General features: G+C 31.0%; 41 protein-coding genes and 1 other annotated feature (1 of these 42 cut by a window edge). Of the genes, 7 read left to right on the forward strand and 34 right to left on the reverse strand.

Going from position 1 to position 57,671, the window contains the following annotated elements:
• Window positions 1-160: 160 nt before the first annotated feature.
• The 12 genes from ACJDT4_RS01425 to ACJDT4_RS01480 form a co-directional block, all read right to left on the reverse strand.
• Window positions 161-1,006: a YitT family protein gene (locus ACJDT4_RS01425; protein WP_406785743.1), complete on the reverse strand. Its 846-nt coding sequence runs from the start codon at window positions 1,004-1,006 to the stop codon at window positions 161-163.
• Window positions 1,007-1,162: 156 nt separating this feature from the next.
• Window positions 1,163-1,525, reverse strand: coding sequence for a type II toxin-antitoxin system PemK/MazF family toxin (locus ACJDT4_RS01430; RefSeq protein WP_406785744.1), 363 nt, complete (start codon window positions 1,523-1,525; stop codon window positions 1,163-1,165).
• Window positions 1,482-1,805, reverse strand: coding sequence for a CopG family ribbon-helix-helix protein (locus tag ACJDT4_RS01435; protein ID WP_406785745.1), 324 nt, complete (start codon window positions 1,803-1,805; stop codon window positions 1,482-1,484). The genes ACJDT4_RS01430 and ACJDT4_RS01435 overlap by 44 nt, the downstream gene beginning before the upstream one ends.
• A 118-nt stretch (window positions 1,806-1,923) precedes the next feature.
• A complete protein-coding gene (gene alr / locus ACJDT4_RS01440) occupies window positions 1,924-3,084 on the reverse strand; it encodes an alanine racemase (protein WP_406785746.1) in 1,161 nt (386 codons plus the stop codon).
• A 128-nt stretch (window positions 3,085-3,212) separates the two neighbouring features.
• Window positions 3,213-3,851, reverse strand: coding sequence for a germination lipoprotein GerS-related protein (locus tag ACJDT4_RS01445; RefSeq protein ID WP_406785747.1), 639 nt, complete (start codon window positions 3,849-3,851; stop codon window positions 3,213-3,215).
• Between the two features lie 51 nt (window positions 3,852-3,902).
• Window positions 3,903-5,399 (reverse strand): NAD(P)H-hydrate dehydratase, encoded by a 1,497-nt coding sequence (locus ACJDT4_RS01450; protein ID WP_406785748.1) that lies wholly within the window; start codon window positions 5,397-5,399, stop codon window positions 3,903-3,905.
• 1 nt (window position 5,400) lies between these two features.
• Window positions 5,401-5,775: a holo-ACP synthase gene (gene acpS, locus ACJDT4_RS01455; RefSeq protein ID WP_406785749.1), complete on the reverse strand. Its 375-nt coding sequence runs from the start codon at window positions 5,773-5,775 to the stop codon at window positions 5,401-5,403.
• A gap of 213 nt (window positions 5,776-5,988) precedes the next feature.
• A complete protein-coding gene (locus ACJDT4_RS01460) occupies window positions 5,989-6,342 on the reverse strand; it encodes a DUF6514 family protein (RefSeq protein ID WP_406785750.1) in 354 nt (117 codons plus the stop codon).
• 227 nt (window positions 6,343-6,569) lie between these two features.
• The gene (locus ACJDT4_RS01465) at window positions 6,570-7,142 is read right to left on the reverse strand and encodes a hypothetical protein (protein WP_406785751.1); all 573 of its coding nucleotides are present in this window, start codon (window positions 7,140-7,142) and stop codon (window positions 6,570-6,572) included.
• 247 nt (window positions 7,143-7,389) lie between these two features.
• Window positions 7,390-8,682 (reverse strand): hypothetical protein, encoded by a 1,293-nt coding sequence (locus ACJDT4_RS01470; protein ID WP_406785752.1) that lies wholly within the window; start codon window positions 8,680-8,682, stop codon window positions 7,390-7,392.
• Window positions 8,679-9,803, reverse strand: a complete 1,125-nt coding sequence (locus tag ACJDT4_RS01475) for a DUF58 domain-containing protein (RefSeq protein WP_406785753.1) — start codon at window positions 9,801-9,803, stop codon at window positions 8,679-8,681. The genes ACJDT4_RS01470 and ACJDT4_RS01475 overlap by 4 nt, the downstream gene beginning before the upstream one ends.
• A gap of 48 nt (window positions 9,804-9,851) precedes the next feature.
• Window positions 9,852-10,802 (reverse strand): AAA family ATPase, encoded by a 951-nt coding sequence (locus ACJDT4_RS01480; RefSeq protein WP_406785754.1) that lies wholly within the window; start codon window positions 10,800-10,802, stop codon window positions 9,852-9,854.
• A 321-nt stretch (window positions 10,803-11,123) separates the two neighbouring features.
• Here ACJDT4_RS01480 and ACJDT4_RS01485 point away from each other — a divergent pair, with 321 nt between their 5' ends.
• The 3 genes from ACJDT4_RS01485 to ACJDT4_RS01495 all read left to right on the forward strand — a co-directional run bounded on the left by ACJDT4_RS01485 (window position 11,124) and on the right by ACJDT4_RS01495 (window position 16,223).
• Window positions 11,124-11,372: a TM1266 family iron-only hydrogenase system putative regulator gene (locus ACJDT4_RS01485; protein ID WP_406785755.1), complete on the forward strand. Its 249-nt coding sequence runs from the start codon at window positions 11,124-11,126 to the stop codon at window positions 11,370-11,372.
• 14 nt (window positions 11,373-11,386) lie between these two features.
• Window positions 11,387-12,802 carry a [FeFe] hydrogenase H-cluster radical SAM maturase HydG gene (gene hydG / locus ACJDT4_RS01490; protein ID WP_406785756.1) on the forward strand — a complete coding sequence of 472 codons (1,416 nt, stop codon included), beginning with the start codon at window positions 11,387-11,389 and terminating at the stop codon, window positions 12,800-12,802.
• Window positions 12,803-13,673: 871 nt separating this feature from the next.
• A complete protein-coding gene (locus tag ACJDT4_RS01495) occupies window positions 13,674-16,223 on the forward strand; it encodes an FAD-dependent oxidoreductase (RefSeq protein ID WP_406785757.1) in 2,550 nt (849 codons plus the stop codon).
• Between the two features lie 40 nt (window positions 16,224-16,263).
• Here the strand turns inward: ACJDT4_RS01495 and ACJDT4_RS01500 are convergent, their stop codons facing one another.
• From ACJDT4_RS01500 to glmM, 3 genes are all read right to left on the reverse strand, one after another.
• Complete coding sequence (locus ACJDT4_RS01500) at window positions 16,264-16,884, reverse strand: hypothetical protein (RefSeq protein ID WP_406785758.1); 621 nt, start codon at window positions 16,882-16,884, stop codon at window positions 16,264-16,266.
• A 158-nt stretch (window positions 16,885-17,042) separates the two neighbouring features.
• On the reverse strand, window positions 17,043-17,861 hold the full coding sequence (locus tag ACJDT4_RS01505) for a YihY/virulence factor BrkB family protein (protein WP_406785759.1): 819 nt from the start codon (window positions 17,859-17,861) through the stop codon (window positions 17,043-17,045).
• Window positions 17,862-18,172: 311 nt separating this feature from the next.
• Window positions 18,173-19,522 carry a phosphoglucosamine mutase gene (gene glmM, locus ACJDT4_RS01510; RefSeq protein WP_406785760.1) on the reverse strand — a complete coding sequence of 450 codons (1,350 nt, stop codon included), beginning with the start codon at window positions 19,520-19,522 and terminating at the stop codon, window positions 18,173-18,175.
• A gap of 236 nt (window positions 19,523-19,758) precedes the next feature.
• Between glmM and ACJDT4_RS01515 the strand changes: the two genes are divergently transcribed.
• A complete protein-coding gene (locus ACJDT4_RS01515) occupies window positions 19,759-20,400 on the forward strand; it encodes an MBL fold metallo-hydrolase (RefSeq protein ID WP_406785761.1) in 642 nt (213 codons plus the stop codon).
• Window positions 20,401-20,468: 68 nt separating this feature from the next.
• Here ACJDT4_RS01515 and nrdG read toward each other — a convergent pair whose 3' ends face one another.
• The 13 genes from nrdG to ACJDT4_RS01580 form a co-directional block, all read right to left on the reverse strand.
• Complete coding sequence (gene nrdG, locus ACJDT4_RS01520) at window positions 20,469-20,951, reverse strand: anaerobic ribonucleoside-triphosphate reductase activating protein (RefSeq protein ID WP_406785762.1); 483 nt, start codon at window positions 20,949-20,951, stop codon at window positions 20,469-20,471.
• A 180-nt stretch (window positions 20,952-21,131) separates the two neighbouring features.
• Window positions 21,132-23,240, reverse strand: coding sequence for an anaerobic ribonucleoside-triphosphate reductase (gene nrdD / locus ACJDT4_RS01525; protein WP_406785763.1), 2,109 nt, complete (start codon window positions 23,238-23,240; stop codon window positions 21,132-21,134).
• Window positions 23,241-23,511: 271 nt separating this feature from the next.
• The gene (locus ACJDT4_RS01530; RefSeq protein WP_406785764.1) at window positions 23,512-24,867 is read right to left on the reverse strand and encodes a PFL family protein; all 1,356 of its coding nucleotides are present in this window, start codon (window positions 24,865-24,867) and stop codon (window positions 23,512-23,514) included.
• Window positions 24,868-24,880: 13 nt separating this feature from the next.
• Window positions 24,881-25,150: an ACT domain-containing protein gene (locus ACJDT4_RS01535; protein WP_406785765.1), complete on the reverse strand. Its 270-nt coding sequence runs from the start codon at window positions 25,148-25,150 to the stop codon at window positions 24,881-24,883.
• Window positions 25,151-25,280: 130 nt separating this feature from the next.
• The gene (locus ACJDT4_RS01540) at window positions 25,281-26,588 is read right to left on the reverse strand and encodes an alkaline phosphatase family protein (protein WP_406785766.1); all 1,308 of its coding nucleotides are present in this window, start codon (window positions 26,586-26,588) and stop codon (window positions 25,281-25,283) included.
• A 265-nt stretch (window positions 26,589-26,853) separates the two neighbouring features.
• Window positions 26,854-28,080: a peptidase T gene (pepT, locus tag ACJDT4_RS01545; RefSeq protein ID WP_406785767.1), complete on the reverse strand. Its 1,227-nt coding sequence runs from the start codon at window positions 28,078-28,080 to the stop codon at window positions 26,854-26,856.
• An 80-nt stretch (window positions 28,081-28,160) separates the two neighbouring features.
• On the reverse strand, window positions 28,161-29,216 hold the full coding sequence (locus ACJDT4_RS01550; RefSeq protein WP_406785768.1) for an HD-GYP domain-containing protein: 1,056 nt from the start codon (window positions 29,214-29,216) through the stop codon (window positions 28,161-28,163).
• 30 nt (window positions 29,217-29,246) lie between these two features.
• Window positions 29,247-32,189 (reverse strand): double zinc ribbon domain-containing protein, encoded by a 2,943-nt coding sequence (locus ACJDT4_RS01555; protein WP_406785769.1) that lies wholly within the window; start codon window positions 32,187-32,189, stop codon window positions 29,247-29,249.
• 10 nt (window positions 32,190-32,199) lie between these two features.
• Entirely contained in the window at window positions 32,200-34,293 is a 2,094-nt protein-coding gene (locus tag ACJDT4_RS01560; protein ID WP_406785770.1) for an Hsp70 family protein, read from the reverse strand.
• A 19-nt stretch (window positions 34,294-34,312) separates the two neighbouring features.
• The gene (locus tag ACJDT4_RS01565) at window positions 34,313-35,968 is read right to left on the reverse strand and encodes an Hsp70 family protein (protein ID WP_406785771.1); all 1,656 of its coding nucleotides are present in this window, start codon (window positions 35,966-35,968) and stop codon (window positions 34,313-34,315) included.
• A 26-nt stretch (window positions 35,969-35,994) separates the two neighbouring features.
• Window positions 35,995-36,555 carry a nucleotide exchange factor GrpE gene (locus tag ACJDT4_RS01570; RefSeq protein WP_406785772.1) on the reverse strand — a complete coding sequence of 187 codons (561 nt, stop codon included), beginning with the start codon at window positions 36,553-36,555 and terminating at the stop codon, window positions 35,995-35,997.
• A gap of 326 nt (window positions 36,556-36,881) precedes the next feature.
• Complete coding sequence (locus tag ACJDT4_RS01575; RefSeq protein ID WP_406785773.1) at window positions 36,882-37,850, reverse strand: IS1595 family transposase; 969 nt, start codon at window positions 37,848-37,850, stop codon at window positions 36,882-36,884.
• Between the two features lie 132 nt (window positions 37,851-37,982).
• Window positions 37,983-42,035, reverse strand: a complete 4,053-nt coding sequence (locus ACJDT4_RS01580; protein ID WP_406785774.1) for an AAA domain-containing protein — start codon at window positions 42,033-42,035, stop codon at window positions 37,983-37,985.
• A gap of 289 nt (window positions 42,036-42,324) precedes the next feature.
• Here ACJDT4_RS01580 and ACJDT4_RS01585 point away from each other — a divergent pair, with 289 nt between their 5' ends.
• The gene (locus tag ACJDT4_RS01585) at window positions 42,325-43,023 is read left to right on the forward strand and encodes an HD-GYP domain-containing protein (RefSeq protein WP_406785775.1); all 699 of its coding nucleotides are present in this window, start codon (window positions 42,325-42,327) and stop codon (window positions 43,021-43,023) included.
• A gap of 84 nt (window positions 43,024-43,107) precedes the next feature.
• On the opposite strand, the gene ACJDT4_RS01590 is transcribed toward ACJDT4_RS01585, so the two are convergent.
• The 3 genes from ACJDT4_RS01590 to ACJDT4_RS01600 all read right to left on the reverse strand — a co-directional run bounded on the left by ACJDT4_RS01590 (window position 43,108) and on the right by ACJDT4_RS01600 (window position 49,860).
• Window positions 43,108-44,115, reverse strand: a complete 1,008-nt coding sequence (locus ACJDT4_RS01590) for a LacI family DNA-binding transcriptional regulator (RefSeq protein ID WP_406785776.1) — start codon at window positions 44,113-44,115, stop codon at window positions 43,108-43,110.
• 224 nt (window positions 44,116-44,339) lie between these two features.
• Complete coding sequence (gene ileS / locus ACJDT4_RS01595) at window positions 44,340-47,444, reverse strand: isoleucine--tRNA ligase (RefSeq protein WP_406785777.1); 3,105 nt, start codon at window positions 47,442-47,444, stop codon at window positions 44,340-44,342.
• 50 nt (window positions 47,445-47,494) lie between these two features.
• Window positions 47,495-47,712, reverse strand: a binding site (T-box leader).
• A 207-nt stretch (window positions 47,713-47,919) separates the two neighbouring features.
• A complete protein-coding gene (locus ACJDT4_RS01600; protein WP_406785778.1) occupies window positions 47,920-49,860 on the reverse strand; it encodes a transglutaminase domain-containing protein in 1,941 nt (646 codons plus the stop codon).
• Between the two features lie 271 nt (window positions 49,861-50,131).
• On the opposite strand from ACJDT4_RS01600, the gene ACJDT4_RS01605 reads away from it, so the two are divergent.
• Both ACJDT4_RS01605 and ACJDT4_RS01610 read left to right on the forward strand, forming a co-directional pair.
• The gene (locus tag ACJDT4_RS01605; protein WP_406785779.1) at window positions 50,132-51,163 is read left to right on the forward strand and encodes a DUF5050 domain-containing protein; all 1,032 of its coding nucleotides are present in this window, start codon (window positions 50,132-50,134) and stop codon (window positions 51,161-51,163) included.
• A gap of 22 nt (window positions 51,164-51,185) precedes the next feature.
• Entirely contained in the window at window positions 51,186-52,019 is an 834-nt protein-coding gene (locus tag ACJDT4_RS01610; protein WP_406785780.1) for a polysaccharide deacetylase family protein, read from the forward strand.
• 131 nt (window positions 52,020-52,150) lie between these two features.
• Here the strand turns inward: ACJDT4_RS01610 and ACJDT4_RS01615 are convergent, their stop codons facing one another.
• The 3 genes in view from ACJDT4_RS01615 to ACJDT4_RS01625 are tightly spaced (at most 38 nt apart) and all read right to left on the reverse strand, a layout consistent with a single transcriptional unit that may run on beyond the window.
• Complete coding sequence (locus tag ACJDT4_RS01615; RefSeq protein ID WP_406785781.1) at window positions 52,151-56,020, reverse strand: DUF5050 domain-containing protein; 3,870 nt, start codon at window positions 56,018-56,020, stop codon at window positions 52,151-52,153.
• Between the two features lie 38 nt (window positions 56,021-56,058).
• Window positions 56,059-57,600: a leucine-rich repeat domain-containing protein gene (locus ACJDT4_RS01620; protein ID WP_406785782.1), complete on the reverse strand. Its 1,542-nt coding sequence runs from the start codon at window positions 57,598-57,600 to the stop codon at window positions 56,059-56,061.
• A gap of 20 nt (window positions 57,601-57,620) precedes the next feature.
• Window positions 57,621-57,671, reverse strand: the final stretch of a protein-coding gene (locus ACJDT4_RS01625) for an Ig-like domain-containing domain (RefSeq protein WP_406785783.1). It continues 630 nt past the right edge of the window; 51 of the gene's 681 nt are visible here — the last part of the coding sequence; the start codon falls outside the window, past its right edge; its stop codon occupies window positions 57,621-57,623.

The following is a 57,671-nucleotide window of genomic DNA, read 5'->3' on the forward strand; positions in this document are numbered from 1 at the left end:
GACTGTATCTTGCTTCGCTTTACATCGTCTTTTATTTTATTTTTTGAAGTCATATGCGCTCCCGCGCAAACTCTAGATTATACATAGTGACTGTATCTTGCTTCGCTTTACATCGTCTTTTATTTTATTTTTTGAAGTCATATGCGCTCCCGCGCAAACTCTAGATGTGTATATCTTTAAATCCGTTTCCTAGGACTTCACGGGCATCACTGACGGTTATGAAGGCTGAAGCATCATTTTCCCTTATAAACTGTTTTAGTTTTATAAATTCACTTCGATTAAGTACGCAGTATAGTATATATGTATCATTAAGTGTATATCCGCCTTTTCCTTGAAGCACGGTGCAGCCTCTATCCAGTTCCTCCATTACGAATCTTGATATCTCTTTACTTTTAGAGCTTATTACCATTACTTGCTTGCATACGTTAAGACCTTCTATTACAAAATCAATCATAAATCCATTTATTATTACAGAAAGAAGTGAATACATTCCTATGTCTGCTCCCAATGTCATACCTGCAAACAGAGTAACTATAAAATCTACTAGAAGAAGTGATTTTCCTATGTCTATATGCAAAAACTTATTTATTATTTTGGCTACAATGTCAGTTCCTCCAGTGGACGCATTTTGATTGAATATAATTCCCATCCCAATAGCTGAAAGAAATGTACCAAAAACAGCTGCAAGAAGTAAATTTTTTGTTATTGCTCCATATGGAATAAATTTATCCATCAATATTAAAGAACCACTTAGGCAAAAACTCGCATACAAAGTTTTAAATCCAAATTTACTCCCAATAACTATCATAGCAATAGTAAATAATATTGCATCCATAGCTATCATTAATACACCAACTGGCATAAAGCTAAAAAAGCTATGTATTATTATAGCTATACCCGAAGTTCCTCCTGCGGCTATTCTGTTAGGCTCAAGAAAAAACTTTATGGACATAGCTACTAATATATCTCCTAATGTTATAAATGCAAACTCTTTAAATTTCTTCATTAAATCACCTCATAATATATGTATAGATAGACAACATGAAAAATTAAAATGATCAATTTCATAATTTTACAAGTAATACTCTGACTAAGTAAAAGCACTACCCTTATAAAGAATAGTGCTCAAACTATACAAATTTATACTAGAAACAAGCTTAATTTATTCACTTTTCGATAAGCCCACACTAACTTGAAGGGCAGTATCTACTTTTTCCATATCAATATCTGTCATATGACCTATTTTTTCCTTAAGTCGTCTTTTATCCAAAGTTCTTATCTGTTCAAGTAAAACTACTGAATCTTTGTTAAGTCCATACTCCTCTGACGATATCTCAACATGTGTTGGGAGCTTTGCCTTATTTATCTGAGAAGTAATAGCTGCAACTATTACAGTTGGACTATACTTGTTACCTACATCGTTTTGAATTATAATAACTGGACGTATACCACCTTGTTCTGATCCAACCACAGGACTTAGATCAGCATAAAATATATCTCCTCTTTTCACTATCATTATCGTCATCAGGAAAATCACTCTCCGATAGTATCACTTCATATTGATCTAATTCTTCTAAATAAGAGGATATACCAAGCTCAGAGATTTCAGCATTTATTTTGCCCATCTCAATATAACCTCTTTTAATGTCTTCAGCCTGATCAAGCTTTTTTTTCCTCTCTATATATAATATTATTGCTTCTCTAATAAATTCACTTCTTTTTTTTCTATCTTCTTTAAGAGCTTTATCAAACTCACTACAAAGCTTTTCTGAGATGTTTATCACTAATCTCTTCGAATTTGACATACAAAAATTAATACCTCCTAAAAAACATCACAAATATATGTATTTAACTTATTATAATTCAATAAATGTCAATATGTCAAAGGATTTGTTAAACTTTTGTGCTTCCAATATGTGCCATCTATATATAGTTCCTTATTTTCACAACTTTTTCATTACTTATATACACTCTTGGAACTCTTTTGCTTATCATGCAGATAACCTCATAATTTATAGTTCCAAGCGCTTCTGCTATGTCATCTGCTGTAATAGATTTTCCATGAGCTTCCCCCATAAGCACAACCTCATCTCCAACCTTTACATCCGGAATATCAGTTACATCAACCATACATTGATCCATGCATATTCTACCTACAATATTAGCAAATTTTCCATTAATAATAACCCTTGCCTTATTGGAGAGCATTCTTGTAAATCCATCAGCATAACCTACAGGAAGTGTTGCAATTAGACTTTTCCTTTTACATTCAAATTTTCTTCCATAGCTTATAAACTCTCCGTTTTTCATTTCTTTTATATGCACTATATTAGTTTTCAACTCCATTGCTGGTTTTAGGCTAAGTCTACTCTTGTCAACATATTCTGAAGGATAATATCCATAAAGTATTATGCCTGGTCTTACAGCTTCAAAGTGTGTCTCTGGAAGTTCCATTGTAGCAGCACTATTTGCAATATGCCTTATATTTATACTTACTCCTTTTTTAACAAGCTTATCATAAAACCAATTAAATCTTTCAAATTGAAGATAGGTATAATCTTTATTTTCTTCATCTGCTGTAGAAAAATGTGAAAATAATCCCTCAATTTTTATTTTAGGAAATTTACTTATTTTATACACATCGTCAACACTTTTTTCATCTGGCATAAATCCAATTCTTCCCATACCAGTATCAAGTGCTATGTGAATCTTTACATCAACATTTCTTTCTTGAGCCATTTGAGACAATTCCTTAGCATAGTCAACTGAAAATACAGTTTGTTCTATATTATACTTAAATAAGTTTTCTCCTATGCTAAGGGGGGTATATCCTAATATCATTATAGGACAATCTATCCCAGACTTTCTAAGCTCAACAGCTTCACTTAAAACAGCAACTGCCAATCTATTTGCACCATTTTTAAGAATAACTGGTGCAACATCAACTGCTCCATGCCCATAAGCATCAGCTTTTACTATACCTATTATATCTCTACTTTTTGAACATTGTCTTATCTTCTGCATATTATATGCGATATTATCTAAATTTATTTCTGCCCATACTGGTCTTATATGTCTAAACATTTAATTTCACCGTCCTAAAAGCTGCTATTTTTGTACACAATTTTAATGATACATTAAAACTATATTCATCACAAGAACCACCCATAATTGTATATTTCATTATATTGGTACTTATTATCCTCAAAATATCACAGCTTAGGAACCTCAAATAATTTATCATCTAAATTATCATTAGGTATAAAATTACTATATTCAATTTCCATTTTTTCTTTATTGTCCTCATCGCATATAATCACCTTATATGGTACATTATTTTTTCCATTTACATACATAACAGCATATTTTGTATTCCTGTTTTGGTTTGGTATCTCAATTTTTATAAGAGCATATTCAACTCCATTAATTTTTCTTATTGAATAGTTTATATTTTGATTAGTATAAAGCATTCCAATATATTCACCTATAAAACTAAATTTATATATATCATCTTGTTTATCAGCTTTAGCATAGGCTTTATTATTCTCTTTATCAAAAACATATACCGCATTTTCCTTATAAATCAAATTTCTCTCTTTGTTTATTTCTAACCTATATCCTTTGCCATATAAATAGTACTGACGGCAGTTGTATTCCAAATTTTGTTTATCATTTTTCACTATGAACTTCATATCACAGCTGTAGCTTTTAAGTTCCTTTAAATGATCTACAACATTTTTGTCTCTAGAATTTATTGCCCTTAAAAGGTAATATGTACCCGCTATTGCAGCAATAATAATTATAATGCATCCACATAAAAATATTTTAAACAGTTTTGCTTTCTCTTTCACCAATACTCCTTGTTTAAAATTTCTATTACTAAATTCATATTCCTTTAGAAATTAATTTATGAATGTTTTTATTGAATATGGAATTTCCTTTATTATATCTGAAGCTGTAACACTGAACATTTTTTTTGAAAGTGTTTCACCACAGTATCCATGAATATAAGCTGCCATACAAGCAGCCTTAAATGGATGATAATTCTGTCCTATAAAAGATGCTATCATTCCTGTTAAACAGTCACCCATTCCCCCAGATGCCATTGCACTATTACCAGTAGAATTTACTGCTGTAAACTTACCATCTGTTATAACTGTATTGTAACCTTTGAGCAAAACTATTACGTCAAATTGGCGTGCAAAATCCTTAGCTATCTCTATTCTATTACCCTTTATTTCTTCAATAGACATATTCGTAAGTCTAGCCATTTCTCCAAGATGAGGTGTTATGACAACAGGTGCTACTTTGTTTGATAAAAGAGAAATATTGTCTTTAAGCACATTTATTCCATCAGCATCAATAACAATTGGCGATTTTGATGTACAAATTACTTTTTTTAATATATCAAGTGTAACTTCGTTGTTCCCCATCCCCGGTCCTACAGCAACTACACTACTGCTTTCTATAAGTGTATTGATCTTTTCTTCTTCATCATAAGCCACAGTCATTGCTTCTACTAATTTTTCGCTTAATACATTTTGAATTTCCCTATTTGTGCATAATGTAACAAGTCCAGAACCTGTTTTCACGGATGCTTCTGTAGAAATATATGCAGCACCAGAATATCCTACTGAGCCAGCAAAAATTATAACCTTCCCATAATCTCCTTTATGAGAGTACTTATTTCTTCTTACTATACCCTTCTTAATTATATTTTCATCTAAAATAAAATTATCATCACAAAACTTGTCTAGCACAAATTCTGGAATACCTATATTTTCTACAAGTATATCTCCAGTATATGCATCAGTTTCATACTTTAAAAATCCAGTTTTATATACTTCAAAAGAAACTGTTTTATTTGCTCTTATGGCATTTCCCATTATTAATCCATTATCACTATTTAATCCTGAAGGCACGTCAATAGATAAAATATATTTCTTGCTGTTATTTATTTCAGAAATAATTTCACTAAATATACCTTCTATATTTCTATTAATTCCTGTACCAAAAATTGCATCTATTATAATTTCTGATTTATTAAGCATATCCTTAAAATAAGATATATCTTCTCTTCTACTTATATTAATGATATTTAATTTCATATTGTTTATTATCTCATAATTAACTTTACAATCACTGCTCATTTTTTCAGCATCGCCAATCAAAGCAACAGTAACATTTTTATCTTTTTTATAAAGTTGTCTAGCAGCAGCAAAGCCGTCTCCCCCGTTATTGCCAGTGCCACATACAATCAATATATTTTTTACGTTATCATCTACATTTTTAGCCACCTTAAATGCAGCATTTTCCATAAGCACTATACTTGGTATCTTAAGCTCTTGAATGCAAAATTCATCTATTTTTTTCATAGTCTCAGCATTTGCAAACCTCAAACTAAAGCACCTCCAAAACCGCATATGCAATGGCACTATGCCTATCATGTGAGATGCTTATATGCATTTTATATTCTCCATTTTTTTCTGCTATTTGCTTAGCTTTTCCTCTTAAAGTTACAATAGGCTTACCTAATGAATTTCTATCAATTTCTACATCCTTTAAGTTAAACCCTCTAAAACCTGTACCTAAAGCCTTAGAGACGGCTTCCTTCGCAGCAAATCGCCCTGCTACATATTCTGCTCTTAGATTTCTTGTTTTTAAATATTCAATTTCATTTTTACTAAATAGCTTGTCAATAAAATTTGCATTTAATTCTACTGCTTCCTCTATCCTAGATATTTCTATTGTATCTACTCCAATCCCTAAAATCATAACCTTCACCCCTTTAATTGTTTTACCACTAATGCTGTCAATTATATTAACATATGTACCAAAATTATAAGGACAATGGAACTGACACCAAACTACGTATATGCTTAAATTATATATACTAGAAGCTAAAGAGTAAAGTTTTGTAAACAATTACACGAAAATGATTTTTAATTTTATAAATTTGACAATATAAAAAAGGGAGTAGCTCCCTCCCTAACAACTTAAAATATCATTATAAAAACTATCGTAATCTGATGCATATTCATCAATGCACTCACCAATAATTTCAACAAAGTTAATTGGTGATACTATATTTTCATACAAAATCTTAAGGAGATTATGTACTTTGTACCTATCAGAACTTATATTTTTAACCCCATCATGATCTACATTCACAAGATTACCATTAATAAAGTCTCTCCTATCAACCTCTATTCCATAAGATTGAATATTCATAATTCCACTAGCATAGCTTAAAGATACCTCACCTTTAGTAAGCATATACTCATACCTACACACTCTATCCTCTACTTGAATTTCCTTAATCATAGATTCAACTATCTCCATGTATCCAACCTCCCTATATTTATGATAAAATATTAACACAAGCATTACAAAAATTCTGTCAATTCATGATAGTTGAATCTTTTTTTCATTCATATTTTTTTGACACTAAATTTTTTTTATATTATTTTACTACATTATATTTTATATTTCTTAATGTTTAAAAAACGTTTTCACCCAATATTGCTAAACATAGGAATAAAAGTTGTCGATTTCTTAACACATATGTCTTAAATTTCTTTGCAACCTTCTATTAATAAACCATTTCTTATTCTAAAATATTTGCATATATCCTCTAATACTAAAATTACCAATACCATAAGTGAAATTTTTTTCTCCTTTAATTCTCCTAAATTATAATATTCTTGATACCTGCACAATATGCTTTTGTTGCACCTTATATCCTTGAACATTTCATTAAATATACCATAAAGCACATCAATAGAATTAATTATAAATTTCCTTTTTTCAGCATCGCTTTCGCTGTGCATATAATTTAAAATAGTCTGCAAATCATTACTTTTATAATATTTACTCATGTAAACAAAATATAAATCAGCAGCAAAATTTCCAAGTATTAAAGAATCAATTAATGATATTTCTCTATCAACATTAAAAATTATACTAAATTCTATATCCTGATTACCTTTTCGTATTTCCTCCATAACCTGAATTAATCTTGTATTAAAATCTTTTGTAAAACTTGAATCTATTATATAACAATCTATTTCAGTTGAAATTGCCGTTTCCATAAATTCCATAAACTCTTTGTTTGAATTTTCTACGTAATTTATATTTTCCATTTTACTTATTTGCGCTGAATAGATAATAATAACTAACGCTTTCTCCTTTCGCCCAGTAATTTAAATAAAATCTTTCCATATTATTAAATATTTTTACCATTAATCATACTTTATATACCTACAAATAAATCTTGTATATAATACATTCTATACCATTTTATGTAAAATAAAAACTTCTATTTTTTACATTAAACCTTTAAATTTAAGTTTTATACAATTTTATAACTGAATACTTCTAATTTCTGAATTAACTATCTTTATTTCTTTTATCCAATGTTTTCCTTATTCTTGAATAAACTTTATAAGAGCTATAATATTTATCTTCGTCCACATCTCTTCCTGAAAACTTTGCTTCATTATATATATTAGCTAAAACTTTAATTTCATTATCTATATTAAAGTGTTCCTCAGCGGCCTCTACGAGTTCATTAGCTGTCATTGATTTTTTAAGTATTCCATTTTTAAAAGCAATATATTCAAATTTAGTAAATAGGTAAATCACTTTATCATTAATAGATTTGCCTTTTCTAAGGAAATCAAAAAACTTTTTAGTTCTTTTTTTAGGTTTATAACTTTTAATTTTCTCTCTTTCTTCGAAGACTCCATCAGAAATTTCTCTTACCTTACTATCTGAATATCTTTGCATAAATTTATATATGATGTAAACTATTATCAAAACCACTAAAAATTCTAAAACTAGAGGCATCCAACTCGGAATATTACGGTTATTTACTCCAAATTTAGAATAGTCTAAATTTGAGTTATTCGAACTTTTTATTGGTGAATTATCATTATTCCTTGTAACAGCTTTTAACAATTCAGCTATTATCTTTTTTAAACTTGGTCCTATCCAGTAACAAATTAAGTACACAGATTTGATCATTATATATTCTAATGGAATAATTGCATATGACAGAAGCAATTTTATAAATGAAAAAATTAAGCTTATTAGCTCAAAAACTCTGTTTGAAACCCAATCAAAGCAAAATATTATTAACACTATACTAATTAAAATATCATTTTTAACAGATACCTTTTTATCTAAATTACTTATATATGCTCTAGACTGTCTAAGAAGAATTATTGCTGAAGCCAAATAAATTATATAAAATTTTAATATTTCTTGCTTTCCATATATATCAAACTTACAAATAATTAATGCCGCAGCAATTATTATATATATAGATTTTCTAGCGTAGTCCTTTAATTTATAGTAATCTAGAGAATTCTTATCATACTTTCCAAATAAAAATACTATAAATATGTAATATATCATATCCATAATCAAGTAATTAAAATTATTTATAAAAGCATACATTAATAAAAGAGCAATACTTGAGGATATAAAGGCACTTATAATTTTATTAACCTTTTTATAGCATATATATTGCATAATAAAAATACCTACAAGAGTTATAATGTACAATTTATAATCAGCTTTATTTTCAAAACCAATACCACTCAATGCACTCCAAATTATGTATAAAAATATAAGAAAATTAATTGTATATATATTTCTTATTTGCCTACTTAAGCTCATTGTATCACCCCTTCATAGACAATCTTTTCTATTCCTCTTATATTCTTTAACGCCTTATTCATGGATACATCAATGATTTTAATTGAATATCCAGCTTTTCCGAGTTTAAAAAGCAAGTTCTCACTATCCTCATCAATATATGGTGTTACTAGAATGTATGTGCTGTTTGTAGAAAAGCTTTGTACATTTTGCTTGAGGTAATTATACAAGGAAGTTTGTATATCATACCCTACTCTTGCACAAAACTGAAGTATTTTTTCCAATGAATTTAAGGATGGTTTAATATCAGATTTGCAATAACCATTAAATGATACTAACATAGCATTTGTACCTATTCCAACCGGGATTCCTTCTCCCAATACACTTTTTGCAACAGCTGCCGTAACCTCTATACATTTTTCTATTAACTCCTCATTTATGTTTTGCCAGTGAACTTTTCCGCATTGAACATTTAAAATTATATTAAACTGTATATCTGAAGTATGATCATATTCCTTAACCATGAACTTTCCAAGCTTAGAACTTGCCTTCCAGTGGATATCCTTCATTCTACTTTCAGGGCTATAATTTCGTACACCCTTTATAAAAATTGGATCTTCATAGATCCATCTCTTTACAATAGTGTCACCCTGAATCCCCTTACAATCAAACTTAATTTTATTTATATCTATTTCCTTTGGATAAACCAAAATTTCCTTATAATCTCTAAATTCCTTATTATTATATGAAAAACCAAACATATCTCCTATAATACACTCCATATGGCTTATAATATAGGTTCCTCTTTTATTAGCCACTGCTTTATATGTCCTTCTTACCCTTTCATGGCTCCCTATTGAATAGTTATTTTCATAAACAAAATCATTGCCGTTCCTGGAAGATTTATGGGAATTAGTATATTTTATATTCTTGGTTACAAACTCTTTTAATGTCAAAAAGGAAATTGGAAACCATTTGTTATTTTCAATAACTGTTACTACTTTAAATTCTTCTCCAACTCTAACTAGATTTTTTTCAATTATTCTTTTTATATTTAAATTTTCAAAACCTTTTGTTCTTGTTACTTTTCCTAAATAAATAAGAGCTATTCCAACCACTATGAATACTATATATCCAGCCATAACAATCACTTCCTCAACTTAACTCTACTCTCCACTCCAGTTAATATCTTATCCTATAGCTTCAATTGGAGTTTCCAGTTTGTTTAAAATTTTATTAATGATTTTTTCTCCACCATTTTCAGAATCATAACCATTTTTAAGGATTAATCTATGACTTAATATTGGCACGCTCATTTTCTTTACATCTTCAGGTATAACATAATCCCTATCACTTATAGCTGCATATGCTTGGCAACCTTTCATAAGTGCTAGTGTAGCTCTTGGGCTACATCCAACCTCTATGTCACTGTTGCTTCTTGTTTCACTTATTATATTTAATATGTATTTTTTTATTTCTGAACTTATATGTACATTAACAAATTGTTCTTGTACATATTTTATTTCCTCCATAGTAACCACAGCCTGTAAATTATCTAATGGATCTTCTAGCATAAATCTATCCATCATACTCATTTCTTCATCAAATTCAGGATATCCTAAAGATAATTTCATAAAGAATCTATCAAGTTGAGCCTCCGGAAGTGAAAATGTTCCAAATTGTTCAACAGGATTCTGAGTTGCCATAACAAAAAAAGGTGATTCAAGCTTTATTGTATTTCCTTCAACAGTTACCTGCGACTCTTCCATACATTCAAGAAGTGCAGCCTGAGTTCTTGGCGTAGCCCTATTTATTTCATCTGCTAATATAAATTGACTCAATATAGGTCCTTTTCTAAATTCAAATTCTGAAGTTTTTTGATTATAATAATATATTCCTGTTAAATCTGATGGAAGTATATCCGGCGTAAATTGTATTCTTGTGAAAGTACAATTTAGCGATTTTGCCATAGCCCTTGCAAGTTTAGTTTTTCCAAGACCTGGTACATCCTCAAGTAAAACATGTCCACCACATATAAATGCTGTTATTATATTATCTATACTATCTTTCTTTCCTATTATTACTTTACCTATATTTATAGAAATTTTGTCCTTAAATCCTGTAAATTTTGATAATTCCATATTTTCTCCTCCGATTATTGATAAAACCACTAATTCATAATGTTACTACATAAGTAAAATAAAATCAACAAATAATTACAATTAAGAAAAATTTAACAAATAAAAATTATAATTGATTAAGTTAAATTTTTATGCGATAATATAGTTGTCTGTTTTGTGAGATTTTCTTTCAATTATGGACAAAGACAAATAACAATTAGCTTAGATTTTCTAATTACACAGTATTTAACCGTGTAAAAGGAAGGGTTTGAATTAAGCATTTATTTTAAGCAATATAGACCTTCCTGTATGGAGGGTGTTTTTATTTTTGAGGTGATTATTTTGGATAAAAGAATTGCTGTTGTAGGAATAATAGTAGAGAATTTAGAAATGGCAACAGAAGTCAATAAAATACTCCATACGTATAGTTCAATAATAGTTGGAAGAATGGGTATCCCCTATAGAGAAAGAGGACTATCTGTTATTTCAATTATAGTAGACGGCACTTCAGATGAATTAAGTGCCATGACAGGAAAGCTCGGTAAAATATCTGGTGTAAGTGTAAAATCAGCTATGTCCAAAAAATCTTAGGAGGCTAATAGCTTATGCTTAATCATGAAAAAGCAGATTTTATTGATGACGCAAAAATACACGAATATCTTGAATATGGTAAAGAAAAAGCAAAAGATAACGATTTTGTAAATGAAATTATCGACAAAGCTTCAAAATGTAAGGGGCTTGATCCTAAAGAAGTATCAGTGCTACTCCATATTGAAGATGACAATACACTTGATAAAATATACAAAACTGCAATAAGAATAAAACAAAACATTTATGGAAATAGAATAGTAATGTTTGCTCCTCTTTATATAAGTAGTTACTGCGTTAATGGCTGCAGGTACTGTGGATATAACTGTGAAAACAAAGGCGTAAGAAAAAAACTCACTAAAAAGGAACTAATACGTGAAGTTGAATTAATTCAATCCTTAGGTCATAAAAGAATTGTTCTCGAAGCCGGTGAAGACCCTGTAAACTGTCCTATAGACTATGTTACAGATTGCATGAAAACAATTTATGAGGTTCATAGTGGTAATGGTGAAATGAGGAGAATTAACGTTAATATTGCAGCTACAACAATTGAGAACTACAAAAAACTTAAGGCAGCCAAAATAGGTACTTATACTTTATTTTCTGAAACATACCATAGAGAAACATATAGTAAAATGCATCCAACAGGTCCAAAACACGATTACGACTACCACATGACAGCACTTGAAAGAGCCATGGAAGCTGGAATTGATGACGTCGGAATTGGTGTTTTATATGGCTTATATGATTATAAATACGAAACTATTGCAATGTTTTTACACTCTAAGCATCTTGAAGAAAGGTTCAATGGAGTTGGTCCTCATACAATATCAATGCCTAGAATAAGACCTGCCCGTGGAGTTGATTTTTCAAACTTCCCTTACCTTGTTTCTGATCATGACTTTAAGAAGCTTGTTGCAATATTAAGACTTGCAGTTCCTTACACTGGAATGATTTTATCAACAAGAGAAGAACCTAAATTTAGAGAAGAAGTTATATCTGTTGGAATTTCTCAAATAAGTGCTGGTTCTGCTACAGACGTCGGAGGTTATGAAAAAGAATTTGGAGATAGCTCTCAAGTTGATCCTCCACAATTTGTAGTAAATGATGATAGAACTCCAATTGAAATATTGAAATCACTATGTGCAAAAGGATATATTCCAAGTTACTGCACAGCTTGTTATAGACAAGGAAGAACGGGTGAACGTTTCATGGCACTTGCTAAGTCTGGCCAAATTCATAACTGCTGTCTTCCTAACGCAATACTTACCTTTAAAGAATATTTAATTGATTATGCAGATGATGAATTAAGAGAAATAGGTAAGAATACAATAGAAAAGAATCTAGAACAGATTACTTCTGAAGCTACAAAAAAGGAAACCATTGCTAGACTAGCTAGAATTGAAAATGGTGAAAGAGATCTTTATTTTTAAAACTTAATATAAAAAATCCAAGAAAAACGACTGTCTAAAAAGCAGCCGTTTTTCTAATTAAAGCTTAAACTAATGCTGTCACCTCATATTGCTTTTAATATGTTGTATTGTGACATATAAAGTTCATAGTATGAAGCCTTTTTACTCATAAGCTCCTCGTAATTTCCAATCTCAATGATTTTTCCATTATCCACATACTTGAATTCAACAAAGTGAAGCAATAACAACCATGATAATAACCATTATCATTATAAACCTATGCTGCTTTACATAGCCAAAATCCATTTTAAACTGTCCATAAAAATTCCTTCAACTTATCTATTTACCTTTACAATTATGTGTTAAAATAAATATGAAAATATGAATGAAATTCACATTGGATTTAATAATATAAATATAAGAAATTTTTCTCCTAATCACATTACCAAAGAAATCTTTTTAGACATATTTAATTTCAAAAAAACATATAATTATAACTTTTAATTTTCATAAAAGTCCAATATAGTTAAAGAAATTATTTCCTATATACATAATATTTCTTTGTATAAAATATCTAAAAACATGTGCTTAAGTCCTGTATATCTCTAAAATATTTAAGGAGGAAACAGGAGTATTTACCATAAACTACATCATTAAAATAAGACTTAAATAAGTTAAAACCTTACTAATTGATACCACATTTTCTGTTAAAACTATAGCAAAAAGTGTTACTATAATGATCCCTATTACTTCGGTAAATTATCAAAAAAATATTATGTTATTTCTTCTTCTTGCTATAAAAATAGATAAAAGTATTGATTTTTACGTAAATTAACATTAAAATATAATTAATAATTATTATCCTTTAATAATAATTTAAGGAGTGATAAAGATGAAAGCAATTGAAATAAAAAAAGACATTTATTGGGTTGGTGCCCTTGATCCTAATCTTAGGATTTTTGACATAGTAATGTATACACCGTATGGCACAACCTACAATTCCTATGTTGTAAAAGGTTCTAAAAAAACAGCTGTTTTTGAAACTGTAAAAGAAAAGTTTTTCGATGAATATCTAGCAAGACTTGAATCTCTTAATGTTGATATTAAAAACATAGATTATATTGTGGTTGATCACACAGAACCAGATCACGCAGGTTCCGTAGAAAAGCTTCTTGATATCGCGAAAAATGCAAAAGTAGTTGGTTCAAGTACAGCTATAAAGTTTCTAAAAAATATTGTAAATCGTCCTTTTGAAGCTATTGAAGTTAAAGATAATTCTTCATTAGATCTTGGTGGAAAAACACTTAAATTTATTTCGGCTCCTCTTTTACATTGGCCTGATACAATATATACTTATGTTCCTGAAGAAAAGCTTCTTATAACTTGTGATTCTTTTGGCTGCCATTATTCAAGTGAAAAAATATTTAACGATCTTATAGAGGACAAAGAAAAGTATATAGATGCACTAAAATATTACTTTGATTGCATAATGGGTCCATTTAAGCCTTATGTTCTTAAGGCATGTGCTAAAATAGAAAACTTGCCAATAGATATAATCTGCCCAGGACATGGTCCTATATTAAGAGATGATCCAAAAAAAATTGTTGAGCTTTATAAAAAGTGGAGTACAGAAGAAGACATATTTAAGAGAAAAGAAATAACTATTTGCTATGTATCAGCTTATGGTTATACAAAAGAAATTGCTGATAAAATATCAGAAGGAATAAAATCTGTAGATGATTTTACTATAAACTCTTTTGATGTAACTTATAGTAAAGAGGAAGAGATTATACAAAAACTTAATTCTTCAGTAGGTTTTCTTTTTGGCTCACCTACTATAACTAGTGATGCTTTAAGGCCAATTTATGACATAATAAACTCACTAAATCCTATAATTCATGGTGGAAGATTTGCTGGAGCTTTTGGTTCCTATGGTTGGAGCGGAGAAGCTGTACCTAATATGGAAGAAAGATTGAGACAGCTTAGAATGAGAATTCCTGTTCCGGGTTTAAAAATCAATTTTAAGCCTTCTGACGAAGATAATAATCGTGCTTATCACTTTGGTAAAAGTTTTGCAGAAAAAATAAAGGAAAATTTAAATAAAACTTCTGCTAATATAAAAAGCTCTTCTACCGTAAAGAAATGGAAATGTATAATATGTGGTGTTGTATTTGAAGGAAATGAACCTCCTGAATTTTGCCCTGTGTGTGGTGCCGGCAAAGATCAATTTATAGAAATAACTGAGAATAAAAATTCATTTAAAAGTGAAACTACAGAAAAGATAGTCATCTTAGGAAATGGTGCAGCTGGTTATCATGCTGCTGAAGCTATAAGAAAGAGAAATACCAAGTGTACTGTTGAAATTATATCCTCAGAAAACTACCTGACCTACTTTAGACCAGAACTTTCTGATTACTTAACAGAAAATATTGAAGACAGCAAATTTTTTGTATCCCCTCACGGTTGGTATGAAGATAATAACATTATGTTAAGACTAAATTCCACAGTTGATAAAATTATACCTTCAAATAAGGAACTTTTGCTTTCTGATGGAAGTAAAACAAATTATGATAAACTAATATTAGCAACTGGAAGTCATAACTTTAAACCAGATTTGCCTGGAATTGAAAAAGAAGGAATTTTCACTTTAAAAGATATAAATGATGCAAATAACATTAAGAACTATATGAAATCTTCCAAAAATGCAGTTGTAATAGGAGGAGGACTTTTAGGTCTTGAAGCTGCCTCAGAGCTAAAAAAATCCGGACTAAATGTAACTGTAGTAGAATTTTTCGACAGACTACTTCCAAAACAGCTCGATAAACCTGGAGCTAAACTTTTTGAAAAGCTTATTTCAAAATACAGAATCAATCTCCTACTAGACGATTCCTGCATTGAAATTTTAGGCGATGCTTCAGTTACTGGTGTAAAACTTAAAAGCGGCAAAACAATTGATGCAGATATGGTTTTATTTTCAATAGGAATAAGACCAAACAAAAAGCTTGCTGAAGAATGTGGAATTAAAACGAATAAAGGAATACTAGTTAATGAGAATATGGAAACAAATATAAAGGATATCTATGCTGCTGGTGATGCTGCTGAACTAAATGGAACTATTTATGGTAACTGGACTGCTGCTGTAGAGATGGGTAAGACAGCAGGTGCTAATGCTATAGGCGATAAACTTTCATTTAAAGATTTTGTATCCTCTGTAATATTTGATGCTCTAGGTACCTCTGTAGTATCCTTTGGCAATGTAACAAATGATGAAAATGAAAAACTTGAATTCCTTAATCTTAAATTAAATGAATGCAAAACTTTGTTTTTTATAAACAATGTTCTTTCAGGTGGATACTTAATAGGTAACACCTCTGCCGCAGGAAAACTAATTTTAGCTATGAAAGATAATAAAACCTTAAAAGATACCTTAATTTATATATAATAAATAAAAGCTTTTAACATCCACAGCATGTTAAAAGCTTTTATTTATCTCCTTGGCTACCAAGAAATTTATTCTTACATTGATTCATATAATCTTTATTTGCTTCATCAAAAGATTTATTTGTTTCAAGTATTTTATTCATATTTTTGCTACTTACAATAAATTTGTTTTGAATTCGCTTTTGATTATTTTCCCACATTAATTCATTTTCATTTAAACTAGAGTCATCATTTAAAAAATACCATTTATTATTTTTCTTGATAAGTATAACTATTTCAACATCTGGTCTTGGAGTTGATATACTTTTGAAGTATGCATTGAAGCTACCTGTCATTGCAGCAAGTCTTCCCTCCTTCTTTACATTATAAACACCATTAAATTTAATTTTTTCTATGCTAAAAACACTAAATTTCTTTTTAATAGTCTGTATATCTGCAATACTAGGATTAACAAAAAAACCCTTTAGATATTCCTCATCTTTCGGAATTTCACTTTCGTAATATTCTTTTACAAATTGCTGTATCTCTAATTTATCTTTTTCAAGTTGAGTTTGAGCAACTTTAGCGCCTTTATCATTTTGTCCTTTGCTGCATCCACCAAAACTAAATACCATGGTCAAAGCAATTATAACCACAGTGCATTTAACCCAAAAGCTTTTCACTTTTATACCCTTCCATCCTAAAAAATTTATATACACAAAATCACTTTACATTCGCTTATCATATAAGAACAAAACCGTAAAAAAATTGCTTTTATTTTTATCTTACGCAATTTTAAATTTTACACTAAAATTACTATTGTGTAAATATTTAATATGATTTATTTATAAATATTTTTATTTAATATTGCAGAATTTATTTCTCCACCAAGAATAAGTATAAATGATCCCATAAAAAGCCAAGTCATTAGAACTATAACTGCCCCTATACTTCCATAGATTTTAGAGTAATTTCCAAAGTTATTTATATAATATGAGAATCCAAAGGATGATATCACCCAACCTACAGTTGTAAACAAAGCCCCCCAAATTACATCACTCCATTTATGCTTTTTTGCTGGAGTATACCTATAAACAGCTGAAAATACGAACAGCATTGTTAAAACTAAAATAAAATACTTTATAAAATCCCACAAGAAGGATGTTATTTCTGGATGATGAAACCATCTTGAAATAATAGGTTCATTTACACTTGCAAATATCATCAAAACAGTTATTGCAAATATAGTAATTATAAGACCCATTGTAAATATAAAGGATACCAACTGAACCTTCAAAAATCCTCTTCTTTCTTCTTCTCTATATGACATATTAAGTCCTTTTATTATGGCATTAAATCCAGACATTGATGCCCATAAACTTACAATTAAACTGAAGGACAAAAGATTTCCATTCTTTTTCTCTGTAACCTCTAAAACTATTCCTTTAACTAAACCATATACTTGCTCTGGCATTATTCTTTCAAATATTTGAAGAACCTCATAACCTTTTATATTACTAAATCCTATTAGTGTCATTAAAAATATTAAAAAAGGAAAAAGTGAAAAAAGTAGTCCATAAGCCAATTGAGACGCCAGAGCAAAAATATCATCATCTAAAGATATCTTAACAACTTCAACAATAAATTTTCTTATGTTCAATTTACCCTTCTCCATAGTAGTTTCCTTTCAAAATTTTTTACTTATATATGTTTATTATAACCAAGTAAAAAATATAAACACAATAATATATATAACCTAAAAGTTTTAAAATCTAGTTAACAATGCTGAAGGAACAGTTTAAAAAACTCCTAATAAATCTTGGTAAAAAAATCACAAAATACTTAGATATTTCAATTGTCTGAGCTTATTTTCAGCGAGTTATTGAAATATCTTAGGATCTTGTGATTTTTTTACCTTAGATTTATAGGAGTTTTTTAATGTGACGAAACATTTTTAGTAAGGCAGCTCTATTATCTATTTGCCTTTTCCTGTATTTTCTTAGCCAATCCATGAGCCATTGTATCAAGTAATTTCTGATCTTCTCCCTCAAGCATAACTCTAACAAGTGGTTCTGTTCCAGATGGTCTTATTAGAACTCTTCCATTTCCGTCAAGTTCCTTTTCAATTTTTACTATTTCATCTGCTATTTCTTTATCTGTTATATATATATCCTTCTTATCATTTGGAACCTCTGCATTTGCAAGTACCTGAGGAAGCTTTTTCATCATGGCTGCAAGTTCTGATAACTTCTTTCCACTCTTTTTAACAATAGCTGATAACTGAAGTGCTGTTACAAGTCCATCACCTGTAGTATTATAATCTAAGAATATTATATGACCTGATTGTTCCCCTCCAAGTTTATAACCTTCCTTAAGCATTTCCTCAAGAACATATCTATCTCCAACCTTGGTTTTTACAGTATCAATATTAACCTTATCAAGAGCCTTAAATAGACCCATATTGCTCATTACAGTAACTACAACTACATTTTTATTAAGCTTGCCCTGCTCCTTAAGATATTGACCACAAATGGCCATTATAAAATCGCCATCTATAAGCTTTCCTTTTTCATCAACTGCAAGGCATCTATCAGCATCACCATCAAAAGCAAGTCCTAAATCGCAATTTTTTCTAACAACATAATCCATAAGTTCTTCAGGATGAGTTGATCCACAGTTTGCATTTATATTTATACCATCTGGATCATTGTTTATAACCTTAACATCCGCTCCAAGTTCTCTAAAGGTCTTAACAGCAGTTATATACGATGCTCCATTAGCACAATCTAATGCTACCTTTATTCCTTTTAAATCGATATCTATAGTACTTTTAGCAAATTCTATGTAATCGTCAATTGCAGCTTCTTCAATTACCTTTCTTCCAACGCTCTCACCTGTAGGAAGTGGTACTCCCTCAAAATTACTTTCTATAACGCTTTGAATTTTGTCTTCCAATTCATCAGATAATTTATAACCTGTCCCATTGAAAAACTTAATTCCATTATACTCTACTGGATTGTGAGAAGCAGATATTACTACTCCTGCATCTGCATTATATTTCCTAGTTAAATATGCAACTGCAGGTGTTGGAATTATTCCTACACATATAGCCTCGGCTCCAACTGAAAGTATTCCGGATACTAATGCAGCTTCAAGCATATCTCCAGAAATTCGCGTATCCATTCCTACTAATATTTTAGGTTTGTGGGTTCCTTCTGTTAAAACATATGCCCCAGCTCTTCCTAACTTATAGGCTAATTCAGCAGTAAGTTCCGCGTTCGCTATTCCTCTTACTCCATCTGTTCCAAACATTCTACTCATATTTTAAACCTGCCTTTTTATATTCTAATATTATAAAATTCTAAACTCAAATCGCTATTTATTATAGCATAATTTAAAATCTAGTACAATTACAGTTAATTAATACAAAATACATTTTTATTTTAAATAGTGATATACTTATATATAATCGAATTAATGAAATTCATCCCAGAAAACATCCTTATAGTATACATGAATTTCAAATTTAATATGGTTTATCTTAATTAAGTAGGAGTGTGATAAATTTGAATTTAACTTGGTTTGGTCAGTCTTGTTTTTTAATAGAAACAGATGAAAATAAAAAAATTTTAACTGATCCTTTTGATGAAGCCTTAGGATATAAAGCATATAAAGGTGCAGTTGATGTTGTAACCATAAGTCATCATCACTTTGATCATGATTGCATAAAAAACTTTCCTGAAAATATTTTAATATTTGATAAACCTGGCACATATAAATATGAAAACACCGAAATAATAGGTTTTCCATCCTATCATGATAATTTAAAAGGTGCCGCAAGGGGAAAAAATATCATTTTCACTTTTAAAATAAATAACATAAAAATTTGCCACCTTGGAGATTTAGGCTATGTTCTATCAGAAGATGAGATTAATTCACTTGGAAATATAGACGTGCTTTTGATTCCTGTTGGTGGTAACTTTACCATAGATGGCGATGAGGCTGCAAAACTATGCAGGAAAATAAATAGCAAAATTGTAGTACCTATGCACTACAAAACGCCATTGATTTCACTTCCTATAGATGGTATTGATAAATTCATTCTTAGTATGAAGAATGCAGAAAAACTTCACGAAAGTAAATTAATTATTGAAGAAAATTTAAGTGGAACTAATAGAGTATTAATACCAACCATTTAAAAACAGTGACAGGTGACAAGTTGCGGAGAAAAACTCACCTTAACTTGTCACCTGTCCTTTGTTACTTATCACTGGTTCTTTATTTTTCCGTCTTTAAGTCTTAATACCCTTTGGTTGCTTGATCCCGCATACTTAGGCGCATTTTCCATGAGCTCCATCTTAAACGGTCCATCTACCAGTACATCTAAGTATTTTAAAAGCTCTTTTTTGTATTCGTCATTTCCTGTTGCAATTTCTTCATAGGTATATCCTGTATAGCACCATATATTAAGTTCTAGTTTTTTTATTTCTTTAGCAAGGTCTATAAGTGGCTTTGCTTGTTCGAATGGGTCTCCTCCTGAAAATGTAACCCCTTTAATTAACGGCATGTTGCTTTTAATTCTATCTAAAACATCACTACTATCAACTTTATCACCATATGAAAAATCCTGCATTGCTTCATTCTGGCATTCTGGGCATCTTCTATTACAACCCGATACGAAAAGCACACTTCTAAGTCCTTCTCCATTGACAAGAGAGTTGTCCAAAAAACCAGCTACCTGCAATTTCACTTAATCACCCCACTATTACAGTTAACAGTGGACAATTGATATTAGACAGTTAGAGGTTAATAGTTATTAGTTTACAGTTGTTAGTTATAAGATTTTCCTCTGTCAATTGTCAACTGATTAAAGTATTCAAATTATTACTTGTAAAACAATAGTATTTCTCATTTTAAGCTTTCATGTAACCTATTCGTAAACGTGTTTTCCGCTGGCCTGTGATATTCTATCAGCTCTTTCTGCTGACTTTCCTGCTCCAAATCTTTCATCTAAACTTAAATAACCTGTAACTCTAGAAATTCCTTGTATATCTGTATCACCACATGTTGGGCATTTAGTATCGGAAGTACTTAAATATGTTCCGCAATGTCTGCAATATCTTATGTGGAAGTTTATTCCCATGTAACTTATATTTGTATTACTATAAGCATAATTTATAATATCCATTACAGTTTGAGCATCAGGGTAATCATCAAGTTCAATGTATGATATATGTCCACCATTACATAAAGCGTGATATGGAGCTTCTATATTTATTTTTTCTTTTATTGATATATTATATCCTACTGGAATATGATAGCTATTTGAGTAATAATCCTTATCTGTTACTCCCGGTATTTCACCAAAAATTGCCTTATCCTTTACTATAAACTTTCCAGACAAACCTTCTGCTGGTGTAGCATAACAACTCCAGTTAAGATGAGTTTCCTCTATAAGTCTATCTGTATATTTTCTTATGTACTCAACTATCTTATAGCCAAGTTCTCTTGCCTCTTCATTTTCTCCATGATGATGTCCTATAAGTGCAACAAGTGCTTCTGCAAGTCCTATAAATCCTATTGCCCACGTTCCTTGTTTTAATATAGGATCTATTGAATCTTCTGGCTTTAATCCTTCTGCGCCCTTCATAAGTCCTTGTCCTGCTACAAATGGTAAATCCTTAACTCTAAGTTTCTTTAATACGCTATATCTATTTAAAAGGCTTTCCTTAGCTATTACAAGTCTTGAATCTAAAATAGAGAAAAATCTATCTACGTCCTTCTTTGCTACTATTGCTATTCTTGGCAAATTTATAGTTGTTGGTGCTATGTTTCCTCTTCCCTTAACTCCAGGTTCTCCATTTACATTTGACATTAAGTATGTTCTACATCCCATTGTAGCTGGCAAATAACCTTTATCATAATACTTTTTATTAAAATCAGCATCAATATTCATAAATGTAGGATTCATTCTCTTAGCGGCTACTCTACATGCGAGTTCATAAAGGTAATAGTATGGATCTTCTTTTTCTCTATTTACTCCCTTTTTTACTCTAAATATTATGTTAGGGAAGATAGGTTGCTCTCCTCTACCAAGTCCCTTTTCATATTCCTTAAGAAAAACTTCACAAACAAGTGCTGCATCTTTTGTTTTAGGAATTCCAAGGTTAATAGATGAAAATGGAACTTGCGAACCAGCTCTAGAATGCATAGTATTAAGATTATATACGATACCCTGCATTGCCTGTTCAAGTGCTCTTATAAGCTTTCTTTCAGTTATTTGTTCTATTTTTTCTTCTTCTATTCCAAATTCCTTAAGTTCTTTTCTGATATCAGCTCTTGTTGGCTCAATAAACTCTGCCATGTCATTATCAAAGTCAGGATGAGATTGTCCTCCAAACATATCATTTTGTGTTGATTGGAGCAGTATACATGATAATTCTGCAGCAGATTCTATTCTTTTAGGCTTTCTTATATATCCATAGCCTGTATTAAATCCTCTCGTTAAAACTTCCTTTGTAGGTATATGTAAACAGTTTGTAGTAAGATTATAACTGTCTAAATCATGAAGATAGATGTCTCCATTTTCATGTGCTTTTGAAATCTTTTTAGGCATTACAGCAAGATTATGCCACTTGTTTGATTCGCTTGCTATTCTTAAAAGCTTTGAACTAAAATTATTTCCTACATTAGCATTATCTCTATCTGTTTCAACCCCAATTTTTTCTATAGCTTTCATTAAGTCAGACTTTATATCTCTTACTTTTGTTCTTTCGTTTCTATAATTACAGTAAGCTAAACCTATTTCTCTGTATTCATTTTCAAATAATATATCCTGCACTAGATTTTGTACTTCTTCTACTGATATTTTATTAATATGTTTTCCTTCTAGCTCACCTATAACTTGTTCTGTTAAATTAAGTATATCACTTTCTTTTATATTAAAACCTATTTCATCCGATGCACCTTTTATAGCATTTGAAATTTTATTGGAATCAAATTTTACTTCTCTTCCATCACGTTTTACTACATTTAGCATGAAATTCCCTCCATAACACAATATCTTGTACTTAGCATATTATACATGAGAAAATTTTTTATATCAATTTTCAAATATATCTATTTTATAAGATATACTTTTTTATTATTCATTCTCTTTATTTCTTTCGTTTTTTTATGCCTAAAGCTAACTTGATATTTAAATCTATTCGATAAATCTATTGATATTACTTACATAACTAATTGTAAACCAAATTTTCAATGAGATTAAAAAAAAAATGTTTTCCATAATGCGGAAAACATTTCTATTGTTAGTTTTTGAAGCTGTGTATAGGTGAAGGAATTCTTCCACCCCTATTTATAAAATCTGCTGATGAAAACTTGCTTACTGGCATAACGGGTGCTCTTCCAAATAGACCACCAAACTCAACGCTATCTCCAACACCTAAACCAATTGCAGGGATTACACGTACTGCCGTAGTTTTATTGTTAATAACTCCTATAGCCGCTTCATCAGCTATTATACCTGAAATTGTTTCGGCTGGAGTATCTCCTGGTATTGCTATCATATCAAGTCCAACTGAACATACACAAGTCATAGCTTCGAGCTTTTCAAGATTAAGTGCTCCGCTTTCAACTGCAGCTATCATACCTTCATCTTCACTTACAGGTATAAAAGCACCGCTCAATCCTCCAACATGTGCTGCTGCCATTATTCCACCTTTTTTAACAGCATCATTTAACATTGCCAATGCTGCAGTAGTTCCTGGTGCACCACAAGCTTCAACTCCCATTTCTTCTAATATTCTTGCTACACTATCACCAACTGCCGGTGTAGGTGCTAATGATAAATCAACTATACCAAAAGGGACATTAAGTCTTCTTGAAGCTTCTCTTGCAACAAGCTGACCTGCTCTTGTTATTCTAAACGCAGTTTTCTTTATAGTTTCAGCAACAACATCAAAACTTTCGCCTTTTACTGTCTCAAGAGCTGCCTTAACTGTACCTGGTCCACTAACTCCAACGTTAATTATACACTCAGCCTCTCCAACACCATGAAAAGCTCCTGCCATAAATGGATTATCTTCTATGGCATTTGCAAATACAACAAGCTTCATGCAGTCCATTCCGTTTGTGTCTGCACTCATTTCTGCAGTTCGCCTTATAATTTGTCCCATCTCTTTTACTGCATTCATATTTATTCCTGTTTTACTGCTTCCCACATTTACAGAACTGCAAACTATATCTGTACTGTGAAGTGCTTCTGGAATACAGTTCATCAAAATTTTATCGCCTTTAGTACATCCTTTATGAACAAGAGCTGAAAATCCTCCAATAAGGTCAACTCCAACATTCTTTGCTGCTCTATCAAGAGTTTTTGCATACTCAACATAATCTGTATCATCTGAAGATTCAGCTATCATAGCAATAGGTGTAACTGAAATTCTTTTATTTATTATAGGAATTCCATAGTCCCTCTCTATCTCTTCACCAACTTTTACTAGATTTTCAGCATATTTTGTTATTTTATCATATATTCTTTTTCTAGATTCTTCCCCATTAAAGCTGCAGCAATCCCTTAAGGATATTCCCATGGTTATGGTACGTATATCTAGCTTCTGCTCACCAATCATTTTTATGGTATTCATTATTTCACTAGTATTCATCTGAAATTCTCCTTTATACTCTATTCATTGAATTGAATATACCTTCATTTTGTATTTTTATTGAAACTCCAAGTTCTTTACCTGCTTCATCAAGTTTCTCTTTTATTTCTTCAAATGAAATACTTGAAAAGGAAGTATCTACAAGCATTATCATGGTAAAATACTCCTGCATTATCGTTTGACTTATGTCTAAAATATTAACATCAATTCCTGCTAAAATTGAGCTTACCCCCGCAATAATCCCCACTTTATCTTTACCTATAACTGTTACAACAGCTTTCATGAATTTAGCCCTCCTCTTTTTTCTATAGCAAATATATTCTTTACTGGACAAACACTTGTTAATCCGTATAACACACATATATAATTATAATACAAATTGCGTACTAATAGGAGATTTTATTCAAATTTATTTATGTAAATATTTCTTCAATTACCCTTCCATCGACATTTTCCATATTTAATCCAAGCATTTTGGCCATAGTGGGCCCTTCATCCACAAGTTTTATTTCTGGCAAAGAAAATCCACTTTTTATTGAAGGTCCTGCTGCTGCAAAAAATGTTCTATAATTAGTCTTAAGAGGATCATATCCATGAGTAGCTACAAAGTAATCCTGTTCATTAATTCTGGATCTTGATTTTACTATTTCATTTATGACCTTTGGAGCCTTCCAATCATTGTCAAAATAGTAGCCATCATTCGCTTCTATCATAAAATCGAAATCTCCTGTAATTCTTTTTTCTCTTTCAACTTCTTCCTTTGTGTATACTTTTCTTATTGGACATGGTTTTAAATTCTTAAGTTCCATAAATATATTTTCTACAATCTTAGATGAATTCCTATCCTTTACTTTTATCTGTGCAGATCCATCACAATAATTCAAATATGCCTTCCATCCTTTAATATCTCCATTTTTATCTAAAGTTATAAGTCCTCTTCTCACAAATTCCGTATTAATGCATATTCTATAATCCACATCAGAAAATCCATGATCTCCTAATATCACAAAGGCAGTGTCCTTATATATATCAGCTTCTTTAACTGCATTTATAATTTTATTTATTCTATCATTCATTCTAAAAAACACTTCATCAAGTTCAGATGCATTAAAACCAAGCTTATGTCTTGTATGATCAACTTCGTTCAAATGTAAAAGGACCAGATTTGGCTTTTTGTTTTTTATTACATATGCTATGGATTCAGTGGAAAAATCATCAAGCTGTGGCTCTTCTATACCCTTTAACATTTTGCCAAACTTTCTAAATATATTAAAAAGAAAGATAGGAGATCCTGCCCTTAAGGATTTAAATATCTGGCTTTCTTTAGGTCTTACTGTCCATATCTCTGGGCAATTATAATCTATTTTAGCTCCTCCCATTACCGGCCAAAATACATTTGCAATTTTCATGTTAGCTTCTTTAGCTATATCACATAAGGTTGGAACTTTTATATATTTTTTATACCAATACCAATCCTGTCTTTTTATACCCGGTTGCATTATTTCATTAGTAAATAAACCATGCTTATCTGGATATACTCCAGTTATTATTGATGTATGCGAGGGATAAGTTAATGAAGGATATATCCCTACAACTTCTTTTGCATAGGAGCCATTTTTTATTATCTTGGAAAATCCTGATAAATTTATTATCCTACCTAAATCCTGCGAATTAAGTGAATCTATAGATATTACTACAAGATGCTTAGCTTTATTTTTCATGCTTTCCACCTCCGATTCTAAGCATAGCGCTGTGTTAAAGAATTGTGTTGAAAAAATTATGCATAAAAGATATCAACACAATTCTTTAACACAGCACCATATTAAAACCTCTATAATTCTCACTACCTATTAAATACATCATTAATACTACTACTCTATTATTATAAACGTATTATATAATTGTTAAAAATAATGCGAAGCAAAGTATTTCTAAACATTAAATACTATAGCTTCGCATAAGCTGAAGGTAATAACCTTTCGTTTATTATTTTTCAGAATAAAGTTCTATTATCTTAAGTATAACTTCAACAGCTTTTTCCATAGCAAAGGTAGGAATACATTCATATTTACCATGAAAATTCATTCCACCTGTAAACATATTAGGCGTTGGAAGTCCCATAAACGAAAGTCTGGCACCATCTGTACCACCTCTTATAGGATTTACAATAGGTACTATTCCTAGGTCCTCCATAGCTTTATAAGCTATATCAACAACATGTTTAACAGGCTCTATCTTTTCCTTCATGTTGTAATATTGGTCTTTTAATTCAACCATTACAATTTCTCTTCCATATTTGTTATTTATAAAGTTTGCAGTGTCAGTAATTAATTTTTTTCTATTTTCAAAGCTTTCTTTATCAAAATCCCTTATTATATATTGTATTTCAGCATCTTCAACGCCGCCTTTTATGCTGTATGCATGATAAAATCCCTCATATTTTTCAGTATGTTCAGGAGTTTCACTTTTAGGAAGTAAGCTCATAAACTCAGCTGCTACTTCAACAGCATTTATCATTTTATTTTTAGCATCTCCAGGATGAACACTTCTACCCCTTATAATAACTTTTGCACTTGCAGCATTAAAATTTTCATACTCAAGCTCACCTATAGCACCACCATCTACTGTATAAGCAACCTCAGCACCAAACTTTTTCACATCAAAATAGTCCGCTCCACGACCAATCTCCTCATCTGGAGTAAAGGCCACATGAACTGTTCCATGCTTTATTTCATTGTGCTTAGTAAGATAACTTACTGCGGACATTATTTCTGATATTCCAGCTTTATCGTCTGCACCTAAAAGAGTTGTTCCATCTGTTGTTATTATAGTTTCACCCTTATATTTTAAAAGATCTGGAAACTCATTAGGCGATAAAACTACATTTTTTTCTTTATTAAGTATAATATCTTTTCCATCATAGTTATCAATTATTTGAGGCTTTACATCCTTACCGCTGATTTCAGGACTGGTATCCAGATGAGATATAAATCCTATTTCAGGTACCTTTTTATCCATGTTAGCTGGAAGCGATGCCATAACATAACCATTACTATCAACCTCAGCATTTGAAAGTCCTATGCTTTTTAAATCAGCTACTAATTTCTTAGCCAATACCAATTGCTTATCAGTACTAGGTACTGAATTTGAATCCTCATCAGATTTAGTGTCAAACTTTATATATTCAAGAAATCTATCTACTACTTCTGACATTTATATACCTTCTTTCCTTAATATATTATACATTCTATAAAAAGAGTATAGAACATATATGCTCTATACTCAATACCAATTTAAATAACTTCTTCAACAACCACATTCCAATTGCTCATCAAATCAACTTCATAAGGCGATATAGGCTGCCTTGTTGCAGTATCATAAGTAACTCTTATTACGGGTCTGTCAGGAAAAGTCTTATTTTGCCTTACAACATATCCTTCTACTCCGTTTGAAAGTCTCACACATGAACCAAGTGGATATACAAAAAAAGTCATCCTTAATTTTTGCACAATATTAGGATCAAAGGAGGTTCCACTGCCTGACAAAATAAGTTCATAGGCTTCATTAGGATTAAACCTTTTCCTATAAGATCTATTTGCACTTACAGCAGTAAATACATCACACACAGATATTATCCTTGCAAATTCACTTATATTATTTCCCTTTAGACCAAGAGGATACCCTGTACCATCATACTTTTCATGATGCTCGTAAATCCCCCTTAAAACATCCTCGCTAAAGGTATCATATTTTTCTATAATTTCTTTTCCATACTTAGTATGTAGCTTTAAAGACTTAAATTCATCTTCTGTAAGCTTTTCTTTTTTATTAATTATCTCATTTGGAATTTTTATTTTACCTATATCATGTAAAAGACCACTCATACTCAATTCCTTGAGTTTTTTTCCAGTATAGCCTAATGATTTACCTATAAAGCAGGCCATTATTGATGTATCAATACAGTGGATGTAAGTATATTGATCATAGGATTTTAATTCGTAAAGATTTATATTCGCACTGCCATCAGCAACTATATAATCAACAAGATTATGCATAACTTTCATAGACTGCTCTGCATTTTTCTTGTCTCCAGTAAGTAAGTTATTAAATACTGTAGGCATTTCACCAAGTGCAGTTGCTCTCACATTATCAAACTCTTCATTAATTTTTACATCATCTAAGGCATCATCTTCTACATAAACAAAAAACACCATATTTTTCTTAAGAAAATTTATATTGTCCCTTGTAGTTTTAGTTCCCGATTTAATTAAAAGCTTTCCATCACTATTATAGATGCTTTTCCCAATAGTGTAGTCTGGTTCAAGATCTCTAAGAAAAACCATTTTCATAATTTATTCACTACCCCATTATACATTTTTTCATTTTCTCATAAATTTATATTTTTCACTCTCTTTATTTGATTCTAAAAAAGGTCTTACAAACATATTTTCATCAATAGAATTTAAAACAACTCTTTCATCGTCCCCCCTATACACTATATTTCCATCATTAATGGTTAAAGGCTCGCTTTTTGTATTTGCAACTAAAACATACCTTGGTATTTCCTTGTCTAAGAAGTCATTTTCTAGTATAAAAGTTATTCCCTTGTTAAGTCGAAAAATACCTCTTGATCTTTTTATCTCATAGTATATCTCAAAAAAACCAGTATTTTTTATTTTGCATTTACTTCCATAGGAATAGCGCTTTATGTATTTATTTTCATCTATTGTAAAAACAGTAAAAAAGTAATTTGTCCTATCTAGATTATCGAAAACAAAAGCCGCGTCTTTACTATAATCATCAAATGATATTTCCTTATAATTTGCTTCTGGATCATTTACACCGCTGCAAAAGTTTTCAAATTTCCATCCAACAAGAACCTTTTTTATTTCTTTAGGCCATCTCCATTGTAGATATAATTTCTTATTTAAAATATATCCTGTTAAATTTTCAACATCTTTTAAAAAAGATATATGCAGTTGCCTTCCTACTGATGCAATATTTCCTTCTGCCACTACAGGAAGTATAAACAAAACTCCATCATCAATGCTTTTTATATCACATTCTCCCTCTTTTTTTATTACAGCCTTATTATCAATTTTGCTTAATTTATCTCTCTTTATAACTTGTCCTTCTTCAAATTCAAAAGGTTCATTTGAATACAATATATAAACTTTTCCGCTGAAGTTTTTCCTTTTAAAATTAACCCTTATTCCTCCGGCTATATTTGATAACTTTATTTGCGTAATGACCTCAGGTGGCACAATTGGTTTTCCAAAACATGTTACTCCTTCTGATGCAATTTCATTGTCCTTCATATCTCTATATATGGAGATTATGCGATATCCATAACTTTTACCGTTAATAAGTCCTATATCTTCTGCACCAAAAAGTGATACATCCTTTACTTTAATGCCATCTCCCCTTGCAGCAGGAACTTCTTCTTCCTTTCTCCAAACCTCGACCTCTCTTGTTTTGGTGGAAGATGTCCAAGATAAAATCACCTTACCGCAGTCTGCTTCAACTTCAACATCATCTACATCAGCAATTCTCACAACAGGTCCAATAACAGAAAAAGTCCTAGAATATATACTTCCACCTCTAACTGCAAAAACAGCATAATAATAGTTTTGACCTGGTTCAGCTGTATAGTCTGTTATTTGGCTTTCATTCGTTTCCCCAATAAATTTTCCGTCCTCAATTGAAGAAGGTTCACTTCTCATCTTTCTTATTACCTTATAGGTTACATTTTTATTTAAAATACTATTATCCCAGCTTATATTTATACCATCACCTATTATTTTATGTCTCAAAAACCTTGGAGCTTGTGGTGGATATCTGGTCATCCATCTTAAAGCCTCTTCACAATCACTGCAAATATTTAAAACAGAACTATATATGTCATCTAAAGTGTCTTTATCCCTGATTTCATGAGCTTCATTAAGTTTCTTCTCAACTTCTCCGATTTTATTGCTTATTAGATTTTCTAGTGCTTCTACTAAACTTGAATAGTTTATTTGCTTTAATGCGATAAGTTCCTTCATAGCAGTATAATACTGTTTTTTTTCAACAAGATTTTGTATTTTAGTTTCTCTATCAAGTATTATAATTCTCTTATTTTTTATACCCTTCATAAGCTTTAAAGCTCTTTCGCTATCTGGATATAAAGCTAATGCTTCACTTACGTAAAAATATGCTTTCTCAATATTTCCCGCTGCTTCACATCTTTCCCCAGATGTTATAAGCTGTGACGCTTTTGTAATATTTTTTATATTAGTCCCACAATTATCGCAAAACTTGTTTTGAGAATTTACTATTTTATGACACTTAGGGCATGATATTTTTAAGGGCGAGCCACAATTATAACAAAACTTAGAAGTCCTATAATTTACACTACCGCATATGCTGCAGCTTTGCATAAAATTTATACTTAAATTTACTGGAATCTGAAGTGAAATTTTTTTACTTGAGCAGATATTTTTTATATAATTTTTTGCCTCTTCTTTTTCAAAACCCTCTTGCTGCATATTAGCTACTAAATTATCAAACTCTTCACTTGATACATATCCCTTTGATGCTGATATTTCCAAAGCCATCTCAACATACCTTATACTTTCACTTTTAAGAGAAGTATCATATGCTTTTTTACTTTCTTCATCTTTAAAAATATCGTCGCATAATCCCTGAAGAATGGAGCTTGCTGTATTTATGGCGTCTTTTGCTGCTATCTTTCTTATCTCATCATATTTATACTTAGATGCCATCTTTAAAACTCCTACCGGTGAATCCTTTGACACCTTTAAAAAATCATACAGCGAGTTAGCCTTTACTATTTCTAGATTTGTCTTTATCTTATTTATTATAGTATCATCTATTTTCTTCTCACTAATTATTTTATTTAAAGAGTTTTTTTTATTTAAATGCACTGGAACCTTTATTCTTTTCATTACTTCTTCTTTTGAAAAGCTTCCAAACTTACTCTGAAGTGAATTTACTTCTTCTTCAAAAATAGTTCCCTTTGAACACAAAAGCTGTATGCACTCATCTAACAACTTAAATTTATCTTTTTCTTCCTGTTTCTTTATTCTTAATGCCTTTTTCCATTCTTCTTTTCTTTCATATGGGTTTCCAAGCATAACCCTTTTTATTTCCGGTACTAGGCTTAAATAAAACTTTGCCTTTACAGCTTTAGTGGGGTGATTCCTAAGCATGGACCACTGGCTTCTTTTTTTATTTATGGCATCTTCTATTTTCCCCTCATCCTGTTCCTGCGGTTCTACGGATAGTCCTAAAAGCAAATAAAAATTTTCACTGCTTTGCAAAGCTATCACCTCACTTTAAAAGATTTAATGAATTAGATTTTTGTCCATATCCTTGAAATAATTTAAGGCTTCCACTGGTTTTTGAAATTACCCTTGCTATTTTTGAGAAGGATTGTGTAAGTTTTGTTGCTTCTGTGAATATTGAATTTTCCCTGCAAGTAGCTATACTATCCAAAAATTCTTTTTTGGCACTTCCAAAGCCTATGGCTGCAATTTCTATTCCATCCGCTTTACACTTATTTGCAATTCCAACTACATCTTTTTTTCCGTACCATTGCCCATCTGTAAGTACTACTATATAGGAATCTCCATCTACATTTCTTAACATTTCATATGCCTTTGAAAATGGTTCTGAGGTAGTAGAGGTTCCCACTTTAACAGAATTTAAATTTTCTATTGCTTCTATAATACTTTTTTCATCCTTAGTTAAATCCATTACAATTTCATCCTTATTAGCAAAGGCTACAATTCCTATTTCTGAGTTATTCATGTCAACTTCAGAAATAAAATTCTTAGCTGCCAAAACTGCATTCTCAAGCGGAACGCCTCTCATACTTCCTGATAAATCCATAGCTATAACTATACTTTTATGGATTTTTTCCTCTTCTTCTTTTGGTTCATCATAAAGCCATTGTAAATCATCTTCGCATTTTTCAATACTTAAGCTGAGTTTTTTTCCTGTTTTTCTTTGCACTGCTGAAACTGTAACAACTCCATTTTTGTTATAGGCATATTCTATATCTATTACTGCTTGTTTTGAACTTTCATGCTCTATATTTGAAAAAGTATATTTTCCTAATATACTGCATTTTTGTATATCTTCACTTTCTCCTTGGAGCATATAAACATCAAGAAGGTTTTTTCTGTTTCTTCCTGTTCTTATTACATATGGTCTTGTTTCCTTGCAAGGTATTTTTTTATTCTTGGGTATTATAATGCTATTTATATACTTGGTGCCATCTTTACTTATTGCTGCCATTCCTAGGCTGTGGCTCATAACATCCTCTGTTCTTTTATAACTTCCAAGTGTAAATACGTTTTTGCCATCAAGCTTTGCCTGCCTTGAAGCTTCTATTGCTGCTCCAATTGAAACCGCTTCATCTACATTAATTCCAGCTACTACATCTTTTCCGCTTATATTCTTTATATATTCGATTACCATTGGCATTCTAGTAGAACCTCCAACGGGCAAAACACCACTTAGCTTTTGCCAGGATAGTCCTGCATTTTTAAGCACATCTTCACTTAATCTTTTTGTTCTTTCTAAAAGATCTCCTGTAATACCTTCTAAGATTTCTCTTGTAAATTCAAAGGTTTCTTTAAATTCTCCATAGCAAATATTGACCTGGCATTTTTCTCTTGTTGAAAGCTGCTTTTTTACATTTTCTGATTTAACTAATATATCATTATAAGATTCCATGTCATCAAGTGGATTTATCCCTGTCTTTTCAAAAAACTTTTGTCCTATATAAACTGCTACTCTATCATCCCAGTCTTTTCCTCCAAGTTCATGGTCTCCATCTGTACCAAGCACTTCTATACTTGCTTCATCAATATGTACAAGAGTAACATCAAAGGTTCCTCCTCCCAAATCATAAACCAGAAGATTTTTTTCTATAGCATCATTTCTCATTCCATAAGCTATAGCTGCTGCCGTTGGCTCATTTAATATGCTTAAAACATTTAAGCCTGCTGCTTTTCCTGCATTTATCGTTGCTTCTCTCTGTGAATTATTAAAATAAGCTGGTACAGTTATAACCGCATCTTCAACTTGAGTTTTTAAGGCAGCCTCTGCATCCCTTTTTAACTTTTTTAGTAAAATGGTTGAGAGCTTTTCTGAATTATAATAATCACCTCTAAAATTGATTCCAAAATACTCATCTCCCATATTTCTTTTAAAAAATGATGCTACATTTTCATCGCCCATCGCCTGCATTTCCTTGGCTTCTTCTCCTACTAACACATCTTCTTCTCCAAAATATATTACAGATGGTGTTAAAGTTTTTCCTTCACTGTTATTCAAAACCTTTGGAATTCCTTTTTCATCGATAACAGATACTACAGAAAATGTTGTGCCAAGATCTATTCCCAAACTATATTTCATACTCATCTATACCTCAACTTTATGATACTTCTATATTTTTATTTCTTTCTTTTGCTTCTTCAAGTTCTTTTCCTTTAATCACGGAACTTGTATCTATAGCAGTCTTTACCTCTCTTTTTTCTACTGCCTCTATTCCTGAAATGTCAAGTCTTCCTTCTTCATTTAATTTAAAGGTTATATCAATTGGTGAATTTGCTGGTAAATTTTCTGGTAGCATTAATTCTGCTTGTCCTATTTCTTTTCCGTACTCAAAATCTATAACTCTATCATTTAATTCATCTTCTACTACTCTTATTAGTACATTATCCTGATTTTCATCATGTGTACCAAATCTTTCTGTAAATTCCGCCGGAACCTCTGAATTTTTTAATATTAAATTGTATATTACTTCTTTTCCTTCATTGTTGTATGTAACTACTCCAAAGCTTTTGCTTACAACATTTACTACTCTTACATTTGAGGCTTTTACTGCAGACAAAGTATAGCCTGTATCATCTGCCACCTGCTTTGCTGCCTTTTCAACTATGTTTTCTTCTATTTTATTTTCGTCTATGCCTTGTTTTACGTTTTCTGGAGTTTGTCCTGTTTCAAGTGAAATTCTATTTACGAGTTCATCATTTACAGACAGCTTCCATCCATATAATGCTGCTCCTTTTGAAACTGCTTCATCTGGATCAAAAATCTTAGGTTCTATACCATACTTTTCTTTTATAATTTTTTCTACCTGAGGCATTCTTGATGACCCTCCAACTAAGAGTATTTCATCAAAGCTATTGTAATTTTTCTTTCTTGCTTCATTAAGCATTTCATCTGTTAAGCTTACAGTCCTTTGAAGCAAATCATAAGTTAATTCATCGAACTTTTCTCTTGTAATTTCTATTTTTGCTCTTTCACCTTCATAATTTATTGATATTGGTGCTTTTTCTCTTTGTGAGAGCGTCTTCTTCACTTTTTCCGCTAAGAGTTGAAGTTCTTGGCAAGTTTCCTTATCTTCTAATATATCTTCTTCTTTTCCTGTTATCTCCTTATATTGATTTGCCATATAAGCAATAAGAGCATCATCCCAATCCTTGCCGCCTAGATTGTGATCTCCTCCTGTGCAGATTACTTTTATAGAATCTTTGTTTATATCTATCATTGTTATATCAAAGGTTCCTCCACCTAAGTCATATACCAAAACAACTTTATTTTCTTCTGAATCCATACCATAGGAAATGGCTGCTGCTGTTGGCTCATTTAAAATTCCTCTTACATTTAGCCCTGCTATTTCTCCAGATAATCTTGTAGCTTCTCTTTCGTTTATTCCAAAATATGCTGGACATGTTATTACTACATCTTCTATCTTTTCTCCTAAAATATTCTCTGCATCTCCTACTAATTTTCTGAGCACAAAGCTTGATATTTCTTCTGGGTGATATGTTTTTCCTTCATGTTCAAAGTAAAAATTTTCATCTCCCATAGCTCTTTTTACAAAAGCAACAACATCTTCAGGATACATCTTTGAATTTTCTTTTGCCACATCACCAACAATAACATTATCTTCGTCAAAAAACACAACTGATGGTGTTATCCTTTCATTTTCAGCATTAGGTACAACCACCGGTCTTCCATACTCATCTACATAAGATATACAGGAATATGTTGTCCCTAAATCTATTCCAAAAATTTTATTCATTTTGTTTTCCCCTCCTGAAAATACTATTATTTTTGTTCTTTATATACATACACTTCTACAAGTTCGTGTCTTATGACTCTGTCTTCAAACATATATCCTTTTCTTAAGCTTTTGGCTATTGTCCTATCTTTATCCTTTTCATCTGTTTCAACTGTTTTTACAATTTTCTGTTTTTTAGGATCAAATTCCGGCATGACATATGTAAATTCTTCTACTCCCTGTCTATACAATATATCTTCCAAATCCTCCGATTGTCCTTCAATAATCCCTATTAATTTTTCAGGTTCAATCTCAGCCAAATTCTTTTGTTTTAACGCCTGCACTGTTTTATTATTATTATCGATAGTATAAATTATATCTGTAATTACTGGTCTCAAAAGCTTATGTATAATGTCGTCTTTATATTCTTGAAGCTCTTCATGAAGCTCATCTATTATCTTATCTTTATGTCTATCATACTTTACCTTACTATCAAATTCTTCCTTTACTTCTTGTATACTTTGATTTATTTTCTCAACAATCTCTACTATATTAACTTCTTCATTTGTACTTTCTTCAACATTTTCATCCTCAACCTTATCACACATAACTACTCTCCATTCTCTTTTTTAATCACTTTAACCATATATAAACAATTTTTTGTATAATTCTTCTTATTTTAATTATATATTTAATTTTGTACTTTGTTAAGAGGGCAATAACATCTCTGTGGGTGAAGGTGACAGCATACCTTGAGCTGTGTTAAAGTTTTGTGTTAAAAAACTTTTATAACAGTATTTCGTTTTAAATTTCTGATGCTTTGTTAAACTTTTGTGTTGATAGCTATGTAATACTTTAAATGTATGTGAATAATTATATTGCTGACAATTTTGTACCACTGATTTTTATTTAAAGTTAATCTAATTATTCCATTTTATATAGAAAATTCTTTTAGCCTTATAGAATCACAAGTTTCATAAATTTTATTAATACATGACATTATGAGCATATTTCTTATGTTATTAAATGTAATTTTAAAACCTATACGAGTAACATACTTAAACCAAGCCGCATAATTATTAAGATATTTTGAAGCAACACCACTAAACTTTTTCAGCCAAATTTCAAATTTACTGTTATAGCTTTTTACACTTTGTATATTGTATTTTTTACTAATAGAAAATAAGTTTACTATATGGTGTTCAAACCCTTTTCTCTTTGCATAGTTTATATAAGCTTTCCAGTTATCAGTACATAGAATATTATCCCTAGACAAGCTTTTTCCTATTATATTGTCTATCCTCTTTTCGTAAATTTTTCCTAAACAACCCACTTTAGAAATTATAGTATTTTTCCTATCAACAGCCGAAAATACACATACTTTTGCTTTTCCAACTACCATATGCTTATACTTATATCCTCTTTTTCTTGGTGCTCTACCTACTATATGCCTTTTCCCTTTCTCTGAGTAAGCCAAATACATATCATCCATTTCAACAATTCCTTTAAATCCTTCTATGGTTAGAAGCTTTAACGAATCTAGAACTTTATGCCTCCAATAAAAAAGTGAAACAAACGAAATTTTTAAAACTTGAGATGATTTACGCAATGAATATCCTGCTATCATACATTCAATGAATAAAGACCATTTACTGCGATAATGACTTTTATGCATGGGTGTAAAACTAAAATCATTAAAAGTTCTACTACATTTTTTGCATTTATATCTTTGAATATTTTTATATCTACCATACTTAACTATACTTTTATGATTACAATATGGGCAACATTTTCCTGTTCTATCTCTAATTTTACTTATTTCATTTACTATACTGTCTAATGAAACTTTGGGAATGTTAGTCAATCCATTAGTGTCATATTTAGAAGCTGTACTATCATTCATAAATAAAAACCTCCTAAGACATATAGAATATTTTAAATTCTAACCATCTTAGAAGATTTTAATCACCACAAACTTTTTATTTTAATTATCAACACATTACTTTAACACAGCCCAAGACACCTCATTTAACCCTTACGCAGTTATCTTCTTTATTCCCATTTCATTAAGTTTATTCAGCAGACGATTTATGGTTCTATCCTGATTTCTGTAGAACTCACTTCCTCTTATTCGGTAAAAAATCCAGCCAACTCTCTCAAGTGCCATTTGCCTTTCTCTATGCTTTTCCCAATCCTCAATATTGCTCCATCTTCCACCATCACATTCAACAGCAATTCTATTGTTTTCATCCTCTATTATAAAATCAACCTTGTATTTTCCAAGACCAACAAACGGCTTTATGTCATAGCCCCTCTTCTTAACAGCATTAAAAACATCCTTTTCAAATTCACCAGCCAAGACCATATTATCGCTATTTTTTTCAGAAGAAGCTATATTAGGATCTAAACAATATCTGAGAAATTTAGTTCTTACACAGTTGCTGCTTAACTTGTCCTCATCAACAGAATAAAAAATCCACATCTGATTTCTAGCACGGCTAGCTGCAACATTAAATCTCCTAACATCAGCCTCACGAGTTAGTGCTGTAAATTTACTATTATTTGAAACAACCATAGATAAAAACATAACGTCCCTCTCATCCCCTTGGAAGGAATAAGCATCACCACATAAAAGCTTTCTCCTTAAAAGTTCTCTCTCGCCGATTCTGTGCCTTAAAAGATTCTCAATAATCTCCGCCTGTTGGTCGCCAAGTAGAGAGATAACTCCCATAGTCATATTATCATACTGAGGATTATTGCAGCATTTTACTATCTGATCAACTATCTCCTTAGCCTCATTCATATTTACTTGGTTCATATTATCCTTAATTCCATTCTTAACTTTTACAGCTTTGATAGGATATATAAAAGCCTCCTTACCTCTAGGATATCTCAGAGGAATTATTTCACCAGAGTAACTCAAATTATTGCTAAAACCTATTATCTCAGGTGCACATCTAAAATGCTCTCTCAAAAGAAGTCTATCTGGAAATACTCTAAGAGCAGTATTGTAAAGGCTTGTCTGTAAATCGAACCACTCTGAATGAGGTATCTCTTTTAAGTATCTATCTATAAGCTCATCTATACTCTCCTCATCAATGCCAACTGCTTGAGGACTTATTTGCTTATCGTCACCAACTATTACCGCACGCTTACCACGCATAAGTGCACTTAATCCAAAAATATCACTTTGACTGCTTTCATCAAATATAACCACGTCAAATAAGTTCTTATTTAATTTTATATTTTCTATAACCTTGTTTAAAGGCATTATCCAAACCGGAATACAATCCTTGCACTTCTCCATTTCCCTTTGAGCCATATTTCTATATTTAAGTGCAAACTTTCCACGTCCCTTGCCAATTCTTTTTACAGCTTGAAGCCATGCATAAAGGCTTCTTTTTTGAATGTCCGTCGTATTCACAATTTGATTGTACCAAGCTTTTTTTGCAACTATCTCCTTAATAAGCACCTTTTCTTTTATTTTTTCATTTTCTATATTTTTCTCCAAAATATCTGTCCTAAGATTATGAGCCTTTTTTAAGAAACCATTCAGTTGTTTCCATTTCCAGGCCTGCGATATATTTTTGTAAGCCTCACGTTTACTGCTCTTTAAAAGTTTACTCGTAAAAAGAGGTGCCGCCGATTCAAGTTTATTTTTAAATATATTTATTTCCTTTACAGCAGGAATAAGTTCTTTTAGCCTTTGAATCTCATTATAAGCCTTTTTTATTTTTTGAGTGTCCCTTTTATCTATTCCATCCGTTAAACAATCAATTCCATAAGTGTTTCTGCACATTTTGGTCACACCACTTATATAGGTCTTCTCCTTCTCGTAATTCTTAATATTTCTAATGCTTAAAATTCCTCTTTTTAAATAAGAATAAGTTTCCTTTTTGTACCAATCTATATTATTTAAAAATGTTATTTCTCCGAGGCTATCAACAATTTTGCTTCTATAATTTATATTCCAATTAACTACTTCACCAAGATTTTTAATCTCCCCCTCAATTTTTACAAAAGTATCAGCATCAAATTCTTTAATTTCTTCGCCCTTAAATTTTTTAACATTGCTATTCCAAAGTTCCATTAATTCTTTTTCTATGTTGTTTTTGTCTAGATAAAGCTTTACAATCTCAGCTTGTTCTCCATATTCTATAGGGTTGTTATCCACAAAACACTCTTTAAAAATGTATCTATATTCCCTATGAAGAGTTTTATATAGCTTGTTTATTCTACCATTTGATTTAGCATGAGAATAAATGTTTTTAAAATCCGCCTCGAATTTATTAAAATCTTTCTTTTGAGGGATTTTAATTTTATGGGATACTATCCTACTTTGTATATCCGAAAGACGGCGTATATATTCTGAAGACTTAACATACAAATGCTTTATTTCCGGTCTTTCAACTTCGCTGGAATAGTAGCAAAGCATAAGCTCCTTAAGCCAGCTTTTTTCTATAAATTCCATCTTATCTTCAGCTTTATCAAGTAGGTTAATTACCTTATCATAGTCTACTTTTTCATTATATGGAAGAGACCACCCCTTTATATTTTCCTTATTTTTAAAATATTCCTTTTCAAGTTCCACATAATCCTCAACTGTGCTGCAAACTTCATCGCATTGAGGAAGCTCTGAAAAAACTTTAAGTGCACTATTTACCTTATTTATATCTTTATTATTAACACTGTTAAGTAAATATATAAAATGAGCAAATTGCTGATCGTTAATTGGACAATCTCTATCCATTGAAATTTCATCGTCAATCCAATTAAGCTCACTCTCATTTTTCCTTACCCATTTTGCAATTTCCATAAGTGTATAAATTTCACCCTTAATATTAAGCTTCTTAGTCTCAATACACTCAGCTTCTTTAATCTTTTCATATAGGTTTTTTTGTTTCATCCTGCACTCTGAAAGTTCCTTTTTCAGTGGAATTACTTCTTTATTTATATCGTCTGGGTTAAGTGATAAATTTTCCGTTATTTTTCTAACAGAATCATCTAAGTTTTTTAAAGATTTTGTGTCATCTCCAAGAAGACTCATGCAAAGAGGTCTTATTTCTTCTGGCACCTTATCGGATAATACCTTGAGAGCTCGTCCAGTTTGACTTGTTACAAGAACTCTTTTTCCATGAGCAAGTAAATGGCATATTAAATTTACTATAGTATGACTTTTACCTGTACCCGGAGGTCCCTGAACAACAACGCCAAAGTTATCACATAGCTTATTAACAATTTCTTTTTGTTCTTCATTTGCAGGAAGCGGAAAAAGCAAATTTTCACCAACACTCTTCCACTCATCGTTTTCCTTTTTAGCAGCTTCAATTTTTTCCGTTTCCACTAGTGCTTTTATAGGAAGTGGTATAGGATATCCCAAATCAACTACATCAATTATATTATTAAGTTCCTTATTCCAAAGTCTACTATCAGTTTTCCTAACTATAATTAAGGAAGCATCATAAAAAACAGGATAATTATTTGCTTTAATTTCACTAATATTTTTTATATTTTCTTTAATTTCTCCATCGGGATTAATTTCAGCACTTAAATAGTGCACTGTCTTATATAAAATTTCTTTTACATTTTCAATATCTCTAACATCAATAAGCTCCTTTTCAAATTCATTCTTAACCTCAATTATCTTATCCAAATTAGGCATAGTCATCCCGCCAAGCATGTCCAATTCCATAATAGTTCTATTATCATATGGTTTTAAGAAAAATTTTCCCTCCTCAGCATCAAAGCTCAGCTCCATTTTAGTTGTAAATATAGGATGAAGTATTTTTTTATCTCCATTATTCCATGCTAATATATGATTTCCCCACACAATCTCCATATTTTCACTATTTTTCTGTATCATCAAATACAACTGAAAAAAGGAATCATACAATTTTTTATTTTCTTTTCCAACTTCTAACCATTCTTCTCTATCATCATTATTTAAAATAACTCCGTTCTTGTTTTCAAGTTCCTGCCTCCAATATAATTTATCATATTGATTTATATTTCTCATTACTTCTTCATCCATATTTTTAACGCTTAATAGGTAAGAAAATAATTCCTTAACCTTAGTTTTAGTATCCATATGCCCATTCCCCCATATATATTAAAATAACAATGGTTTATTCCTTATTTTACCAATTCTTATAACATTATACCATATATTTTCAGTTATTCAAATAAATATTTAAATTGATTTTTGAACATAAGCACTATATAATTTATATAACGATATAGATAAACTACTTCAACTGTTGAAATTTATGTGCACCATAATGCCCATAAGACAGCATTTTGGTACAAATAAATTTCAAGCTTCAGGGTGGCTTATCTTTAGATGCTACTTATGATCTGAATTAAGGAGGTTTTAATTTATGTTTCTAGAACCCATTACACTACAACTAATACTTCCTCTTTTGGCTATATTATTTGCAATTTATACATATAATAAAAGTAAAACAAAATATGATGATCTTTTACATATGGTAAATTGTCTTATAAATACTATTGAAGCAAAATCTCCCGTAACCTATATGCACACAGAAAGAGTTTGCATTTATGCTCTTAAACTTGGTAAAGCACTTAATCTTTCAAAAAAGGACATGCTAATTTTAAAGGAAGCTGCACTTTTACATGATATAGGCAAGCTTGGAATTCCAGATAAGATTTTGGAAAAACCAGATAGGCTTACAGACAGCGAATTTGAAGTAATAAAAAATCATCCTCGAAAAGGATATAATATTATAAAGTCAATTGAAAACTTAAAACCTGTGGCTGAACTAGTTCTTTGTCATCACGAAAAATATGATGGAAGTGGCTATCCTAATAAACTTTCCGGAGATGCTATTCCCTATCTTGCCAAAATAATAACAATTGCAGACTCCTTCGATGTGATGACCTCCAGACGTCCCTATAAAGATCCTAGTTCTATTGAAATTGCCATTTCTGAATTAGAAAAATGTAAGTGGACACAATTTGATGGAAATATGGTAGACGTTTTTATAAAGGTTCTAAAGACAGATAAAGATATACAAAATGTCATGAACCGCAGTTTTCCTTCAAATATAGATTAGATAAAAAAAGATGATTTTCTCAATTTTAAATAAGAAAATCATCTTTTTATAATTTATAAGGACTCAGCAAAAACACCAGTAACCTTACTTTTTACAAGAATCTCTTTCTATCAATGTATGCGGAAGAACATATTTTTTCTGATCGAGTTCTTTTTTGTTTATTATTTTTATTAACATTCTCATTCCAACGGAACCCATATCGTAAGTAGGCTGCTCTATAGTTGTAAGCTTTGGATAGAAAATTGAAGAAGTATATATGTTATCGAATCCAACGACATCAACATCTTCTGGAACCTTTATATTATTTTCTCTTAAAGCATTGATAGCTCCCATTGCTATTTCATCTCCAGCACAGAAAACAGCATCAAATTTTGCTTTTTTTAATATAGCTGAAATACCATCACTTCCGTCTATAGCTTTAAGTCCTCCAAATTGTACTAAATCCTCATCAAATTCTAAGCCATTTTCTTCTAAGGCTTTTTTATATCCATAAAATCTTATTGCACTGGCATTAGCCATCTTAGGATTTACTCCTATATACGCAATTTTTTTATTTCCTTTTTTTATAAGATATTCAACTGCTTCATATGCAGCTTTTTCATTATCTATAGTTACACTGCAAAATTCAGTTTCTGTTCCTTCTTTTTCACTAGTTTCTACTAGAACTGTAGGTAATTTTAAGTTTTGAAGTAAAGATATTATTTCAGGTGCAAGTGAACTACTCATATATATAACACCATCGACCATTTTTTCCTTTAATACCCTTATATATTCTTTTTCCTTTTCCATATCCAAATCCGTGTTACATAGTATAACATTGTAGTTATATATGTTAGATACGTCTTCAGCTCCTCTTACAATCTCAGGATAAAATTGGCTTGATATGTCTGGTATTACTATACCAATTGTTCTTGTTTTTTGAGTTTTTAAGCTTCTAGCAACTATATTAGGCCTATAATCTAATTTCTTTATTGCATCCATTACTTTCTTTTTAGTTTCTTCATTTACAACGTCTACATCATTCAATACCCTTGAAACCGTGGCTATTGATACTCCCGCTTCTTTAGCAACATCTTTAATAGAGGCAGCCATTATTAATCAACTCCTATATTTCAATTTTACACAATATGTAATTACAAATATATCTAATTATAGCTATTATACTATTTTTTATACCATATTTCTTAATAAATTGCAAACCTTTTAATACTTACAAATGCATATAATAGGGAAACAATACAAAATATGATTTATATAAGATATTTTAACCATAGTACTGTTTCCCTATTCTTAACTATATGATGTTTTAAATTAATTTATTTTCTTTCAACAAAAACATTTAATTTTTCACCATTTATAGAACATTCTGTATATGCCTTTTCAGCATCATAAACAACTTCTAATGCTAGTGTTTCCTTTTTAATGTTATCTTCAAATTTCTTTATAACATTTTCAAGCATTTCATTGCCTGCTACATATAAAGTAATCTTATCAGCAACCTCAAAACCGCTCTCTTTTCTCATATTTTGAACCTTACTTAGTATTTCTCTTACAAAGCCTTCTTCCTTAAGCTCTGGAGTTATAGTTGTTTCAAGCACTACTCCTATTTCTCCTTGACCCGCAAAAGCGAAGCCCGAAAGTCCACTCATAGTAACTAAAAGATTGCTGCTATTGAACTCTATTTCTGTTCCATTCACATCAGTTCTTACAGTTTCCCCATTGTTTACTTTCTGTGCAAGTTCCATTTGATTCATGGAAGCAAGCGTTTTTCTTATTACTGGAATTAGCTTTCCATAAGTCTTTCCAAGTACAGGTAAGTTAGGTTTTATTTCAAACTCAACATATTTTGAAAGATCTGCTCCAAATTGAACCTTTTTAACATTAAGCTCATCTTTTATGATATCTCCATAATAATCTGGAAGTGCTTTAGTACTTATAAGCATTTCTGATAATGGCTGTCTGTTCTTTATATTAGCTCCGTTCCTTGCACTTCTTCCAAGTTTAACAATGTTGTAAGCAAGTTCCATATGACCTTCTAATTCTTTATCAACAAGTTTTTCATTGTATTCTGGCCATTTGCAAAGATGAACGCTTTCCACAGCATCCTTATTGAGACTTACTACAAGGCTTTGATAAATTTCTTCAGTTACAAAAGGAGTAAATGGAGCCAATACCTTTGATAAGGTTACAAGAACATTGTATAGTGTTACATATGCTCCTATCTTATCATTTGTAAGCTCAGTAGTCCAATATCTTGCTCTATTTCTTCTTACATACCAATTTGAAAGTCTATCTACAAACTCTTCTATTGCAAGAGCAGCTTGAGTTATTCCATAGGTATCTAAATCATGACTTACTTCTTTTATTAAGCTATTAAGTTTAGAAATTATCCATTTATCCATTACATTTTCTGATACAAAGTCTTTATAGTTCTCAGGATTAAATTTATCAATTTCAGCATAAAGTACATAGAAAGAATATACGTTCCATAAAGTTCCAATAAACTTTCTCTGTGTTTCAGCTACATCCTCTTCTGAGAATCTTGTTGGAAGCCATGGTGCACTAGCTGTATAGAAATGCCATCTGCAAGCATCTCCGCCTTCATGCCCAAGTACTGTAAATGGATCTACAACATTTCCCTTATGCTTTGACATTTTAAGACCATTTTTATCAAGTACGTGGCCTAAAACTATGCAGTTCTCAAAGGAACTCTTATCAAAGATAGCAGTTGATATTGCAAGTAACGTATAGAACCATCCTCTTGTCTGATCAACAGCTTCTGAAATAAATTGTGCTGGATAAGTTTTATCAAACACTTCTTTATTTTCAAAAGGATAATGGTGTTGTGCAAAAGGCATTGATCCTGAATCAAACCAGCAATCTATAACCTCGCGCTGTCTTGTCATAGGTTTTCCGCATTTTGGACATTTTAATTTAACTTCATCAATATATGGCTTATGAAGTTCTATGCCATCTGGAACGTTAATTCCCTTTTCCTTCAACTCTTTAATACTTCCTATGCACTCTCTATGTCCGCATTCACATTCCCATATTGGAAGTGGAGTACCCCAATATCTGTCTCTGCTTATACCCCAGTCTATTACATTTTCAACGAACTTTCCAAATCTTCCTGTTCTTATGTTGTCTGGGTACCAGTGAATTTTATTGTTGTTTTCAACAAGTTTATCTCTAAGAGATGTCATTCTTACAAACCAGCTATCCTTTGGATAATACAAAAGTGGTGTATCACATCTCCAGCAATGTGGATATGAGTGAGTGAACTTTTCTGATTTATATAAAGTTCCATTTTCTTTCATATACTCAAGAATTTTCGGATCTGCTTTCTTTACAAATAAGCCCTTCCAAGGTTCTACCGCATCAACAAATTTACCCTCTGCATCAACTAAATTTACAAGTGGAAGACCATTTTTCTTTCCAAGAAGATTATCATCTTCACCATAAGCAGGTGCTATATGAACTATTCCAGTACCATCTGTAAGAGTTACAAAATCACCATGAACCACATAAAAGGCTTTTTCTTCTGGATGTGCGAACTTAAATAACTGTTCATATTCAACTCCAAGAAGTTTTTCACCCTTGAATTCGTCAACTATTTCGTATTCCCCTTCTAGTACGCTCAAAAGTTGCTTTGCAAGTATTAAATGATCTCCATTATTTATAACTTCAACATAGTCATATGCCTTGTTTACTGCTAAAGCTACATTACTTGGAAGTGTCCATGGTGTAGTTGTCCATGCTAATATATATTTATTTTCTTCGCCTTTTACTTTGAATTTAACAAAAGCTGTAGCTTCTCTTACATCTTTATATCCTTGCGCAACCTCATGTGATGAAAGAGCTGTTCCGCATCTTGGGCAATATGGAACAATTTTATGTCCTTTGTATAAAAGTCCTTTATCCCACATTTGTTTAAGTGCCCACCATACTGACTCTATATAATCATTATGATATGTTACGTAAGGATTATCCATGTCAACCCAAAATCCAAGCTTCTCAGACATATCCTTCCAAAGACTTACATAAGAAAATACACTTTCTTTACACTCTTTAACGAACTTTTCAACACCGTATTCTTCAATTTGAGGTTTTCCTGAAATTCCAAGCTTCTTTTCTATTTCGAGTTCTACAGGTAATCCGTGGGTATCCCAGCCTGCTTTTCTTAGAACTTTATACCCCCTCATAACTTTATATCTAGGAATAAGATCCTTCATTACCCTAGTCAAAACGTGACCTACATGTGGCTTTCCATTTGCTGTAGGAGGTCCATCATAAAAAGTAAAATATTCTCCATCTTGATTTAGTTCAAAGCTCTTTTTAACAATATCTTTTTCACTCCACATATTGAGGGTATCTTTTTCCATGTCGACAAATGATTTTTCTGCATCAACCTTCTTGTACATCAAAATAAACTCCCTTCTTTTCCATTTTTTTAAATAAAAAACTCCGTCCTCAATAGGACGAAGTTAAATTCGCTATACCACCTAAATAGTTTTAAATTTCGAGCACAATAATACTCTATTCTTTAACGCAGAATTACGAGAAAACTTACTGTAATTTCAGTCTCCAGCTCCCGGGGGATTTTTCCTAAAAACAATAGTACAGTTTCACACCACTCACTGCTCTCTTTAACTATTTACTTCTAGTACTTTGCCCGTTCTCAGCAATTAATAATTTTTTTAATTCAACTTGCATTATATTATAGTATTTAGAATTTGTCAAATACTTTTAAGTTTGCAGGCTTTCATACTATACTTTTAAGCGATAATTGTGCATATAGCGCTCTGTTAAAGAATTGTGTTGATATCATAATAAATCAATTAAATATCAACACATTACTTTAACAGAGCGCTATGCTGTTTCTCTTTTTATCTTCTCTTATTTATCTGCAACCTTAAATGGACACACAACTGCATTTTTCAAATTCTTGCCACCTGCAGATTTTAATGTATCATTATTAACAACAATATAATATACCCTTCCAGCTGCTAAGCTAGCACTTGGTGTAACTAGTACCGAGTTACTTGTAGCTTTAGCAATTGTGCTTGAAACCACGTTTCCATTTTCAGCATCAATTATTTGAACGTTAGAACTGTTTAACGTATTAAAATCAACATCACCTGAAAACTTAACTGTAAATGTCTTATTGGCATTCACATCCATAATAGTGCTTAATTCTGTTGCTGAAGTATATTTAGTTTTCCAAGGCTTGCTGTTTAATATGCTTTGCCAATCGTAAGTTGAAGCATTTGAATCCTTTGTAAAGTTTATATCCTTTGAAGTTTCAATTCCATTTGAATCAAAAGCCATCAAAGTAATAGTGTATTTTCCATCTTTTAAATTGCTAAGTGCAGGAATATTTTCTGAAAAAGTTCCATCCGAATTTAACTTGAATACCTTAACTCCACTATCCGTTACATCTCCTGAAGTTAAATCTAAATCGTCACCATTAGCATTTTCAAGGTCAACTGCTAAATAACTAATGCCATCCTTATCTGATGCACTTCCTGTTAAAGTTGAAGCAAGATCTTTACCTACATATCCATCCTTAAGGTTATTAACTGTTATTTGAGAATCTCTTTTTACTGAAATCACATCAGAATATGATGTTTTATCACCTATTGTAACCTTTATTTTATAATTTCCTTCTGGAACATAATAAGGAATAAAGTAATCTCCTGTATATTCATTTTGTGAGATAACCAATTGATCATTATCATCAAACATCACAAGATTGTCCATACCATTTGTTTTTGAAGCATCGCTGCCATCTTCTTTAACTAAGCTAAAGCCAACGCTTGTGTTATCCTTAATATATGAGGTTTGGACATCTATTACAGCATCTTTACCCAAGGTTACAGCGTCTATGCTAGGCTGCTGAAAAACAGAAGCATCAAATTTAGTAGTAGCAGCAGGATATTTAGTTCCATCCCAGTGATGATCACCATCTGCACCTATCTCACTGTCAGTCTTGTTAAAATAGTCATATTCTACTCTACCTTTTACATCTGGAACTGGATCATCGAAAGTACAATCTAAATGATACCAATTTCCATTTATTTTTACCATATTCCAAGCATGTCCAACTTCATTTTCTGAATTATCACTTACAACTATTCTTGCTTCAATATTAGAATCTGTAAGCATTCTATAAGCTAAAAGTGCATAACCCTCGCATACAGCAACATGTTTTGTAATTGCATTATAATCACTATAAGTAAGATTTACATCAGGTGCACTTTCATCATAAGCTACATTTAAAACTATGTAGTCATGTATTGCCTTTTCCTTCTGTAAATCACTCATGCCAGGCTTTATAATTTGAGATAAGATTTGTTTAACTTGAGTTTCTACATAGTCTACTTGATCCTTGCTTTCCACATAAGTATACTTTAATGATATGTTAAAATCACCATCATATCCACTACCAAGTCTATCATAACTATAAACGGATGTAGCTGTATAATCATCTACTGGAGGATTATTTAGCAAACCATCTATTTGATTTTTCAATACATCTACATTATCACCGTATGAATATGTTATATGCAAATTAATATCAGTAATTCTATTTTGAAGTATATATGCAATCTTGCTTTTTAAATCATTATAAGATGACACTTCAAAATTGCTAGTTGAATACTTTGTTACTTTAGATACGCGATTTAATTTATAGCCAATGCCTGTCCCTTTTTTCTCTGAAAGTACTTGATAATTACTATTAGTTCCGGTATATGCTAAAACACTACCAGGAAAGTTCATTATAAATGCTAATACAGCAATTATAACAATGAGCTTTTTGCTTTTTAACCTTTTCATATATATACCCATCCTTTTTAAATAATATTTTCCTTAATACTAAATTTATGCATATATCATATCAAATCAAGTAATTTTTTTCAATATATTTTATTATAATTAAAACATGCATTTAAAATAGTATTGAAATATTTTTCGTTTCTATAAGTTATCTATATTATTTATATCGTTTAATTTATAAATTTATGAACTAAGTTAATTTAGTTTTTTACTTCTATACAATAAGTGATAAAATATATAATTGATTACGAAACTTTCAGGAGGTGAAAAAATGAAAAAATTTATAGCGGCATTGCTATCTATTGGCCTTGTCTTAATTACAGGCTGCCAAAATTCTTCGTCAAAACCCAAAGTAATAACCACTAAAAGAGCAAATACCAAAAATGTATCTATAAATAACAACCAAAAAAATAACGAATATTACCTAAACTTTAAAAAAGCTTCTTATGGAAATGGAAATTCCATTGCTAACATTGCAAATTACGGTATAACTACTGAGGATAGCAGTTACATATACTACGGACTCACATCTGGAAATACCGGAATATACAAAATGGATTACTCTGGAAATAATAAAACCAAAATAGTTTCAGATGCAGCTTACTATTTAAACTTAGATAATGATTGGATATATTATAGAAACATATCCGATAATGGAAAACTATATAAAATAAAGAAGGATGGCACTCAAAAAACTAAGATTTCAGATGATCAAGTTTTTTATGTTAACCTTTCAGGCGACTTTCTTTATTATCAAAATGAAGGTGATGGAAGAAAAACCTATAGAATAAAAAAAGATGGCACAGGACGACAGAAATTAAATGATGCTTATTCTTCTTACCTCGCCGTTGTTGATGATTGGATTTATTACGAAAACGAAAGCGATGGAAATACCTTGTATAAGATGAGAAAAGACGGTTCACAGAATACGAGGCTAAACAACGATAAAACTGTCTATATAAATATACAGGATGAATGGATTTACTATACAAACGATTCAGACAATAGTTCACTTTATAAAATAAAAACCGATGGTTCAGGAAGAACTAAAATAAATGGAGATGCTTCTCATTTTTTAAGCTTAAATGGAGACTATCTTTATTCCAGTGCTGAAAACAGAAATTTCTTCTACAGAATAAAAATAGATGGTTCAGAAAAAAAAGTTCTTGGAGCAGACAATTCTTATAAAGCAACAAGTATGAACATAATAAACAACTTGATATTTTATGAAGATACAACTAACAACACAATTGTAGACTATACAATGAATCTAGATGGTTCAAATAGAACTAAATTACAATGAATAAAAAAGAGGAGAAACATTAATGAAAAGGAAAAAATTTTTTAAGTTAACACCCTTATTAATTGCAGTAACCTTTGCATGTTCAACTTTACTTACAGCATGCACACTTACAAAACCAACGCAAAAAACAACCAAAACAAAAACCACAGTAGCAAAAAAAGAAAAGCCACTACCAAAAGATCCTAATCCAACTAATATACCGGTACTTATGTATCACTCAATAGCTTATGAAAAAGGAAATGACTTAAGGATACCTCAAAAAATATTTAGAGAGCAAATGGACATTATAAAACATGATGGATTTACTCCAATAACCTTAGATGAGCTTTATTCTCACTTTAACGATGAGGTTAAGCTTCCGCCAAAACCAATTGTAATAACCCTTGATGATGGCTATAAAGACAATTATGAAAATGCACTGCCTGTTCTTAAGGAATTTGGATTTAAAGCTACAGTATTTGTTATAACCTGTCAGACCGATGACAGTACAGATTATATGACATCAAAACAGCTTAAGGAAATGCAAGCTAATGGAATAGATATTGAATGTCACACAGTGACGCATCCTCATTTAAAAGACCTAAGCTATGATAAGCAGCTTGTAGAATTAAGAGATTCAAAGGCAAAGCTTGAAAAAATGCTCAATAAAAAAATAAACTATATAGCATATCCTTATGGAAGCTACAACGATGATACAGTAAAATTAGTTCAAAACCTTGGATACAAGATGGCATTTACAACCAATGAAGGTCAAGCAAATAAAACTCAAGGAATGTTTACACTAGATAGAATGTATATAAGTAACGCAAATGATGTAGCCTATTTCCAAAGGCAAATAAACGGTGAAATAAAATAAAAAAGGCGGTTAATAGCTTTGTGCATAAACAAACTATTAACTGCCTTTTTATAAATCTACGTTTTAATGAGCATTTATAAAGAAGTGCCACGAAACTAATTTAAAGTAGTTTCACAGCCTTCTTTTTTTATTTAAGTGCTTGATCCTCCACCATTACTCTTATTAGTAACAGTTACATATTTAACACTAACATTACCTGCTGCATCTACTGCTGCTATGGTTACCACATAATCGGTTCCCTGAGGTAAACTAGCTACACTAACTTGGTAAGTACCTCCATCAAGAAGAGCTTGAGGAGGGAAAATGCTTGTATACCTTGTTACATCACTGGCAGCTACTTGACCATAAAGTAGATATATTTTTCCAGGAATTGAAGTATTCTTATCTCCACCATCACTAAACAAATCATTGTAAGTAATCTGAATTTTATCTGCACCATTAGTAGAAGCACTGTTATAATTTGCTCCTGTATTATCAGCACTAGGTACAGTCATGTTAATTGTAGGTGCTGAAAAATCTGGTATTATAGATTGACCAAGTTTTCTTGCTCCAACATTATTCATTATATACATATTATACTCTGTTCCAGGAGTTAGTCCTATCGTAGAAGCATTAAAGTCATTTGGCTGATTCTGAACTCTTATTATGTTGTTCTTACCACCAAAAATTTTATTATTATAGAAATCATCCAAACAATCCTTATCTGTTTGAGTATAACCATATTGTTTTGCAAGATAACCATCAACGCCCTTGAAGTTGCTTGGTACAAACCAAACTTCTTCTCCACTAGAAACTGGCTGATCAAGAGATATTGTTGCATCCTTGCTTACCACAACCTGAGTAGTATTTCTAGGGTTAGTGGTGTTAGGTGCTGTTATCTTACGCTGTACAGGAGTATCTTCATAAGTAGCTTCTTCTGTTGCTGGAGAAACTGATGCTATATCTGCTGTAACAACAGGTCTGCTTCCATTTGGATCAGCAGTTACAAATATATCATTCTGATGATTACTATCACTTAAATCATAGTGTCTTGCTATATAAATCGAGTAATATCCACCAAGTAAATTATGTGTCAAACTATCCTGAGTAACCGTAGAATCAAGTGACTTATTACTAACTCTTGTTCCAGATGAATCAACGGATATCTGCTGACTTTTTCCATCTACCTTTATAGCATTAGAACTAGTCATATCTAGTGTAGTATTAGATGGTACTATATACATTTGATTATAACCATTTGATGGCTCATAAACATTTGAAATTCCAGTAGCATTAGTAATATCGGTAGTATCCCAATGAGCTTCGTTCCAATTATAAATTGTAAAATCACGACCATCAACACCTGGATAAACCATATCAGTATCACGAGCATCAAAATCTGCTTTATTAGTATCATCATCCATGTCTGAACCAGTTGGTTTAGTTATAGTTGGCTGCTGCATTTGGAGAATCTTTGTAGTGTTACTTTCATACTTTCCATTTCTTTGAATAGTAACATATATAGCATCACCATATGCATAAATATCACTTACTGGAATCTTAACTTTTCCATTCTTACCAATAACGCCATCACTATCTTTACTAATTTGAGTCGTTTTATTTTCATCTGCATATACTCTTATAATATCTTTATATTTTGCTTGCACTTCGCGCTCGGTTGGTGTTGCTGCTGCATCTGGACTAATAGAAACATAATCATTTCCACCTGGATTATGTGTAATGTTTATATCATTTGTACCATTAAGCATCTGTGAAGGTATTATAAGTTTTAAATTTACAGTTTTAGTGTAACCCAAGATAGTTCCTGTATAATACCAAATACCGCCACTGAAGGTCTTATTTGCCTTATCCCAGTTTACAGTAAGCTCTTGCTGCTTATTATCGCTCATAACTGCTGTAACCTTCTCTGGAAGATACTTATCCTCAAGCCATTCAATAGTTTGATTTACATCCTGGTATTCAACAACCTTTGTTATGTCATTAACTTTAACAATGCTAGTATCAGGAGTTGTCTTACCTACAGGTACAGGTATATCTCCTCCAGTAGTATCAATAGGCAAAGTATATTCAATATTACTTGTCGAATCTATATAAAGTTTATTGCCTGCTACCATAACATAATATATAGGGAAATTAGTAAGCTTATATTTTTCACCACTGCCATCATTTTTAACCTTATAAAGCGTTTTATTGTCATTCTTATTACTGTAATATATCCAATCTCCACTTACATTAATGCTAAAGGTTTGATCAGCATTTGAATTATCTGCTTGTCCACCAAGATCAACTGGAGTACTGTTTCCATCTGTTCCTATTTTCATTATTTCACCAGTTTTTGAACAATAATAAATTTCATCATCCACAACCTGTGGACATTCTGACCATTCATCATTTACCTTTGTTCTAAAGTTTCCATCTGTATCTATCTTGTAAATCTTATGATCATCTGAATTATTAACATAATAAACCCAATTATTAGATACATTTATATATGCAACCTCATCATAAGGAACTGTTTGTGAACTATTTATTGTATCAATAGGTAATCCATGTGTACCTGCTGGATCTATTTTATACGTAGATGGATCCGGCTGTACATCATCCTTTGTACTTGCTCCAGCAGAAACTCCTATTCTATATAGTCTTCCCTGCTCTGAGTGATTACTATAATATATCCAGTCTCCATTTACAACAAGATAAGCTGCAGAATCATCACATACTTTTTCTCTTCTTGTACCATCTGTTTTTATTCTGTATATCTTTTGATTATCAGAATAGTTACTGTAGTATATCCATCCATTTTGCTCATTCATATATTGAGCTTTATCGAGTCCAATTTGCTGATTATACTCACCAGTATCATCTGTTTTGTATATTGTATTATTATCACCTGAATTTAGATAATAAGTATAACCATCTTCACCATAAACAACTGAACCATTGTTATTACTATTACCAGTAGTATTACCATTTTGATTTGGCTCTACGGTAACTGGGAAAATAGTATTAGTAAGCCTTTGTGATACATTTACATAGGCATATCCCATCTCAGTTTGATTAGAAGATAAAATCAATATTTTCACTGTAGGCTGCATAGATACATAATTAGAAACATCCTGTCCAATTTTTCTTTTAATGTTAGTACCATCTATCTTATAGTAAGCAGCTCCAGAAACTGCATTTACACTGTTAACAGTAAGACTTACAGCCCCAGTTGTTGAAGGTGACACAACAGTTACATTAACTCCAGAGGTTTGGAGTATATAATATCCATATGAGCTATTCCATACATATGCATAATTATTTCCACCTGCATCTGTATAAACTATATTATCATCTATATACTTAAGAGAATGCAGTGAGCTCATACTTGAATAAGTTGTAAAACTATCTCCAAATAAATTTTGTACATTTTGATAATATGCATTTGTTGCATCTGGGATATAATAAACTTTTTTCGACGGATCTCCATTTACATCATTTGCCAAATCCGAATGTTGAAGTAAATAGCTTACAGAATAAGCTCTATTGCTGCCTATTATGACAATACCATTGAGTCCTGATGCATCACTAGAACCTCCGTTACCATAATCAGATGGATCTAGCTTTGTTTTTATGTTAAAATACATCCTTACATTACTTTTTAAATTCTTATAAGTGTTTGATGAATAAATACTAGAATTTATCACCATACAATATCTTTTTCCCAAATCATAATTTCTATTTGGTGTTATAACTAGTATTCTACTATCACTAGCATCCGTAGTTATAGTAACAGGAAAAACATTATTACTGTTATCATATACATAAACGCTATTTTGGGCAGAAAACCAGTTTACAGGATTGCTAAATCTTATTTTCCATACTTTTTTAGGCGACACATTATACTGTTCTTGATAATCATTGTACTGAACTGCCGCATGAACTGAATATGGCTTAAATACAAATAAAGTAGCAAAAATTGAAGCTGTTAAAATTAAGCCTCTTATAAATGCTTTCAATTAAAAATCCCCCCTTCATATTCTTATATTTAATTTTACTAAAAATCTTTATGTGATAAATTATTTAAATTAACAATCGGAGTAGTGTCAATATTACCATTACCGCTTATATACAAGGTATCTAAATTAATTAGATTAATCAAAGGATATATGTTAGTTATATGATTATTATCAAGTTTAAGCCTTTGAAGCTGAGTTAAATCTTCAAGTGGAGTAAGATCAACTATGTCATTATATTCGAGATTTAAATCAGTTAAATTATTTAATTGTGACAGTGGTTCCAAATTCCTAACTTTGTTATAGCTTAAATCTATAGTATTTATATGCTCAAGATTTTTAATTACCGATATGTCATTTATTAAATAGTTACCTGCAAGATTTAAATTTTGTAAAACATCCATATTTTTTATTCCACTTATGTCTTGTATACCATTTACGCTCAAATCTAAAGTCAGCATCTTATCCATATTCTCTAGTGCATTTATAACTTTTATGTTGTTATTACTTAAATTCAAATTTGTAAGATTTATAAGACTTGATAATGGAGAAATATCATAGCCACCAGCAGATGCTTTTTTATTATTGTTACTAAGATTCAACGTATCAAGATAAAAAAGATTATTAAGCGGTGATAAATCAGTTATATTGTTATTACTCAAATCAAGTTTTATAAGTCCAGGATCACTTCCAAGAGAACTAACATTTGTAATAGAATTACTGCTTAAATTTGCCTCTCTTAAATTAAGAGTTCCAAGTGAATATATATTTGATATTTTATTTCCACTTAAATCCACAGTATTTACATTTCTAAGATTACTTAAATGACTTATATCCGATATATTAGTCTTACTTAAATTTATGTTACTTATATAAAGATTTGAGAAGGTATCAAGTACAGAATTTATGTTACTTCCAATTGTATTCCCTGATAAATCAAGAGAATAAAATGAATCCAAACCATACAAATTATAAGCTAAACTTTGTATGTTCGATAAACTAGAAAAACTACTGTTATATATTTTAATTTTATTTAAGTTATGAAGCTTTTGAATATCATTAAAATTAATTTTTAGTGCTCCATAATTATCACTTATATCGAGTTCCGATATTTTATCAAGATCACTCTGCATAAGTGCATCTCCGGACTTTTTAGCTGCTTTTCTAATTGCTGCTTCTAAAGTACTGTCACCTATTTTAACCTGATAATCTTGATTTACTACAAAATAATTCATTGCATATTGTCCTAAATTAAGATTATCTCCATAAATTGATTTTATTCCAGATGATAAGTTAATATAGTATGTCTTTCCTAGTGAATAACCGCCATCTCCAGGCCTTATTCTTATGCTTGTTCCTTGATAAACATCCACATAAACTTTAACCTCGTTATTTTTTTCATCGAATACTTTTACATTTTTAGAAGTTACTGTATCAGGATCTATAGTTTTATTGACATTAATATACCAAGTTTTGTAGCAAGTGGATCCTCCAAGAAAATTAGCAGCATATACTTTGTCAGAAAAACAAAAACTTATTGCAAACAAAATCAAAAAGGAAAATACTAATTTTATATTTTTCATTTATTTCACCTCCAACCAACTCAATTACTTATTTGGACACTTTGACTATCATAAGCCTTTTGAATATTAAC

It is taken from the genome of Clostridium neuense (assembly GCF_045310695.1).
Taxonomy (GTDB): domain Bacteria; phylum Bacillota; class Clostridia; order Clostridiales; family Clostridiaceae; genus Clostridium_S; species Clostridium_S neuense.

What these genes read in the sequence shown, in the direction of transcription:
- ACJDT4_RS01425 (WP_406785743.1), bottom strand. Translation starts at nt 1,006, where the DNA reads ATGAAGAAATTTAAAGAGTTTGCATTTATAACATTAGGAGATATATTA.
- ACJDT4_RS01430 (WP_406785744.1), bottom strand. Translation starts at nt 1,525, where the DNA reads ATGACGATAATGATAGTGAAAAGAGGAGATATATTTTATGCTGATCTA.
- ACJDT4_RS01435 (WP_406785745.1), bottom strand. Translation starts at nt 1,805, where the DNA reads ATGTCAAATTCGAAGAGATTAGTGATAAACATCTCAGAAAAGCTTTGT.
- alr (WP_406785746.1), bottom strand. Translation starts at nt 3,084, where the DNA reads ATGTTTAGACATATAAGACCAGTATGGGCAGAAATAAATTTAGATAAT.
- acpS (WP_406785749.1), bottom strand. Translation starts at nt 5,775, where the DNA reads ATGATTTTAGGGATTGGAGTAGATACAATAGAAATATCTAGGATAGAG.
- ACJDT4_RS01460 (WP_406785750.1), bottom strand. Translation starts at nt 6,342, where the DNA reads ATGGAGATAGTTGAATCTATGATTAAGGAAATTCAAGTAGAGGATAGA.
- ACJDT4_RS01465 (WP_406785751.1), bottom strand. Translation starts at nt 7,142, where the DNA reads ATGGAAAATATAAATTACGTAGAAAATTCAAACAAAGAGTTTATGGAA.
- ACJDT4_RS01470 (WP_406785752.1), bottom strand. Translation starts at nt 8,682, where the DNA reads ATGAGCTTAAGTAGGCAAATAAGAAATATATATACAATTAATTTTCTT.
- ACJDT4_RS01475 (WP_406785753.1), bottom strand. Translation starts at nt 9,803, where the DNA reads ATGGCTGGATATATAGTATTCATAGTGGTTGGAATAGCTCTTATTTAT.
- ACJDT4_RS01480 (WP_406785754.1), bottom strand. Translation starts at nt 10,802, where the DNA reads ATGGAATTATCAAAATTTACAGGATTTAAGGACAAAATTTCTATAAAT.
- hydG (WP_406785756.1), top strand. Translation starts at nt 11,387, where the DNA reads ATGCTTAATCATGAAAAAGCAGATTTTATTGATGACGCAAAAATACAC.
- ACJDT4_RS01495 (WP_406785757.1), top strand. Translation starts at nt 13,674, where the DNA reads ATGAAAGCAATTGAAATAAAAAAAGACATTTATTGGGTTGGTGCCCTT.
- glmM (WP_406785760.1), bottom strand. Translation starts at nt 19,522, where the DNA reads ATGAGTAGAATGTTTGGAACAGATGGAGTAAGAGGAATAGCGAACGCG.
- nrdD (WP_406785763.1), bottom strand. Translation starts at nt 23,240, where the DNA reads ATGCTAAATGTAGTAAAACGTGATGGAAGAGAAGTAAAATTTGATTCC.
- ACJDT4_RS01530 (WP_406785764.1), bottom strand. Translation starts at nt 24,867, where the DNA reads ATGAATACTAGTGAAATAATGAATACCATAAAAATGATTGGTGAGCAG.
- ACJDT4_RS01535 (WP_406785765.1), bottom strand. Translation starts at nt 25,150, where the DNA reads ATGAAAGCTGTTGTAACAGTTATAGGTAAAGATAAAGTGGGGATTATT.
- ACJDT4_RS01540 (WP_406785766.1), bottom strand. Translation starts at nt 26,588, where the DNA reads ATGAAAAATAAAGCTAAGCATCTTGTAGTAATATCTATAGATTCACTT.
- pepT (WP_406785767.1), bottom strand. Translation starts at nt 28,080, where the DNA reads ATGTCAGAAGTAGTAGATAGATTTCTTGAATATATAAAGTTTGACACT.
- ACJDT4_RS01550 (WP_406785768.1), bottom strand. Translation starts at nt 29,216, where the DNA reads ATGAAAATGGTTTTTCTTAGAGATCTTGAACCAGACTACACTATTGGG.
- ACJDT4_RS01560 (WP_406785770.1), bottom strand. Translation starts at nt 34,293, where the DNA reads ATGAAATATAGTTTGGGAATAGATCTTGGCACAACATTTTCTGTAGTA.
- ACJDT4_RS01565 (WP_406785771.1), bottom strand. Translation starts at nt 35,968, where the DNA reads ATGAATAAAATTTTTGGAATAGATTTAGGGACAACATATTCCTGTATA.
- ACJDT4_RS01570 (WP_406785772.1), bottom strand. Translation starts at nt 36,555, where the DNA reads ATGTGTGATAAGGTTGAGGATGAAAATGTTGAAGAAAGTACAAATGAA.
- ACJDT4_RS01575 (WP_406785773.1), bottom strand. Translation starts at nt 37,850, where the DNA reads ATGAATGATAGTACAGCTTCTAAATATGACACTAATGGATTGACTAAC.
- ACJDT4_RS01580 (WP_406785774.1), bottom strand. Translation starts at nt 42,035, where the DNA reads ATGGATACTAAAACTAAGGTTAAGGAATTATTTTCTTACCTATTAAGC.
- ACJDT4_RS01585 (WP_406785775.1), top strand. Translation starts at nt 42,325, where the DNA reads ATGTTTCTAGAACCCATTACACTACAACTAATACTTCCTCTTTTGGCT.
- ACJDT4_RS01590 (WP_406785776.1), bottom strand. Translation starts at nt 44,115, where the DNA reads ATGGCTGCCTCTATTAAAGATGTTGCTAAAGAAGCGGGAGTATCAATA.
- ileS (WP_406785777.1), bottom strand. Translation starts at nt 47,444, where the DNA reads ATGTACAAGAAGGTTGATGCAGAAAAATCATTTGTCGACATGGAAAAA.
- ACJDT4_RS01600 (WP_406785778.1), bottom strand. Translation starts at nt 49,860, where the DNA reads ATGAAAAGGTTAAAAAGCAAAAAGCTCATTGTTATAATTGCTGTATTA.
- ACJDT4_RS01605 (WP_406785779.1), top strand. Translation starts at nt 50,132, where the DNA reads ATGAAAAAATTTATAGCGGCATTGCTATCTATTGGCCTTGTCTTAATT.
- ACJDT4_RS01610 (WP_406785780.1), top strand. Translation starts at nt 51,186, where the DNA reads ATGAAAAGGAAAAAATTTTTTAAGTTAACACCCTTATTAATTGCAGTA.
- ACJDT4_RS01620 (WP_406785782.1), bottom strand. Translation starts at nt 57,600, where the DNA reads ATGAAAAATATAAAATTAGTATTTTCCTTTTTGATTTTGTTTGCAATA.